The 57671-nt window shown below is 50.8% G+C and carries 54 protein-coding genes and 6 pseudogenes (2 of these 60 running past the window's edge); 37 read left to right on the top strand and 23 right to left on the bottom strand.

The features are described from left to right. On the top strand, positions 1-1123 hold the 3' portion of the coding sequence (locus EP25_RS0105280; protein WP_031432927.1) for an argininosuccinate synthase. The gene continues 86 nt to the left of window position 1, outside the view; the window shows 1123 of its 1209 coding nt (coding positions 87-1209); its start codon lies off the left edge, out of view; the stop codon is at positions 1121-1123. A gap of 281 nt (positions 1124-1404) precedes the next feature. Beyond that, positions 1405-2016: a hypothetical protein gene (locus EP25_RS0105275; RefSeq protein ID WP_031432926.1), complete on the top strand. Its 612-nt coding sequence runs from the start codon at positions 1405-1407 to the stop codon at positions 2014-2016. A gap of 71 nt (positions 2017-2087) precedes the next feature. Here the strand turns inward: EP25_RS0105275 and EP25_RS0105270 are convergent, their stop codons facing one another. From EP25_RS0105270 to cysG, 3 genes are all read right to left on the bottom strand, one after another. Next, positions 2088-2423 (bottom strand): c-type cytochrome, encoded by a 336-nt coding sequence (locus EP25_RS0105270; RefSeq protein WP_031432925.1) that lies wholly within the window; start codon positions 2421-2423, stop codon positions 2088-2090. Positions 2424-2604: 181 nt separating this feature from the next. Next, positions 2605-3570, bottom strand: a complete 966-nt coding sequence (locus EP25_RS0105265) for a WD40 repeat domain-containing protein (RefSeq protein ID WP_084190964.1) — start codon at positions 3568-3570, stop codon at positions 2605-2607. After that, the gene (gene cysG, locus EP25_RS0105260) at positions 3551-4948 is read right to left on the bottom strand and encodes a siroheme synthase CysG (RefSeq protein ID WP_031432923.1); all 1398 of its coding nucleotides are present in this window, start codon (positions 4946-4948) and stop codon (positions 3551-3553) included. The genes EP25_RS0105265 and cysG overlap by 20 nt, the downstream gene beginning before the upstream one ends. A gap of 81 nt (positions 4949-5029) precedes the next feature. Between cysG and EP25_RS0105255 the strand changes: the two genes are divergently transcribed. Beyond that, entirely contained in the window at positions 5030-5260 is a 231-nt protein-coding gene (locus EP25_RS0105255; protein ID WP_031432922.1) for a sulfurtransferase TusA family protein, read from the top strand. A gap of 197 nt (positions 5261-5457) precedes the next feature. Beyond that, a pseudogene (gene tnpA / locus EP25_RS0105250) lies at positions 5458-5889 on the top strand (IS200/IS605 family transposase). A gap of 41 nt (positions 5890-5930) precedes the next feature. Here the strand turns inward: tnpA (EP25_RS0105250) and EP25_RS0105240 are convergent. After that, a complete protein-coding gene (locus EP25_RS0105240; RefSeq protein ID WP_031432921.1) occupies positions 5931-6620 on the bottom strand; it encodes a histidinol-phosphatase in 690 nt (229 codons plus the stop codon). Between the two features lie 221 nt (positions 6621-6841). Between EP25_RS0105240 and EP25_RS0105235 the strand changes: the two genes are divergently transcribed. Then, positions 6842-7366, top strand: coding sequence for an RNA pyrophosphohydrolase (locus EP25_RS0105235; protein ID WP_031432920.1), 525 nt, complete (start codon positions 6842-6844; stop codon positions 7364-7366). Here the strand turns inward: EP25_RS0105235 and cpdA are convergent. The 6 genes from cpdA to EP25_RS0105205 form a co-directional block, all read right to left on the bottom strand. Then, positions 7360-8145, bottom strand: coding sequence for a 3',5'-cyclic-AMP phosphodiesterase (cpdA, locus tag EP25_RS0105230; protein ID WP_235185848.1), 786 nt, complete (start codon positions 8143-8145; stop codon positions 7360-7362). The two genes, EP25_RS0105235 and cpdA, sit on opposite strands and share 7 nt — an antisense overlap. Positions 8146-8150: 5 nt before the next feature. Next, complete coding sequence (gene argA, locus EP25_RS0105225) at positions 8151-9485, bottom strand: amino-acid N-acetyltransferase (protein WP_031432918.1); 1335 nt, start codon at positions 9483-9485, stop codon at positions 8151-8153. Between the two features lie 42 nt (positions 9486-9527). Then, positions 9528-11225, bottom strand: coding sequence for a dihydroxy-acid dehydratase (ilvD, locus tag EP25_RS0105220; RefSeq protein ID WP_031432917.1), 1698 nt, complete (start codon positions 11223-11225; stop codon positions 9528-9530). Between the two features lie 32 nt (positions 11226-11257). After that, positions 11258-11857, bottom strand: coding sequence for a TIGR04211 family SH3 domain-containing protein (locus tag EP25_RS0105215; RefSeq protein ID WP_327036911.1), 600 nt, complete (start codon positions 11855-11857; stop codon positions 11258-11260). Between the two features lie 116 nt (positions 11858-11973). Continuing rightward, complete coding sequence (gene argF / locus EP25_RS0105210; RefSeq protein ID WP_031432915.1) at positions 11974-12879, bottom strand: ornithine carbamoyltransferase; 906 nt, start codon at positions 12877-12879, stop codon at positions 11974-11976. 2 nt (positions 12880-12881) lie between these two features. After that, entirely contained in the window at positions 12882-14057 is a 1176-nt protein-coding gene (locus tag EP25_RS0105205; protein WP_031432914.1) for an acetylornithine transaminase, read from the bottom strand. A 160-nt stretch (positions 14058-14217) separates the two neighbouring features. On the opposite strand from EP25_RS0105205, the gene grxD reads away from it, so the two are divergent. Next, positions 14218-14538 (top strand): Grx4 family monothiol glutaredoxin, encoded by a 321-nt coding sequence (grxD, locus tag EP25_RS0105200; protein WP_031432913.1) that lies wholly within the window; start codon positions 14218-14220, stop codon positions 14536-14538. Positions 14539-14593: 55 nt separating this feature from the next. Here the strand turns inward: grxD and rnt are convergent, their stop codons facing one another. Then, complete coding sequence (gene rnt / locus EP25_RS0105195; protein ID WP_031432912.1) at positions 14594-15223, bottom strand: ribonuclease T; 630 nt, start codon at positions 15221-15223, stop codon at positions 14594-14596. A 92-nt stretch (positions 15224-15315) separates the two neighbouring features. Between rnt and EP25_RS0105190 the strand changes: the two genes are divergently transcribed. Continuing rightward, positions 15316-16071, top strand: a complete 756-nt coding sequence (locus EP25_RS0105190) for an MlaA family lipoprotein (RefSeq protein WP_031432911.1) — start codon at positions 15316-15318, stop codon at positions 16069-16071. 49 nt (positions 16072-16120) lie between these two features. On the opposite strand, the gene mtaB is transcribed toward EP25_RS0105190, so the two are convergent. Beyond that, the gene (gene mtaB / locus EP25_RS0105185) at positions 16121-17410 is read right to left on the bottom strand and encodes a tRNA (N(6)-L-threonylcarbamoyladenosine(37)-C(2))-methylthiotransferase MtaB (protein ID WP_031432910.1); all 1290 of its coding nucleotides are present in this window, start codon (positions 17408-17410) and stop codon (positions 16121-16123) included. Positions 17411-17418: 8 nt separating this feature from the next. After that, positions 17419-18648 carry a nucleoside recognition domain-containing protein gene (locus EP25_RS0105180; RefSeq protein ID WP_031432909.1) on the bottom strand — a complete coding sequence of 410 codons (1230 nt, stop codon included), beginning with the start codon at positions 18646-18648 and terminating at the stop codon, positions 17419-17421. Positions 18649-19031: 383 nt separating this feature from the next. On the opposite strand from EP25_RS0105180, the pseudogene tnpA (EP25_RS0105175) reads away from it, so the two are divergent. Continuing rightward, positions 19032-19463 (top strand): annotated as a pseudogene (tnpA, locus tag EP25_RS0105175) (IS200/IS605 family transposase). A 10-nt stretch (positions 19464-19473) separates the two neighbouring features. Here tnpA (EP25_RS0105175) and EP25_RS0105165 read toward each other — a convergent pair. Further along, positions 19474-19866, bottom strand: a pseudogene (locus tag EP25_RS0105165) (helicase-related protein); the annotation flags it as partial. Positions 19867-19942: 76 nt separating this feature from the next. Here EP25_RS0105165 and tnpA (EP25_RS0105160) point away from each other — a divergent pair. After that, positions 19943-20374, top strand: a pseudogene (tnpA, locus tag EP25_RS0105160) (IS200/IS605 family transposase). A gap of 81 nt (positions 20375-20455) precedes the next feature. On the opposite strand, the pseudogene EP25_RS0105150 reads toward tnpA (EP25_RS0105160), so the two are convergent. The 3 genes and pseudogenes from EP25_RS0105150 to EP25_RS0105140 form a co-directional block, all read right to left on the bottom strand. Beyond that, a pseudogene (locus tag EP25_RS0105150) lies at positions 20456-21244 on the bottom strand (DEAD/DEAH box helicase); the annotation flags it as partial. 139 nt (positions 21245-21383) lie between these two features. Further along, positions 21384-21647: an RNA recognition motif domain-containing protein gene (locus EP25_RS0105145; RefSeq protein ID WP_031432906.1), complete on the bottom strand. Its 264-nt coding sequence runs from the start codon at positions 21645-21647 to the stop codon at positions 21384-21386. Between the two features lie 463 nt (positions 21648-22110). After that, positions 22111-22695 (bottom strand): fatty acid desaturase, encoded by a 585-nt coding sequence (locus tag EP25_RS0105140; protein ID WP_268745411.1) that lies wholly within the window; start codon positions 22693-22695, stop codon positions 22111-22113. 153 nt (positions 22696-22848) lie between these two features. Here EP25_RS0105140 and tnpA (EP25_RS0105135) point away from each other — a divergent pair, with 153 nt between their 5' ends. After that, positions 22849-23280 carry an IS200/IS605 family transposase gene (gene tnpA / locus EP25_RS0105135; protein ID WP_031432165.1) on the top strand — a complete coding sequence of 144 codons (432 nt, stop codon included), beginning with the start codon at positions 22849-22851 and terminating at the stop codon, positions 23278-23280. Between the two features lie 10 nt (positions 23281-23290). On the opposite strand, the gene EP25_RS0105130 is transcribed toward tnpA (EP25_RS0105135), so the two are convergent. Together EP25_RS0105130 and EP25_RS0105125 are read right to left on the bottom strand one after the other, a co-directional pair. Next, positions 23291-23833: a fatty acid desaturase gene (locus EP25_RS0105130; RefSeq protein WP_051906400.1), complete on the bottom strand. Its 543-nt coding sequence runs from the start codon at positions 23831-23833 to the stop codon at positions 23291-23293. A 467-nt stretch (positions 23834-24300) separates the two neighbouring features. Further along, the gene (locus EP25_RS0105125) at positions 24301-24513 is read right to left on the bottom strand and encodes a cold-shock protein (RefSeq protein WP_031432903.1); all 213 of its coding nucleotides are present in this window, start codon (positions 24511-24513) and stop codon (positions 24301-24303) included. A 636-nt stretch (positions 24514-25149) separates the two neighbouring features. Between EP25_RS0105125 and EP25_RS0105120 the strand changes: the two genes are divergently transcribed. From EP25_RS0105120 to leuB, 9 genes and pseudogenes are all read left to right on the top strand, one after another. Further along, positions 25150-27744 carry a UPF0182 family protein gene (locus tag EP25_RS0105120; protein ID WP_051906398.1) on the top strand — a complete coding sequence of 865 codons (2595 nt, stop codon included), beginning with the start codon at positions 25150-25152 and terminating at the stop codon, positions 27742-27744. Positions 27745-27817: 73 nt separating this feature from the next. After that, positions 27818-28267: a hypothetical protein gene (locus EP25_RS0105115; RefSeq protein WP_031432901.1), complete on the top strand. Its 450-nt coding sequence runs from the start codon at positions 27818-27820 to the stop codon at positions 28265-28267. Between the two features lie 241 nt (positions 28268-28508). Beyond that, positions 28509-29039 (top strand): REP-associated tyrosine transposase, encoded by a 531-nt coding sequence (locus EP25_RS0105110; RefSeq protein ID WP_031432900.1) that lies wholly within the window; start codon positions 28509-28511, stop codon positions 29037-29039. Positions 29040-29223: 184 nt separating this feature from the next. After that, positions 29224-29517 (top strand): type II toxin-antitoxin system RelE/ParE family toxin, encoded by a 294-nt coding sequence (locus EP25_RS22880; RefSeq protein ID WP_084190946.1) that lies wholly within the window; start codon positions 29224-29226, stop codon positions 29515-29517. Positions 29518-29528: 11 nt separating this feature from the next. Continuing rightward, the gene (locus EP25_RS0105105; protein WP_200875011.1) at positions 29529-29843 is read left to right on the top strand and encodes a HigA family addiction module antitoxin; all 315 of its coding nucleotides are present in this window, start codon (positions 29529-29531) and stop codon (positions 29841-29843) included. Between the two features lie 243 nt (positions 29844-30086). Next, a complete protein-coding gene (locus tag EP25_RS0105100) occupies positions 30087-30572 on the top strand; it encodes a hypothetical protein (protein WP_031432899.1) in 486 nt (161 codons plus the stop codon). Between the two features lie 204 nt (positions 30573-30776). Next, positions 30777-32336: an alpha-isopropylmalate synthase regulatory domain-containing protein gene (locus EP25_RS0105095; RefSeq protein ID WP_031432898.1), complete on the top strand. Its 1560-nt coding sequence runs from the start codon at positions 30777-30779 to the stop codon at positions 32334-32336. 86 nt (positions 32337-32422) lie between these two features. Then, a pseudogene (gene tnpA, locus EP25_RS0105090) lies at positions 32423-32854 on the top strand (IS200/IS605 family transposase). A gap of 111 nt (positions 32855-32965) precedes the next feature. Then, the gene (gene leuB / locus EP25_RS0105080) at positions 32966-34072 is read left to right on the top strand and encodes a 3-isopropylmalate dehydrogenase (RefSeq protein WP_031432897.1); all 1107 of its coding nucleotides are present in this window, start codon (positions 32966-32968) and stop codon (positions 34070-34072) included. Positions 34073-34226: 154 nt separating this feature from the next. Here leuB and fliK read toward each other — a convergent pair whose 3' ends face one another. Next, positions 34227-35702, bottom strand: a complete 1476-nt coding sequence (fliK, locus tag EP25_RS0105075; RefSeq protein ID WP_031432896.1) for a flagellar hook-length control protein FliK — start codon at positions 35700-35702, stop codon at positions 34227-34229. Positions 35703-35704: 2 nt separating this feature from the next. Further along, complete coding sequence (locus EP25_RS0105070) at positions 35705-36583, bottom strand: HDOD domain-containing protein (protein WP_031432895.1); 879 nt, start codon at positions 36581-36583, stop codon at positions 35705-35707. An 86-nt stretch (positions 36584-36669) separates the two neighbouring features. On the opposite strand from EP25_RS0105070, the gene prmB reads away from it, so the two are divergent. From prmB to asd, 13 genes are all read left to right on the top strand, one after another. Next, complete coding sequence (prmB, locus tag EP25_RS0105065; protein WP_031432894.1) at positions 36670-37599, top strand: 50S ribosomal protein L3 N(5)-glutamine methyltransferase; 930 nt, start codon at positions 36670-36672, stop codon at positions 37597-37599. A 2-nt stretch (positions 37600-37601) separates the two neighbouring features. Continuing rightward, positions 37602-38690: a chorismate synthase gene (aroC, locus tag EP25_RS0105060; RefSeq protein ID WP_031432893.1), complete on the top strand. Its 1089-nt coding sequence runs from the start codon at positions 37602-37604 to the stop codon at positions 38688-38690. Positions 38691-38741: 51 nt separating this feature from the next. Beyond that, on the top strand, positions 38742-39896 hold the full coding sequence (locus EP25_RS0105055; RefSeq protein WP_031432892.1) for an MFS transporter: 1155 nt from the start codon (positions 38742-38744) through the stop codon (positions 39894-39896). A 245-nt stretch (positions 39897-40141) separates the two neighbouring features. Beyond that, complete coding sequence (locus EP25_RS0105050) at positions 40142-40756, top strand: MotA/TolQ/ExbB proton channel family protein (RefSeq protein ID WP_031432891.1); 615 nt, start codon at positions 40142-40144, stop codon at positions 40754-40756. Continuing rightward, positions 40756-41193, top strand: a complete 438-nt coding sequence (locus EP25_RS0105045) for an ExbD/TolR family protein (RefSeq protein WP_031432890.1) — start codon at positions 40756-40758, stop codon at positions 41191-41193. The genes EP25_RS0105050 and EP25_RS0105045 overlap by 1 nt, the downstream gene beginning before the upstream one ends. Then, on the top strand, positions 41190-42188 hold the full coding sequence (gene lpxK, locus EP25_RS0105040) for a tetraacyldisaccharide 4'-kinase (protein ID WP_031432889.1): 999 nt from the start codon (positions 41190-41192) through the stop codon (positions 42186-42188). The genes EP25_RS0105045 and lpxK overlap by 4 nt, the downstream gene beginning before the upstream one ends. Then, entirely contained in the window at positions 42181-42372 is a 192-nt protein-coding gene (locus tag EP25_RS0105035) for a Trm112 family protein (protein ID WP_031432888.1), read from the top strand. Before lpxK ends, EP25_RS0105035 begins: the two co-directional genes overlap by 8 nt. Beyond that, entirely contained in the window at positions 42369-43136 is a 768-nt protein-coding gene (gene kdsB, locus EP25_RS0105030) for a 3-deoxy-manno-octulosonate cytidylyltransferase (RefSeq protein WP_031432887.1), read from the top strand. The genes EP25_RS0105035 and kdsB overlap by 4 nt, the downstream gene beginning before the upstream one ends. A 237-nt stretch (positions 43137-43373) precedes the next feature. Beyond that, a complete protein-coding gene (gene alaC / locus EP25_RS0105025) occupies positions 43374-44558 on the top strand; it encodes an alanine transaminase (protein WP_031432886.1) in 1185 nt (394 codons plus the stop codon). Positions 44559-44698: 140 nt separating this feature from the next. Then, positions 44699-46009, top strand: coding sequence for a homoserine dehydrogenase (locus tag EP25_RS0105020; RefSeq protein WP_031432885.1), 1311 nt, complete (start codon positions 44699-44701; stop codon positions 46007-46009). A 6-nt stretch (positions 46010-46015) separates the two neighbouring features. After that, the gene (thrC, locus tag EP25_RS0105015) at positions 46016-47110 is read left to right on the top strand and encodes a threonine synthase (RefSeq protein WP_031432884.1); all 1095 of its coding nucleotides are present in this window, start codon (positions 46016-46018) and stop codon (positions 47108-47110) included. Positions 47111-47166: 56 nt separating this feature from the next. Then, complete coding sequence (recJ, locus tag EP25_RS0105010) at positions 47167-48912, top strand: single-stranded-DNA-specific exonuclease RecJ (RefSeq protein WP_031432883.1); 1746 nt, start codon at positions 47167-47169, stop codon at positions 48910-48912. 393 nt (positions 48913-49305) lie between these two features. After that, a complete protein-coding gene (gene asd, locus EP25_RS21785) occupies positions 49306-50208 on the top strand; it encodes an archaetidylserine decarboxylase (protein WP_456085405.1) in 903 nt (300 codons plus the stop codon). Positions 50209-50351: 143 nt separating this feature from the next. Here asd and EP25_RS0105000 read toward each other — a convergent pair whose 3' ends face one another. Beyond that, the gene (locus tag EP25_RS0105000) at positions 50352-51221 is read right to left on the bottom strand and encodes a LysR family transcriptional regulator (RefSeq protein WP_031432882.1); all 870 of its coding nucleotides are present in this window, start codon (positions 51219-51221) and stop codon (positions 50352-50354) included. Between the two features lie 143 nt (positions 51222-51364). On the opposite strand from EP25_RS0105000, the gene EP25_RS0104995 reads away from it, so the two are divergent. From EP25_RS0104995 to EP25_RS0104975, 5 genes are read left to right on the top strand one after another with little or no spacing between them, the layout of a single operon-like run. Then, positions 51365-52216, top strand: coding sequence for a hypothetical protein (locus EP25_RS0104995; protein WP_031432881.1), 852 nt, complete (start codon positions 51365-51367; stop codon positions 52214-52216). A 10-nt stretch (positions 52217-52226) separates the two neighbouring features. Then, the gene (locus EP25_RS0104990; RefSeq protein WP_031432880.1) at positions 52227-52658 is read left to right on the top strand and encodes a hypothetical protein; all 432 of its coding nucleotides are present in this window, start codon (positions 52227-52229) and stop codon (positions 52656-52658) included. A 6-nt stretch (positions 52659-52664) separates the two neighbouring features. Then, positions 52665-54245: a DHA2 family efflux MFS transporter permease subunit gene (locus EP25_RS0104985; RefSeq protein WP_031432879.1), complete on the top strand. Its 1581-nt coding sequence runs from the start codon at positions 52665-52667 to the stop codon at positions 54243-54245. 2 nt (positions 54246-54247) lie between these two features. Beyond that, positions 54248-55672, top strand: coding sequence for an efflux transporter outer membrane subunit (locus tag EP25_RS0104980; RefSeq protein ID WP_031432878.1), 1425 nt, complete (start codon positions 54248-54250; stop codon positions 55670-55672). Between the two features lie 7 nt (positions 55673-55679). Beyond that, on the top strand, positions 55680-56864 hold the full coding sequence (locus tag EP25_RS0104975) for an HlyD family efflux transporter periplasmic adaptor subunit (protein WP_031432877.1): 1185 nt from the start codon (positions 55680-55682) through the stop codon (positions 56862-56864). 123 nt (positions 56865-56987) lie between these two features. Here EP25_RS0104975 and EP25_RS0104970 read toward each other — a convergent pair whose 3' ends face one another. Further along, positions 56988-57671, bottom strand: the 3' portion of a protein-coding gene (locus EP25_RS0104970; protein ID WP_031432876.1) for a urate hydroxylase PuuD. The gene runs 15 nt beyond the window's last position; 684 of the gene's 699 nt are visible here — the last part of the coding sequence; its start codon lies off the right edge, out of view — the gene reads right to left on this strand; its stop codon occupies positions 56988-56990.

The following is a 57671-nucleotide window of genomic DNA, read 5'->3' as shown; positions in this document are numbered from 1 at the left end:
TTGTGAAGTAGTAACCTTCACTGCGGATATTGGCCAGGGTGAAGAAGTTGAGCCTGCTCGCGCCAAAGCGCAGGCTGCCGGCATCAAGGAAATTTATATCGAAGACCTGCGTGAGGATTTCGCCCGCGATTATATATTTCCGATGTTTCGCGCCAATACGATCTACGAAGGTGAGTATTTGCTGGGTACCTCCATCGCCCGGCCGTTGATTGCCAAACGCCTGATCGAAATCGCCAATGAAACGGGCGCGCAAGCCATTTCTCATGGGGCTACCGGTAAAGGAAACGACCAAGTGCGTTTCGAGCTGGGCGCCTATGCGTTGCGTCCCGACATCAGGGTTATAGCCCCTTGGCGCGAATGGGATTTGAATTCGCGGCAAAAATTGTTGGCTTATGCCGATAGCCACGGTATTCCGGTGGAAATGAAAAAAGGCAAATCCTCGCCTTATTCGATGGACGCCAATTCCCTGCATATTTCCTATGAAGGCGGTATTTTGGAAGACCCGTGGGCGGAGCCCGAAGAGGATATGTGGCGCTGGACCGTGTCGCCGGAAAAGGCGCCTGACCAGGCGACTTATGTGGAATTGACCTATGAGAAAGGTGATATCGTCGCGATCGACGGCGAGCCGCACAGTCCCGCGCAAGTCATGGAGAAATTGAATCAGATCGCCGGTGCCAACGGTATCGGCCGCCTGGATATCGTCGAAAACCGTTACGTCGGCATGAAATCCAGGGGCTGTTACGAAACACCGGCCGGAACCGTGATGCTGAAGGCGCATCGGGCCATCGAATCGATTACGTTGGACCGCGAAGTGGCGCATTTAAAAGATGAGTTAATGCCGCGTTACGCTTCCCTGATTTACAACGGTTATTGGTGGAGTCCGGAACGTGAAATGCTGCAGGAAATGATCGATACGTCGCAGCGCAACGTGAACGGCAAGGTTCGTTTGAAATTGTACAAAGGCAATGTCATCGTGGTGGGCCGTGATTCGGCGACCGACAGTCTGTTCGATGAAGCGATTGCGACATTCGAGGAAGACGAGGGCGCCTATAATCAAAAGGACGCGGAAGGCTTTATCAAGCTGAACGCCCTGCGCATGAGAATTGCGGCGAAAAAACGTTGATTTGATTGTCCGATGTCCCCGGTAAGGACGATTGTCGGGGGCACCGCTTGCCTCTTTGTATCCGAATCGGATAATTTTCGAGTTCGGTCAAATCTGGAAACCGATCCGAATTTCCTAGTTCGGCGATACAAAATACAGGACATTTTATTTTTAATTTGTATAATAAAAGCTTTGTATGCATCCTGGATTTAGGTTACTGACTAGCCAATGATGCAAGGGAAGGATAGAAAGCGCTTGCCATCGGAGGCCGATAGTAAGCGGGTTCCAAAATAAATATAATAATGAGCAATATGCGTAAGGTTGATCCTGAAGTTGTGAATGCCAAAGGGCGTGAAGTGGTTTTACTTCATGACATACCTCAACATCAAGGTTTGGTAAAAGCAAACAGATATCTGTTGATGCTGGTCATGGCATTGATGTTCATGGTTTTTATGTTGGGGTTTCTGGTTTTACCTGATTACGATTTGGTCGACCAAGTAAAGGATCGGCAGCGGTTTTCATCCGCTACCCAAGCCGTTCAAAACCCCGCCTTGTCGGACGAAATCAACGCGTTAAAAAGTCAATTGGTCGGGTTAATCAGTGGGTCGATCGAGAGCAAGCTGAGGATCTTGGAGGAGAGTATTAGGCTGGGTAGCGTGTCCACGTCGTTGGGAACGATTCAGGACTTGAAAAACGATGTGCGCATCCTGCGTTCTTATTCGGAGCCGCCGGTCAAGGAAGGCGAGCGCCAGGCCAACGAAAGATTGATCGCCGAGCTTTCCCATCTGAAAAATTTAATCTACCTGACGTTCGCTTCCTGTGGCCTGATGATTGCCGCCATCGCCTGTTTTTGGCTGAAAAATCGATTTCGCTTGCCGAATCACAGGGCGCGTTCCTTTTTGGGGCGTAAATAATTTCCCTGAAATTCACGCATTAAAAAAGGCCGCTAAATGCGGCCTTTTTATTGGGCGATTAAAACTTGGTTTTATTCGCTCAGGTATTGGTAAACTGCGTCGATCGCTTCATCTTCGCTATAGCCGGCTTTTTTGACCGGACCAACAGCCATGATGGCATCCATGGCTTTAGGCATGCCGTTTCTGCCTTCTTTCAAAACTTGAGCAAATTTGGCTTTATCCAGCTCGCCGGCTTTGATCAATTCTTTCAGTTGTGGGTTGGAAGAGATGTCGTGACAGGCGCCACAACCACGACCGAAAGCACGGTCATAGATTTTTTTACCGATTTTTGTTTTTTCGTCAGCCAATGCTTGACCACTTAATGCGATTAAAGCAACACCTGCTAATAAACCTAATGCTTTTTTCATTTTTATCTCTCGCTATGATTAAAAAAGAATTGCATATCGTAACGGCGGATACGCAACAGGATTAAAAATAATACGCCTAGGATAGGCGATTTCAGTAAAAAACTCAATCCTTTTTCAAGGCAATCGCTTTGTCCTTAGGTTCAGATTATCACCATCAACACTGAATGAAAACTGAATCGCGTTAACGGATTCGCCAACGTTGCAGCAAGCCATTGGTGGCGATGCTATAGAATTTTTTATCCTGATCGACGAAGCCCAAGGCCACTATCGTAGCCGCACTGGGCCGCCAAGGTTCGGTTTTTTTGGCGCGCCAGAATTTAACGAGTCTGCCATTGCTGGTTCTCCATAATTCGATGCGTTGAGAGATATGGCCGGTAAGCAGGTATTTCGCGTTGGCGGAAAATGTCGCCGCGGAAAGCGTGATTCGCGCTGGCCCCAATTCCTTATGCATTTTTCCGCTGGCAATTTTCCATAGGCGGGTTTGGCCTAATGCGGCATTGGTCAGCGCAAACCGGTCATCGGGACTGATGGCGACGCTGGCTAATTTATTGCCGTGCTGCCAGCGATATTTAAGTGTGCCGTCACGCAGATCCCAAAGCTTTGCGTTTTTATCCTCCGAGCCGGTGAGGGCATAGCGGCCGCTTTTCGAAAGGTCGGTGCCGGTCACCGTATCGTCGTGTGCGAAGGCATACAATGTTTTGCCGTGGCGCAACGATAAATAAATCGCTTTATCGGCCAGGCCGACCAAGGCATATTGGCCGTCGGACGAAATACTGACACTGAAAATGTCGGGGAGGCTCCAGACGGACAATAAGGTTCCGTCGGCAATACGCCACCAGGCCAGCGAATTTTTTTCCGCCGTAACGGCATATTCCTCCTTGCTGGAAATATCGACGGCGATGACACCGGCGCTTTCGTCGGTATGTTGCCATTTATGCACTAGCGCCTTAGGATGCAATTGCCATAATTCGGCATGGCCGGATAAATCGCCGATCAGGGCATAATGCTCCGAAAGATTGGCGGAGAATAGGCCGACCTCAGCCAGGGTGGCGGTTTTCTCGGGGTCGTCCGTCAAGTCGCACGCCGTCAGCAAGGAGACGCATAATAATGGCGTTAGCAGCCCGTATCTAGTCAATCGTCGAATCATTTTTATTGAACCATTGCAGTTTTTTGTGCAAGGAGACGACCGTGCCGACAATGATCAGGGTGGGGGGCTTGATGTCTTGATTGGCGACCAAGGCCGGTAGCGTCGACAGCGTTCCGATGATAACCCGTTGATGCTGAGTGGTGCCTTGTTGAATAATGGCGGCGGGGTGGTCTTTCCTGCAGCCGTGATCAATCAACGACGCGCAAATATGTTCCAGTCCCAACAGCCCCATGTAAATGACGATGGTTTGATTGGGGGCGGCCAATTGCTGCCAGTTCAGGTTGATCGAGCCGTCTTTCAGGTGGCCGGTGACGAAAGTGCAGGACTGGGCATGGTCGCGGTGGGTCAAGGGAATCCCCGCGTAACTGGCGCAGCCGGCCGCGGCAGTTATGCCGGGGACGACCTGGAAATTGATGCCTTGCTGCATCAGCGTTTCGATTTCCTCGCCGCCGCGGCCGAAAATGAACGGGTCGCCGCCTTTCAATCTGACCACCCGTTTGCCTTCCAGCGCCAGCTTGGCTAACAATTGGTTGATGGATTCCTGCGGCAGACTATGGTTGCTTCGCTGTTTGCCCACATAAATCCTGTCCGCGTCGCGTCGGGCTAGTTCCAGTATCTCCCGAGAGACGAGGCGGTCGTAGACGATGACGTCGGCTTGCTGCATCAAGCGTAACGCCCGAAATGTCAATAATTCGGGGTCGCCGGGGCCCGCTCCGACCAAATAGACTTCGCCCTTGTTATCGCCGAAATCGTTATCCAATAGTTTTAGCAATTGCTGCTCCGCTTCAGAATTGCGGCCGGCAAACACCAATTCGGCGATACCGCCTTGCAAGGCATTTTCCCAAAATATGCGCCGCTGTGACGATTGTTTTATGCGTTGCTTGACCGTTGTCCTGAATTTTTCCGCCAACTGCGCCAGTTTGCCGTAAGCGGGAGAGATCGTGCTTTCCAGTTTGGCGCGCAACAGCCTCGCCAATACTGGCGAGGCTCCTCCCGAGGAAACGGCGGCGACCACCGGCGAGCGGTCGATGATCGCAGGGAAAATGAAATTGCACAACTCGGGGTTGTCGACAACATTAACCAGCAAATTGCGGCGCTCGGCCAGTTCGGCGACTCGACTGTTGGCTTCAAGGTTGTCGGTTGCGGATATGACCAGGAACATACCGCTTAAGTCGTCCTCGGAAAAAGGCTTTTGTTTGACGGTAATCTTGCCGCGCTGCGCTAAATTTGCGACCGTATCGGAAACGTTATTGGCGACAACGGTGATATTGGCTCCCGCCCTCGATATCAGGTCAATTTTTCGCGCCGCAATCTCGCCAGCACCCACGATCAGACAATTTCTGTCCTTCAATTGCAAAAAGAGTGGGAAATAATCCATCGGTGATTAACATTCTCGCAAGTAATCGGGAATGGTATTATAAGCACTCTTGTTTATCATGCCCGGAAAATTTTATTGCCTATGATTGATTTTGATGTGGAAGTCGATGCCAGCGGATTGAATTGCCCATTACCCTTACTGCGACTGAAGAAGGCGCTGATGGACATGGACAGCGGCGAGGTGGTCAAGGTCATTGCCACCGATCCCGCCGCACACCTGGATTTCGGAGTTTTCACGGAACAGGCGGGGCATCAGATCGTGGAGTTCATCAAAGAGCCCGAACGGCAGATTTTTTATATCAGGAAAAAGTAAAACCCTTCGAATGGGTGTCTTGAGAAGCGACATTTGCTTGTTGTTTGTGCATTTCGGCCTTCCATGGCGGACGATACTGCCTTCAAAGGAAGGTGTGCAATCGATGTTTGACCAAGTTTAATTATCCATCATAAGGTTTAAACCACCGGCTTTAGCCGGTCAGCTTTAGCTGCGATAATTTGCCCAAGGAGGTGGCGATGGACTATAGATACGGCAGCCATACGGTTTACCAAATTGAGTATCATTTTGTTTGGGTTACGAAGTATCGTTATAAAGTGCTGAAGGATGAAATAGCCGAACGAGTGAGAGACTTGGTGCGGCAGACATGCGAAGCCTTTGAGATACGGATTATCAAAGGTGTCGTGAGCAAAGATCATGTGCACATTTTGGTGAGTGCGCCGCCGACTATGGCCCCAAGCGAAATCATGAGGCGAATCAAGGGACGAACTTCGAGCTATCTGTTCGAAGAGTTCCCGCACTTGAAAAAGCGATATTGGGGTCGACATTTTTGAGCCCGCGGTTATTTTTGCGCCACAGTGGGGCAAATGACTGATGAGATGATAAAGCAATATTTGGAGCATCACTTTGAACCTAATCCAAACGATAATTTCAAGATGGAGCCCGACTAAGACGCGTCGTTTAGTCGACGCGTATCCGGACTTTCAGTCCGTTATTGGAACCCACCCGCTTGAGCGGGTGGTTGTTTAGTTCGCAAACTGATAATCGGCCAGTCGGCCTGTTCGGCATAATCGCGCAGGACCTGATCAGGGTCTACCGCGACCGGATGGGTCACCAGCTTCAATAAGGCCAGGTCATTATGGGAATCGCTGTAGAACCAGCTGTTTTCCAAGCTTTCGGTAGAATTTTCCAGCCATTTCAGCAGCAGTTTGACCTTACCTTCCTGATAGCAAGGGATGCCGTTAAATTTGCCGGTATAGCGGCCGTCGACGAATTCCGGGGTCGTCGCCAACAGGTTGTCGATGCCATAGAGTTTGACGATCGGTTCGGTGACAAAGCGATTGGTCGCCGTAATAACTAATAAGGTATCGCCGCGTTGCCGGTGCTTGTCGACTAAATCCATAGCCGGTTGCAATAGGAGGGGGTGAATGATTTCCTCGACAAATTTATGGCGCCATTGAAATAATTGTTCGGCATCATGTTGTGCCAACGGCGCCAAGGAAAAATTAAGGAATTCAACGATGTCGAGGTCGCCCTTTTTGTAGTCTTCATAAAAACGCGCATTAGCTGCCTCGTATTGTTCCCTGTCCACGATGCCCTGGTCGACCAGAAACTGCCCCCATAAATAATCGCTATCGTCGGCTATCAAGGTGTTATCCAAATCAAAAATGGCTAAACTCACGGATTGTCCTGTTGTCAATAAGTAAAGTTGAGCACTTCAGGTCGGTTTTTTCGCAAGAAGGAAAATCCTGAAATGTGAAGTGCGATAAAAAAGCATCTCAGTATGGCGTCAATTGCCGATTTGTGGAACAATTACCCCATTAATTTAAATCACTGATCTGTTTTAATTTTACCATTCGCTACGGTGTTAAAACAGTCAGACTGACGAAGACAGGTTTTAACATGATTGACTCAAAAGGATACCGGCCCAATGTCGGGATTATCCTTTGCAATGACGATGGTCGTGTTTTTTGGGCGAAACGAAAAGGTGCAAACTCATGGCAATTTCCGCAGGGTGGTATCGATGGTAATGAAGACCCGGAAACAGCGATGTATCGTGAATTGTGGGAAGAAACGGGCTTGTTGCCCGAAGATGTCCAGCTGCTAGGTCGGACCCGATATTGGCTCAGATATAAATTACCCGATCGATATGTCAGAAAGAATTCGATGCCATTATGTATAGGCCAGAAGCAAATCTGGTTTATCTTGCGCATGATTTCCGACGAATCCAAGGTCCGTTTCGATTGCGGTCATAAGCAGGAATTCGACAATTGGAAGTGGGTGGAATATTGGCATCCTTTGAAGGATGTCGTGTACTTCAAACGAAAGGTTTACCGCAAGGCCTTGATCGAGCTGGGCGCAATGCTGATCTCCGACTCGGTGCCGGTAAGGGCGGATGGCTATTTGTCGATCGTGAAGGATCAGTAACCGGCCGAATTGAAATCGAGCTCATCCAAATGGATGGGCAGCCAAGCCACCTGGGTTTGGAAACTTCCGTCATTGTCGAGTTCGATAACGCGATAACCCGGCGGTTTATCGTCCAAGGCAAATTGCCGGCAACCGGGTTTGAACTGGAAACAACTGGCCGGCGTACCTAACAATTGGATGCCATGCCGCTCCTTTTCCAGTACTTGGTGCACGTGGCCGCAAATGATCGCCTTGATTTGCGGATGGTTCGCGACGCAGGCAAAAAATTCCTCGCTGTTTTCAATCATCATCGTGTCCATCCAGCTACTGCCGCTGGCTATGCAATGATGGTGCAGCGCGATCAGGGTGAACAAATCGGAGTGGCGGTGCAATTGTTCGCTCAAGAAGTTCAACTCGCCCTGATTCAGTAATCCGCCGGGAAACCCCGGTTTTTGGCTGTTCAGGCAGATGATTTGCCAGTTTTTCAACTGATGGTAGCGTTGGCAACTGACCAAACCCTGGTTGAAAATCGCCTGCATCTGTGCAAAATCGTCATGGTTGCCGGGCAAGCAAATGCTCGGGGTCTCATAGTGATTGAGTATTTGCCGGACCCGGAGGTAACTGTCGGGACAAGGGTCTTGGGCCAGGTCGCCCGTCAGCAATATGAGATCGAAACCACTAAACCGTTGATGAGCATGGTCCAAGGCTTGTCTGAAATATTTTTCCGTTTCGATGCCCAATAACGTGCCGTCTGCTTCAGGCAAAATATGCGGATCGGTGATTTGCAGGATTTTGTTCACGACGATTAGATATCCTTGTAAAACACTTTGGAATTTCTATTATAGTTATAGAAGTTTTTCATGCGCTCCGGTAGGGTTGCGACATCGCTTTCGATAAAACCGTGTTCGATAAACCAATGCATGGTTTGTGACGAGAGCGCGAATAAACGCTTGATACCCGTTTCCTTGGCTTTTTCGATTAAAAATTCCAATAAATGGCTGCCGCGCGAGGCCCTGCGATAATCCTGGTGGACGGCCAGGCAGGCAATCTCTCCGGCTTGGGCGCCATCCATGCAATGCAGCGCGGTGCAGCCGATAATGAGGCCGTCCCGTTCGATAACGATGTAATCGCTGATTTCCATTTCCAGCTTTTCCCGTGAGCGTTTGACCAGTTGCCCCTGCTGTTCCAGCGGCTTGATGAGTTCCAGAATGCCGCCTATGTCTTCCAGATTCGCCGAACGAATCTCCTCGAAAGGGGTGGCGCTGATCAAAGTACCGATGCCGTCGCGGCTGAACAACTCCAACAGCAAACAACCGTCTATGTGGTGGTTGAGCAGGTGTACCCGCTGTACGCCTCGTTGGCAGCTCTCGATGGCGGCGTTCAATGAGCGAATCGTCGCGCTGGATTGATTCGGGTACTGGTTTAAAAAATCTTGTGCCTCTACGGTTGTCATTTGCCGTACTAGAGTATTGCTGTTCGGCGACACACAATCCAGCTCGGTCAGTAAAATCAATTTTTCCGCTTGCAAGGCAATTGCCACTTCGGTGGCGACCAATTCCGAGCCCAAATTAAAGACCTCGCCGCTGGGCGAGTAACCGAGCGGAGAGATCAATACCACATTGTTCTGATCGAGTTGTTGATGAATGGCTTGATGGTCTATGCGTCTTACCTGGCCGGTATGGCAGTAGTCGATGCCATCGATGACGCCTAAGGGTTTGGCGGTGACGAAGTTTCCCGAGGCAACCTTGATTTTTGCGCCGGCCATCGGTGAATTGGCCAGTCCCATCGATAACAGCGCTTCGGTTTCGACCCTGACCAGTCCGGCAGCCTCCTTGACATAGGGCAGGATCTGGTCATCGGTAATGCGCAGATTATTGTGAAAGCGTGCCGTGATGCCATGCTGTTGCAGGCGTTGATCGATCTGCGGTCTGATGCCATGGACCAGGACTAGGCGAATACCCAGGCTTTTCAGCAGGGCAAAATCATGGATTAAGCCGGCAAAATTGCCGTTTACCGCTTCGCCGCTGAAGAAAACGACAAAAGTACGGTTACGGTGGGCATGAATATAGGGCGAGGAATTTCTGAACCAGTTGACGAAAGCCGCCTGGGCAAGCGGGTCATTGCAAGTAAGCGTGTTCATCGGCGACTCGAGCCGGCCCAGGACGGGCCGGCGGAAGGCGGATTAGTCGAAGTTGTCGGTTACCGCGCCTTGGGAGGCGGAATTAACCAATTTAGCGAATTTTGCCAGCACACCGCGTTTATAGCGCGGTTCAGGCGCCTGCCATTTTTCCAGGCGACGGGCAATTTCATGTTCGTTAACATGTAAGGTCAATTGTTTGTTTTCCGCGTCGATGGTGATTTGATCGCCGTCTCGAACGATGGCTAACGTACCGCCGACCTGGGCCTCTGGCGTAATGTGGCCGACCACGAAGCCGTGGGTACCGCCGGAGAAACGGCCGTCGGTAATCAGGGCGACGTCTTTGCCCAATCCCTTACCCATGATGGCGGAAGTCGGGGACAACATTTCCCGCATACCCGGTCCGCCTTTCGGTCCTTCGTAACGAATCACGATGACATCGCCTTTGACGATGTCGCCATTGAGGATGCTCTGTAAAGCTTGTTCCTCGGCATCAAACACCTTGGCGTTGCCGGTAAAAACCAGCCCTTCCTTACCGGTGATTTTGGCTACGGCCCCTTCAGTGGCCAGGTTGCCGTAAAGCACGGCCAGATGGCTGTCTTTTTTGATCGGATTGTCCAACGGGCGGATCATATCCTGGCCATCCGGATAGGGTTGAACATCGGCCAGGTTTTCCGCCAGTGTCTTTCCTGTCACGGTCAGGCAGTCGCCATGCAGTAGGCCGTTATCAAGTAGCGTTTTCATCAATGGTTGAATGCCGCCGATCTCAATCAGCTCCGCCATTTGGTAGCGACCGCTGGGTTTCAGGTCGGCCAACATCGGTACGCGCGCGCCAATGCGGGTGAAATCGTCCAGACTCAAATCGATGCCGGTTGCATTAGCCATCGCCAACAGGTGCAATACGGCGTTGGTCGAGCCGCCCAGGGCGATCACGACGGTTATGGCGTTTTCAAACGCTTCTTTGGTCATGATGTCGCGCGGCTTGATGTCTTTTTTCAGCAATTCCAAAACAGCCGCGCCGGCACGTTCGCAATCCAGGCGCTTGTCTTCGGAAACTGCGGCCTGCGCCGAACTGTTCGGCAGGCTCATGCCCAACGCCTCGATCGCCGATGCCATCGTATTGGCCGTGTACATACCTCCGCAGGAGCCGGCGCCGGGAATCGCCTTGGCTTCGATCGCCTGCAGCTCGGCGTCGTCGATTTTGTTGTTGGCGCGGGCGCCGACCGCTTCGAATACGGAGACGACATCGAGTTTTTTTTCGTTATGGCAGCCGGGTAGAATTGTGCCGCCGTAGACGAAGATCGCGGGTCGGTTCAGACGGGATAGGGCAATCATGCAGCCCGGCATGTTTTTGTCGCAGCCGCCGATCGCGACGACGCCGTCGAATCCCTGGCAACCGGTCACGGTTTCGATGGAATCGGCGATGACTTCGCGCGAGACCAACGAGTATTTCATGCCTTCGGTGCCCATTGAAATGCCGTCGGAGATCGTGATGGTGTTGAAAATAACGGCCTTGCCGCCGGAACCGTCGACTCCCTTGGCGGCGTCCTCGGCCAGTTTGTTGATATGCATGTTACACGGTGTCACCATGCTCCAGGTCGACGCGATACCGACTTGCGGTTTGCTGAAGTCTTCGTTGCTGAAACCGACTGCATGCAGCATCGCCCGGCTGGGCGCGCGTTCCATGCCGTCAACAACTTGGGAGGAATAGGTGCGAGTGCTTTTGTCTCCTGAATTTGCCATGTCAGCGTTTCCTGAGTTCTGAATTAATGTTATTAAAAGGTATCCCAATTGCTGGTTTTGCGGCGCCAGCTTAACTTAGGCAGGATAAAACCAAGGATGACGCCGAACAACGATAGCACACCACCGTACAAGAACCAGTCCTGGTTGGTGCTGTCCTCCAGGGTCTGGTTTTCTCGCTTAACTTGTTGTAGTTCCCTTTCCACTGAAATCACCCGCTCCTGCAGTTGATCGCGTTGATGCTTCAGTTGCAGCGCGTTGGCGGCGGTCTGTTTTAATTCGTTAAGTTCGCTGCTTAATTGGTCGCGTTCCTGGCTGAGTTCCTGATTGGTGGTCAGAGTCTGGTTGTTATTTCCTTTTATTTCTTGCAGTTCCTGTTTAAGGCGGTTGTTTTCCTGCTGCAACTCATCCAGCTTCTTGTTGGCGCGTTCCAGATACCAGCGGCTGATCGGTTTGGGAGAAGTGTGTCTCGTCAGAATATAGCCTTCTACGCCGCTTCGGGTACGGACCTTGGAATAGCCGGATGACTCATCGACTTCGAGAACGGTCAAAGGCGTCCCGCTCGGCAGCATTTTAAGAATCCGACTGCGATTGCTTTCCGTACTTCTTAGGGTGAATTTAATGTCATCGGTCACATAAACCGTGGTTGCGTTTGCCGCTGCGCTGCACAAAAAAAGAATTAACAGAGAGCTGAATATATTTTTCACGATTGGATAGAGGGTGCAATTCAAAACGTTCGATTTTAGCGAATTTAGCATTGGATGAGAAATTCAAGCAGGGCCTTTTGCGCGTGCAGACGATTTTCCGCCTCGGTAAAAACGACGCTTTGTGGTCCGTCGATTACCTCGGAGGCGACTTCTTCGCCGCGATGGGCGGGAAGACAGTGCATGAAAAGGGCGTCGGAATTGGCGGCCCGCATGGTTTTTGCGCTGACCTGGTAATTCTTGAAAGCAATTTCCCTTTTTTTCTGTTCGTCCTCTTGGCCCATGCTGGCCCAGACGTCGGTAACGACTAAATCAGCATTTTTCGCCGCATCCTCTGGCGTGGCGAAAAATTGAACCCGGTCACCGGCGGCGGCAACGATATCGTCTTGCGGACAGTAGCCTCTAGGGCAGGCGATATGCAGGCGGAAATCGAACATGCGCGCAGCGTTGATGTAGGAATGGCACATGTTATTGCCGTCGCCGATCCAAGCGACCGTTTTGCCTTCAATATCGCCGCGCAATTCGAAATAGGTCTGCATATCGGCCAACAATTGGCAGGGGTGTAACAAATCGGTGAGGCCGTTGATGACCGGCACGCTGGAATGCTCGGCGAAGGTCGTAACCGTTTTATGTTCATTGGTTCTAAGCATGATGCAATCGACCATGCTGGAGATCACCTTTGCGCTGTCTTCCAGCGGTTCGCCTCGGCCCAGTTGTGTGTCGCGTGGGGAAAGGAACAACGCGCTTCCACCAAAATGGGCCATGCCGGTTTCAAAAGAAATCCGGGTGCGTGTGGAGGATTTTTCGAAAACCATTGCCAGTACGCGGCCTTTCAACGGTTGATAATCCGGATCGCGATGTTGTTTTAATTCTATCGCTCTGTGGATCAAGCGGCGTAAATCGTCGCTCGACAGGTCCAGCAGGCTGATGAAGTGTCTGGGTTGTTGGGTCATTATTATTGTTCTTTAAATGAAATAATCAGTTCTGACAAGGTATCGGTCAGGAAATTGATTTGTTCGTTATCCATAAGCAAAGGCGGCAGCAGGCGGATGGTTTTTTCCGCCGTAACATTGATGAGCAGACCTTTTTGCAGGGCGTTAGCTACCAGTTCGCCGCACGGTTTGTCCAGGTCTATGCCGATCATCAGTCCTTTGTGGCGAATCTGTTTGATCTGCGGGTTGCCGGTGATTTTTTTCCTGAGCTGATTCTCGATCAGTTGGCCTTTCTGTTCGGCCAGGTTGATCAGGTCGGTCTGTTCAAGGGTGCTTATGACCGCCAGGGCTGCGCTACAAGCCAGCGGATTGCCGCCGAATGTCGAGCCATGGCTGCCGGCGCCGAGCAATTGCGCGGCTTTCCCTTTGGCCAAGCAGGCGCCGATCGGCACGCCATTTCCCAATGCTTTGGCCATGGTGCAGACATCCGGCAGTATGCCGTTATGCTGGTACGCTAGGAATTTGCCGGTGCGGCCAACGCCGGTTTGGATTTCGTCCAGCATCATGAGCAGTTCATGCCGGTCGCATAAGGTGCGGATTTGGTTGAGATAGTCCGCCGCCGGAATGTTAACGCCGCCTTCGCCCTGCACGGGCTCGACCAGTATCGCGACGATGTCGGGGTTGTCGGCGATGGCTTGTTGGATTGCGGCGATATCGTTGAATGGTACATGGATAAAGCCTTGCAATAAGGGGTCAAACCCCTGCTGTACTTTGGCATTGCCGGTAGCGCTCAAAGAGCCTAGGGTGCGGCCATGGAAGCTTTTCTCCATGCACAGGACGATTGGCTTGGCTATATTTTTTCGGTGGCCGTAAAGACGGGCGATCTTAAGCGCCGCTTCATTGGCTTCGGCGCCGGAATTGCAGAAAAAAACATTATCCATGTCGCTGAGTGCGATCAGCTTGTCAGCCAGTTTTTCCTGCATATCAATGCCGTACAGATTGGATGTATGCAGCAGTTTTTGGCTTTGCTCGCAGATTGCCTGATGAATGGCGGGGTGGGCGTGTCCGAGATTGCATACCGCGATGCCCGACAGGGCGTCAAGATATCGTTTTCCGCTATTATCCCAAAGCCAAGCGCCTTCTCCATGGCTAAAGGTTACCGGTAGACGGCCGTAAGTAGGCATGATATGACTGGTCATGGGTAATTTCGTCCGGAAAATGGCGGAAGCCTTAAAAAAACCTTCAATTATATTTTTTAATTTCCTATGAGGCAATGATTAGTTTTTGATAAAAACTTTTTTCGGATAATTAAAGTTGATAGAATTACTGGGTTATTGTTAATTTTAAGTGTGATGTGTAATGGACGTAATAGAGCGAATTAAAAAGCAACTGGAAAATCCGGCGGTCTTGTATATGAAAGGCACTCCCGATTTTCCTCAATGCGGTTTTTCCGGTCAAGTGGTGCAGGTGTTGGCGGCGTGTAACGCCAAGTACATGTATGTCAACATCTTCGAAGACCCTGAAATGCGCGAAGCGTTGAAGGAGTTCTCGAACTGGCCGACCTATCCTCAGCTTTATATAAATGGGGAGCTAATAGGCGGTTGCGATATCGTCATCGATATGTTTAAAAAAGGGGAGTTGCAATCCGCATTAGCGGCCGCAGGATGCGTGGAAGAGTGATAATTTAAAACTGGGGCGCAAGTAAAAGGTTTTTTCTTGCGCCCCGAATTACTTGTCAGGGCGCTTTCTCTAATTCTGTCAATTTTTTCCAGCGGTTTACCATCATACAAAACAGTCTGGCCGTTTGTTCGGCATCATAGAGGGCCGAGTGGGCTTTGTCGCTGTCCCATGCCAACCCTGCCGCTTGCGCGACTTTTGCCAGCACGGTTTGGCCGTAAATCAGCCCCCCTAGGGTGGCGGTATCGAAGCTACTGAAGGGATGAAAGGGACATCGTTTGATTTGATTGCGCTCGACCGCGGCATTTAGAAAGTTGATATCAAAGGCTGGATTATGTCCAACCAAAATGGCGCGGTTGCATTCATTGCGTTTAACCGCATTTCTGATGGGTTTGAAAATTTTGTTCAAGGCATCTTTTTCTTCCATTGCCATTCTAAACGGATGATACGGATCGATGCCGTTGAACTTTAGGGCGGCTTCATCTAGTTCCGAATTTTTAAATGGAATGATATTGCTGGAGTGGGTTTCGGTAATCTGTAATAATCCATTGGCATCCGGTTCGACGATCACGGCGGCAATTTCCAACAAGGGATTTTTTTTGGCGTTAAATCCGGCCGTTTCAATATCGACAATGACGGGCAAGTAGCCCCTGAATCGCTTGCCTAGCGGATTTTGACTGATTTCCATTAGTTTATTAAAGTTAGCTAAAATAGTTTAAACTATGATATGTTACGCGAACTTTGAGGCATCTCAAAAAAGAATAGGGTACCGGAGGGAAAATGCATCACACTAAATTGGTTTCCATCGTGGGCATGATTTTGCTGTTTTTTATCGGTGGATGCGCAACCACAGCAGAAATTCATGATCCCAAAGATCCCTGGGAAGGGTGGAATAGGAAGGTGCAATCGTTCAACGATGACTTGGATGATTACGTTATGAAACCTGTCGCCAAGGGGTATCGATGGGTGATGCCTGGATTCGCCGATAGGGCCGTGAGTAATTTTTTCAGCAATATCGATGATATTGGCGTTACGATTAACGATTTATTACAGGGCAAAGTAGCTCAGTCCGGATCAGACGGCGCGCGTTTTTTGGTCAATACCACGGCGGGTATCGGTGGTTTGATCGATGTCGGAAGCATGATCGACCTCCCCAAGCACAAGGAAGATTTCGGTCAAACCCTGGGAGTTTGGGGGCTATCAACCGGACCTTATATGGTGTTGCCGTTTTTTGGGCCCAGTTCTCCTCGGGGCGTCGGCGGCTTAGTCGGCGATGCGGTGATGAACCCCATTACTTATATGGGCGGCTATGTTTCCACTGGTTTGTTTGCTCTTAATGCGACCGATTTGCGGGCGGATAATTTGGCGATGGAAAAGATAGCCGACGAGGCCGCGTTAGACCGCTATATTTTCTTCCGGGATGCTTATCTTGCTCGACGTAACTACTTGGTTTACGACGGCAATCCGCCGGATGAAATGGATGTGCTGGAATTCGATGAAGAGGAAGACGGCTTGGGACCGGTTTCTCCTTATTAAGGTTAAAGCAATAGGGCCGGCGGCATTCGTCCTGCCGCCCGCGAGTTCCTTAGTGTTGTAGTTCAGACAAAATATAATTATCTTCCACGGTCAGCAATCTTGCCGGAATAATCCGATTTTCGATGGTCTCGATATTGTCGGTGTCGCAAGCCACACGCAAGTAGTTGGGTGTATATCCGAAAACCCGTGTTTTACCATTCGATAATGTTTCGGTTTGACCTTCCCATAAAACCGGAAATGTCCGACCTAGGTTTTCTTCCATAAAAGTTTCTTTCATCGCATGGGCGATTTCGTGCAGTTGCCTGCTGCGTCGTTTTTTTACGTCATTAGCGATCTGATTGGGCATGTTTGCCGCCTTGGTGCCTTCGCGCCTGGAGTAGGTGAAAATATGGAGATGGCCAAACCCTGTTTGTTCGATGAAATCCAGGCTTTGTTGCCATTCCTCCTCGGTTTCGCCCGAGAAACCGACAATGATGTCGGTGGTGATGTTGAAATCCGCAACTTTAGCGCGCGCCTGAGCGACGATTTGTCTGAACTCGGCGGTCTTGCAGCGTCTAGCCATGCGCCTTAACACGCTGTCGCTGCCGCTTTGCAGCGGCAGGTGTAGATGCGGCATCAGGCGCGGGTCGTTAAATAAATCGAAGAAATTGTCCGGCAATTCCCAAGGCTCCAAAGAACCCAGTCTGATTCTCGGAATTTGCGTTTCGTTAAGCACGTTTTCGATCAGTTGCGCCAAATCGCTCTCGATATCGCTGCCATACCCCCCTAAATGCACTCCAGTCAAAATGACTTCGTTTATGCCTTGTTGATGTAACGCGTTGACTTCGTCGATAATTTCCCGGATCGATCGGCTGCGTTCCTCGCCGCGAGCGACCGTGACGATACAAAAGGTGCAGCGATAACGACAGCCGTCCTGGACCTTGACGAAAGCGCGTTGCCGGCCGCGGCTGAACAACGAAACTTCGCCCGGTTCGGTCGACATGGCCGGCATGCTGTCCATATCCAGGCTTGCCAATGTTTTTTCGACCAGCTGATTTTTGTCTTTGTTACTGACGACTAAATCGACCCCCATCAATTGCGCGGCTTCGTCTTCATTCAGTGTCGCGTAACAGCCGCTGACGACCAGCTTTGCGCTTGGGTTGTCGCGGTGTATGCGGCGAATCAACTGCCTGGATTTGCGGGCCGCATCTTGCGTGACCGCGCAGGAGTTGACGATGATCAGATTGGCTTGGCTGAGTTCGCGGGTGATGCGGTGACCGGCCTGTTGAAAAGCCTGAGCCCAGGTTTCCAGTTCCGCTTCGTTCAGGCGGCAACCCAGGGTTTTGAGATGAATCTGCATTGTGTTAGTTATCCAAAAAACCAATAAGCAACAACAATTGCCGCCATGATGCCGGCAAAATCGGCTATTATCCCACATCCGGCGGCATAACGGATGTTTTTAATACCCACCGAACCAAAATAGACCGCCAAGACATAAAAAGTGGTCTCGGTGCTCCCTTGTACGATCGATGCCAAGCGGCCGGCAAACGAATCGGCGCCATGTGCTTGCATGGTATCCACCATCATGGCCCTGGCGCCGCTCCCGCTGAAGGGTTTCATCAAGGCTGTGGGGAGAGCGTCGATAAAGCGATCGTCCCAATGCAGCGAAAGCACCAATGATCTGAGGCTTTGGGCGATCAGGTCCAGGGTGCCGCTGGCGCGGAATACGCCGATCGCGACCAGCATGGCGACCAGGTAAGGAATAATCGTGACCGCCGTTTGAAAGCCTTCCTTGGCGCCGTCGATAAAAGCTCCATAAGCATCAATTCGCCGATAAATCGCGCCGCACAAAAAAACGATGATCAACGAAAATAGAACCATATTGCTGATCATCGCGGACTGTTGCAGCATTGCCTCTTTTTCCAGGCCGGAGAAATAAAACACTAGCGCACCGATTATCAGGCTCAATCCGCCCAAGTAAGAGAGAATGACTTTGTCCAGCAGGTTGATCTTTTGCATGACGGCAACCGCAAGAAGGCCGGCTAATGTCGACATATAGGTAGAAATCAGAATGGGAATGAAAACATCGGTTGGATTGGCGGCGCCGAGTTGGGCGCGATAGGTGAAAATCGTAACGGGAAATAATGTGACCGCCGAGGTGTTGATGACCAAAAACAGAATTTGCGCGTTGCTGGCGGTATCGGGGGTGGGGTTCAGCGATTGCATTTCCTTCATGGCTTTAATGCCCAGCGGTGTGGCGGCATTATCGAGTCCGAGGGCGTTGGCGGAAATATTCATTGTGATGGCGCCCAGGGCCGGGTGGTTTTTTGGGATTTCCGGCAGCAAACGGGCGAACAAGGGATTGAGTAGGTTGGTTAGTAGTTGCACGAAACCACTGCGTTCGCCAATCTTCATAATCCCCAGCCATAATGACAAAACGCCGGTTAAGCCCAGGGATATTTCAAAAGCCGTTTTTGCCAGAGTGAACATGGCCAGCATGATTTGGCTGAAAATTTCATGATCGGCGAATATAAGGAATTTATAGCAAGCGGTGACAAATGCCGAGAGGAAGAAAAAAAGCCAGATAAAATTAAGCACGTTAGATTGCGATCGACATAAATACTTAATTTTAAGCAGCGCTAGGGGCTTTGTCTCGATTTAGCCAAAAAAAAGCCGTATTTAGCATACGGCTTTGGTAATTTTAACTTGATTACTAAATCGAGGGGGTGAGACGAACATTAACAACAATCTCGAAATTGATTATGGCAAAACAAGGGGATTGAAAACGAGAGTCCACTCACATAAATTGCAACTGAAGGCAAAAGCTACTTCAAAGGGGAAATCTACTGAATTCAAAAGAAGCCGGTGCATTAACAAGCCTGTTTTATGGCTTCAAAATCCTTAATTATCCATCATAAGGTTTAAACCACCGGCTTTAGCCGGTCAGCTTTAGCTGCGATAATTTGCCCAAGGAGGTGGCGATGGACTATAGATACGGCAGCCATACGGTTTACCAAATTGAGTATCATTTTGTTTGGGTTACGAAGTATCGTTATAAAGTGCTGAAGGATGAAATAGCCGAACGAGTGAGAGACTTGGTGCGGCAGACATGCGAAGCCTTTGAGATACGGATTATCAAAGGTGTCGTGAGCAAAGATCATGTGCACATTTTGGTGAGTGCGCCGCCGACTATGGCCCCAAGCGAAATCATGAGGCGAATCAAGGGACGAACTTCGAGCTATCTGTTCGAAGAGTTCCCGCACTTGAAAAAGCGATATTGGGGTCGACATTTTTGAGCCCGCGGTTATTTTTGCGCCACAGTGGGGCAAATGACTGATGAGATGATAAAGCAATATTTGGAGCATCACTTTGAACCTAATCCAAACGATAATTTCAAGATGGAGCCCGACTAAGACGCGTCGTTTAGTCGACGCGTATCCGGACTTTCAGTCCGTTATTGGAACCCACCCGCTTGAGCGGGTGGTTGTTTAGTCGACCGCGGGTAATTTTCGCGCCGATCAGTTTCTCGACCTGACGTAGCGCGTTATTTTCCTCCTGGGAAATCAGCGATACGGCAAGCCCTTCACGTCCCGCCCTGCCGGTACGGCCGATGCGGTGCACGTAATCGGGAGAGGATCGCGGCAGTTCATAATTCACTACATGCGGTAGCTTGGCAATATCGATGCCGCGTGCCGCCACATCGGTGGCGACCAGTACTTGAATCGCGCCGGTCTTGAATTCGGCCAAGGCGGCGGTTCGTGCGCCCTGGCTCTTATTGCCGTGTATCGCCTTGGCGCTAATGTGCGCGGCATTTAATTATCCATCATAAGGTTTAAACCACCGGCTTTAGCCGGTCAGCTTTAGCTGCGATAATTTGCCCAAGGAGGTGGCGATGGACTATAGATACGGCAGCCATACGGTTTACCAAATTGAGTATCATTTTGTTTGGGTTACGAAGTATCGTTATAAAGTGCTGAAGGATGAAATAGCCGAACGAGTGAGAGACTTGGTGCGGCAGACATGCGAAGCCTTTGAGATACGGATTATCAAAGGTGTCGTGAGCAAAGATCATGTGCACATTTTGGTGAGTGCGCCGCCGACTATGGCCCCAAGCGAAATCATGAGGCGAATCAAGGGACGAACTTCGAGCTATCTGTTCGAAGAGTTCCCGCACTTGAAAAAGCGATATTGGGGTCGACATTTTTGAGCCCGCGGTTATTTTTGCGCCACAGTGGGGCAAATGACTGATGAGATGATAAAGCAATATTTGGAGCATCACTTTGAACCTAATCCAAACGATAATTTCAAGATGGAGCCCGACTAAGACGCGTCGTTTAGTCGACGCGTATCCGGACTTTCAGTCCGTTATTGGAACCCACCCGCTTGAGCGGGTGGTTGTTTAGTTCTTCGTCAGGCGGTTGGCGCCGTGTTTGGTGCTGGTAAAAACCAATACCTGTTGCCAGTCGTTGCTTTTGATCAAATGCGTCAAGAAAGCAGTTTTAGACGTTTTATCTACCTGGTAGGCGATCTGCTCGATGGTCTCGGCGGCGGTGTTTTCAACCGCCACTTCGATTTTTACAGGCTTGATCAATAGGTTTTGGGTCAATCGGCGGATGTCGGCGGAAAAGGTCGCCGAGAACAGCAAGTTTTGCCGTTTTTTCGGCAATAACGCCAATACCTTGTTGATGTCTCTGATGAATCCCATATCCAACATGCGGTCGGCTTCATCCAGAACCAGGATCTCGACCTGATTCAATTTGACCGCATTCTGCTCGACCAGATCGAGTAACCGCCCCGGCGTAGCCGTTAAGATATCGACGCCGCCGCGTAACCGCAGCATTTGCGGGTTGATCTTGACGCCGCCGAACACGACATCGGATTTGAGTCGCGGTTGCTGATGCGCCCCGTATTTGTTGACCGATTCGGCCACTTGCGCGGCCAGTTCGCGGGTCGGCGTTATAATCAGTGCCCTGATGGGGCGCTTGCCGCTGATAGGCTTGGCGGCCAGGCGCTCAAGGATGGGCAAGGTAAAGCCGGCGGTCTTGCCTGTCCCGGTTTGTGCGGCGGCAAGCAGGTCTCGACCCGATAAAATCGATGGTATCGCCTGTTGTTGTATCGGCGTCGGCGAGTGATAGCCTGAATCGCTGATCGCGCGCAACAGGGGCTCGGACAGGCCGAGAGAAAAAAATGACATAAGGAATCTCAAATAATGGGGATTGAATCCCGCTAAAGGTAAAATAATAGAACTGACGGGACGGCGCTATTGTCGAAGAATCTCTCCGCTGTTAGCGGCCGTCCGCAACCTGGAAATAAGAAGAAATATTCGACTGGGGCTAGCGGCGTCTGCCTTTTTTGTGCGAAGTATTCTCGAAACCGACCCTGAGCGACTTGCCGCCGAACAGAGTGCCGCTGAGTTTGGCGATGGCCGCCCTGGCTTCATGGCCTTCCATGCCGACATAGCCAAAACCCTTGCATTGACCGCTGAACATATCGGTGACGATCTCAATCGAATGCACTTTACCGAATTCCGAAAACAAAGCCGTCACACTGGTTTCAGTCGCATCGCTAGGTAAATTTCCAACAAATATTCTTTTCAAAAGGTGTCCTTAGTGAGAGTGAAAGACTGTATGCGTTGGTCGATATCATTGACCGGGCATACAACGAATGAGGCTACGCTGGTTGAATCGTCGCTGGAAAAGGCAAGTCATCAGTTTGCTTGCTATCCCCGGGACAAGCGTAGCGCGGATTCTGGAGCGTGGTCAGCTGTTTCAGATGACGCGATTGTCTCCAGCATTGGGAAGGGGACTGTGAATTTCGATGTTTGCAACACGTCGAGAAGCCTTGACGTTCGCTTATTTATCAAGACTGAAAACAAACGACTTGTGCGCATAAAAACGATAAAACAACCTAGATTATAGGCTATTTCGCGTTTAGGCACCAATTAAAGGGCCCAGCGGAGTGGATGCAATCCTTCTACGAAGACCTGCAAGCGAAGCAGGGCTGTTTAGTCGTTCAATTTACCGCGGCTACGGATAATGTTTTACCATAGCTACAGCTTGGTTAGGCGTCAGCCTGCTGGCCCGCTAAGCGAGTTAGCATTCTGATCGAGCCGAAACTGACCAGTTTTTGCTTCTGTTCATCCCACAGATTCAACCACAACGATTTTAAACTCGTACGCAGCGTCAACGGTTTCACCGTCTGCAATAGCGGTACTTCGTTATAACAGCGCTGCAAGTTGTAGTTCGGGATATTCGCTCTGACATGATGAATGTGATGCAGGCCAATGTTGCCTGCGATCCATTGTAGAGCCCTGGGCAGTTTATAATACGAACTCCCCTCGAGTCCCGAGCTGGTCAAATCCCAATTATGCTGGCGCTCCCAGTAGGCATCCTCGTATTGATGTTGAACATAAAATAACCACATGCCTGCGGTCGCCGCTAAGATGATGATCGGCAATTGAATCAACAGATAATTCCAAAATCCCAGCGTCAGGCCCATCGAGCCAATAATCGCAACCAGAGCGAGATTGGTATAGAGGACACTCAGGCGTTCACGTTTTTTCGCGCCATGGCTCGAAAAACGTTGCAGGATCAAAAATAGTACCATCGGAATGACGGTAAATAAAATTAAGGGGTTGCGAAACAATCGATAACCCAGGCGCTTAATTATCCATCATAAGGTTTAAACCACCGGCTTTAGCCGGTCAGCTTTAGCTGCGATAATTATCCATCATAAGGTTTAAACCACCGGCTTTAGCCGGTCAGCTTTAGCTGCGATAATTTGCCCAAGGAGGTGGCGATGGACTATAGATACGGCAGCCATACGGTTTACCAAATTGAGTATCATTTTGTTTGGGTTACGAAGTATCGTTATAAAGTGCTGAAGGATGAAATAGCCGAACGAGTGAGAGACTTGGTGCGGCAGACATGCGAAGCCTTTGAGATACGGATTATCAAAGGTGTCGTGAGCAAAGATCATGTGCACATTTTGGTGAGTGCGCCGCCGACTATGGCCCCAAGCGAAATCATGAGGCGAATCAAGGGACGAACTTCGAGCTATCTGTTCGAAGAGTTCCCGCACTTGAAAAAGCGATATTGGGGTCGACATTTTTGGGCCCGCGGTTATTTTTGCGCCACAGTGGGGCAAATGACTGATGAGATGATAAAGCAATATTTGGAGCATCACTTTGAACCTAATCCAAACGATAATTTCAAGATGGAGCCCGACTAAGACGCGTCGTTTAGTCGACGCGTATCCGGACTTTCAGTCCGTTATTGGAACCCACCCGCTTGAGCGGGTGGTTGTTTAGTCTCGATGCCGACAGATATTCATCGACCGTCAAGGTCCAGATGTCACCGGTACCGCGACGATCCAGATTGCCTGACGCAGCATGGTGGATCGTGTGCGTGCGCTGCCAATCCTCGAACGGCGTGAAGGTCAGAATGCCGGCCACATAGCCTAGAATTCGGTTAGCGCGCCGCGAAGGGAAAAATGCACCGTGACAACAATCATGGAACAAAATAAAAATCCGAACCAAAAAACCGGAAGCCGGCACCGCCAATAGCAGGGTCGTCCAAACCGGAAGATAATAAACCACGGTTAGAACCATCAGAGCCCAGAGGCCGAGGTATGGTAAAAAAGTGTTCGCGACTTGCCAATACGCCTTGCGATAGTCGGCTTGCGCATATTTGGATACGCTCTGAATCAGGTTTTCACGAACGGCGTGGTTGTTTTCTGATGGGGAGGATACAAAGGTTTCCGGAGGGGGAACTCGTTGCGACATAATGATAACTCTATAAAACTAAAACGGAATCTTGGGCAATGCCCTGATTCTTTTCAACTGATACTCCGAAATTTGAGTGATCGGTTGTTAAATGAAAAGGGGAAGTAAAAATGCTACCCAATGGAACGGGTTCGGCTGATGGATAAAATCAAGCGAAGATCGATGGGTTAACGGTTAAAGCAGGCTGGAAATAAATAAGAAATTTCAGGCGGTGCAAATTCTTATCCAAACATCTAAGGTGCGGATAAGAAAACCAACGAGTCGTGTTTGCGACTTGTCGTTTTAAGAGGTTTGTTCAACAAAGAATGGAAAAGTTCAACGATGACTAACAGATGAAAGAGCCATGCTTATGTCGACCAAACGCCATTGTCATCAGGCGTTAACATATACAATAAGTTGATTATGGCTTGGCGGGTTTCATGTTGAAAAACAGACTGCCGCCTTGAGACGGCAGTCTGTAAAGTCAATTAGTTGATGACTTTGACATTTTCCGCTTGAGGGCCTTTGGGGCCACGGGTTACGCTGAATTCAACCCTTTGGTTTTCTTCAAGGGTTTTATAGCCACCGTCATTAATAATACTTCTGAAGTGAACAAAAACATCAGGGCCTGATTGTTGTTCAATAAAGCCGAAACCTTTTTCAGAATTAAACCATTTAACGGTGCCGATAGTCGTAGACATAGTAAGTCCTATAATAAAATTGAAAAAATGCCTTCATGAGGCGGATGTAGCTGATAAAAATTAGAACTTACTTTATGAAAAACAGGACGAGAACTTCCTAGGAGAAACGCCGATATCGTAAACAGAGGGTAAATCTTATTTTCAAGCTGGGGTCAGTATGAAGTTCTAATTCAGGTAAGTCAAGATATTTTTTTATTGTTTTAAAAGGAAACAATTAAGAAATGTCCCGAATATCGAATTAAGCTGTTGAAAGCCTATGCGATGACTTCTGATTACCGATTCTGCAATTTCTCGGCAAACAATTACCGATAAAAGAGGCAAAATCTGCTTTATTCTCTTAATCCATCTTTTACGCGGAATCAACGAGAGCTTTTACAAGGGCTTTAGTTTCCGCAATCCTGGCAGTGAGCCAGCATGGGGGTATTGTCCAGAAACACGCGGATTGAATTTCATTTTAGTTTCAATGCGAAACGATAATGCCAGTCGCAGTACATTGGTTCGTCGCTATGTTAGTTTGCATAGTATTGCTGAGCCGGGTTTAGGCATCGATTTGGTTCATTTATCGATAAGCCTTAGTTTTTTTAGATAATTCCATTATCATCCCGTAATGTTCCAGCGATTCAAAGACGAAATCATATGCAAGCCAAATTGAATGCTTCTACACGTTTTATTGCCCTGGGAAGTGGGTTTTTACTGATTAGCGGTTTATTGGGTTTCGCCGCCATGCATTTTTTGGTGGAAATCTGGTGGCATGCGTCGTTGGGCATGCTGCTGTACTATTTAATGCGCGTGGTTTACAGGGATCTTATCGCTTTGGCGATTACGCTGGTTCAGGGGGGATTTATCTTTGTTAATTTCATCTTGATTCCGCGACTATTACGCATCGATCCGGCTGGCTTGTTCGGCGGCTCGGGACTTAAAAACAGGCTTGCCGTGCTGTTATTGACGCCGTCGGTCAGGTTGGCCATGATTTGCGTGGCCATTTTCACGATGCCGATTTTGACCCCGATTTATTTGCATTGGGAAGATTTTCTGTTGTTCTTCTTCAATGCGGGTTCGAATATGAAAGACCCGGTTTTTGGTCAGGATGTCAGCTTTTACTTATTGTCATTTCCGTTGATCAAATTGGTGCAAAATGAAATGCTGGTGGTTTTTTCGTTATTGTTTGCCACCATTGCCGCTTGCTATTGGCAAGCGAATCGTCAGCAAACCGATAGGGAGTTGTTGCCAGGCGGCGCCAAAATTCATCTGGCGTTATTGATTGGCGTGATTGTCGCGATTTTAGCCTGGTCCATTAACCTGGAGCGTTACGAGATTCTTTATGTCGACCGCCACCAGCCCGTCTATTTCGGACCCGGTTTTGTGGAAATGAATTTTCAACTACCGTTGATCTGGCTGAATTTTCTGTTTTTCATCGTCGCCGCTTTTTCGGCGGTCGTATATCTCTATACCCGGCGCGGTTTGAAATGGATGTGCGCGAGCGCGTTGATTTACTTTGCCATGGTAGCCTTTAAGCAGACCCATTGGGTTCCCTCCTTGATCGATCGATTTTATGTTGCCGCCAATCCGGTCACGGCGGAACGTAAAAATATGGCTTATAACATCGAAGCGACTTTACAAGGATTCGGCCTGAATCAGGTTGACATTGTCGAGTACCCATTAAAAAGCGAATCAGCTCCATTAAATAGCCAAGCCATCAAAGACGTATTAAAAAACATTCCATTATGGGACCATGAGCTTTTGTTGGCCGGTTACGACCAGATGCAGGCCATCAGGCCTTTTTTCGCATTTAAGGATGTCGCGGTTGATCGATATCGGCTTGAAGGGGTTAATGTTCAGGTCAATGTCGCCGCCCGTGAGTTGAATTTTTACCGGTTACCAAGATCGGCCAAGACTTGGAACAATCTACATTTTATCTATACGCATGGTTACGGTCTGGTCATGACGCCGTCTTTGCAGCAGGCCGATCAGCCGATGCAATGGTTGATCCGCGATTTAAATAATCTGACCGATTATGAGCAACTGAAGATCAAGCAACCACAAATTTTCTATGGGATGGCGAAATACGCTTATGCCATCACTCCCAATGACGCACGTCCGCCGCACCCTAAAGGCGCAACTTTTCGACTGCGTAACGATTTGATGGTGGAAGGCGGCGTGACGATTTCTTCTTTATTGCGCAGAATCGTCCTGTCCGCGTATTTCCAGGATTTCGACTTGCTGTTCACGACTAACATGACCGAAGATAGCCGGATGTTGTTCAGGCGTAATATCATCGAACGGGTCAATACATTGGCGCCGTTTTTAACGCTTGATCCCAATCCCTATCCGGTCGTGATAAACAACAAAATTTATTGGATAGTCGATGCCTATACCACCTCCGATCGTTTTCCTGTTGTCGCTAGTTACGATTTTCCGCTCGATGACGGGATGGAAGTCAAGCCCGTGAACTATCTTCGTAACTCGGTCAAAATTATTGTCGATGCCTACAACGGAGATGTAGATTTTTACTTGGTCGATCCGAATGATCCCATCGCGACGACATACCGCAATATTTATCCGATGCTATTTAAAAATGCGGCGGAAATTCCGCAATCCTTTATCAATCATCTGAGTTATCCGAGTCGATTGTTCGCGTTACAAATGGCGGTGTATGCTCGCTATCACCAGACAAATCCGGATGTGTATTATCAACAAAGCGAGGCAATGACTTTTCCGCAACTCGACGGCAAAAAAATGTTGCCGTATTTTCTGACGCTGATTCCTGGAGGTGGCGTAAGCAAGGCCAATCCGGATTTATACCGGTTTTTGTTGGTTGCCCCGATGGCCCAAATCGGTCGCGCCAATCTCGGCATGATTACCATGGCCGGCTGCATAAAAGCCGCCGATTGCCAGTCAGCCTATTCCGCCGACATTGTCAACTATCGTTTCCCGGTAGACCAGCAGGTTGAAGGGCCGGCACAGATAAGCGGTTTGATCAACCAGGACCCGGAGATTTCCCGCCAACTGACTCTCTGGCAACAACGGGGGACTAGCGTTATTAAAGGCCGAATGATTATCGTGCCCGTGGACGGAAGATTGCTTTATATTCAGCCTGTTTATACTAAGGCGACACGCAGCACCGGTTTTCCGCAATTGACGAGGGTGATTATCGCCATGAACCGGGTCGTGGCCATGGATACTTCCTTGGAGAGTGCTTTCGAGAAATTGAAGGGGAAGCTTGGGGTTTAACGAGCAGCGATCCGTTAGTTCAGGCTGGCAAAAAAAGGGTTGATGACAAAATTTGCACTATCAAGAGGAAAAAATGGAAACCGATGATGAATGGTTGAATGTAATTGAACTGGCCGATGTGGACGTGAGTTCGGCAAATGCCACTCGGCCTATCGACTTTGCCTTGTTACCAATCTTTACCTCGGGGTGGCGCGCTTCAGGGCCGGGGCGGCAGAAGATTCGGCTAACATTCGCCCGCCCGATAAAGTTAGGCAAAGTCAAGTTAGTGTTCGTCGAAAATGCACTCGAACGAACACAGGAATATGTTTTACGCTGGTCGCCGGATAACGACGACAACTTTCGCGAAGCTGTCCGTCAGCAATGGAATTTCAGTCCACGGGGATCAACCCGGGAAACCGAAGTGCATCGGCTCGATATAGGGTCCGTTAGGCTGCTTGAGCTGATGATTATCCCCGATATTAGTGGCGGCGGGGCGGTTGCTTCGCTGGCGCAAATAAGGGTGTCGGGAGAAGATATCGTTTGACTGTGGCTTTCTATATGAGATCAATAGATTAATCCTTGAATGACATTAGAAACTCAAACTCGGTCTAACATCTTTTAAAATATAATCGCAATGATTGTGCTTTGAAAGGGAGTAATCGACCCATAAGCGACGATCTCTTTAGTTTTGTTAATGTCCGCAAATTGATAATAAGCCGATGTTGGGTTTGCAGAAGTAGGCTGGGTTGAATGATAATGAAACCCAGCTTATGAATGAATAAATTATGCGCACTTACATTCGTAGCCATGCAAAAGGCGGCGTTTATTTCTTTACCGTCAATCTTGCTCAACGAAAACAAAATGACTTGCTGGTTCGGCGTGTCGACGATTTACGCCAAGCATTTCGCTATACGAAACAACGCCATCCCCTGGTCATCGAAGCCATAGCAATATTACCGGAACATTTACATTGTATTTGGCGATTACCAGAAGGCGACGACGATTATCCGATGCGCTGGCGTTTGATCAAATCGCATTTTTCCAGGTCTATCGAGAAAGGCGAAAGAGTATCCGGCAGTCGATTGCGTAACAAAGAACGCGGCCTATGGCAACGCCGTTATTGGGAGCACCAAATCCGCGATGATAGAGATTTTCAGCGGCATTTTGAATATATTCATTACAATCCAGTAAAACATGGGCTTGTAACGAAAGTGAAGGAATGGCCTTTTTCATCTTTTCATCGTTGGGTTAAATTAGGGATTTACAGTGAAGATTGGGCTGCCGCACCGGACTTAATCGAACAGGATTGGGAATAATTGTAATGCTGGGTTTCTCGTTGTTCAACCCAGCCTACGGCCCTCACCTAACAATGCAAATTCACGCGGACAAATTTCCGCGACGTTCGTTTGTGGCAAATGCCACAAGCTTCTCGTTGCTCCAATTTGCCGGTGATTTGTGGAGATACCTTGAATATCATGGAAGCCGTGCTATCATGATCCCATGATTGTATCGTTCAATGATAAGGCGACAGAAGATATATTTAATGGGGTCAATTCCAAATTGGCACGAAAGGCTTGCCCACAAACTCTATGGCGAATTGCAGCAAGGAAATTAGATCAATTAGACTCTGTTCAATCCCTAGAAGAATTGAAAGTTCCTCCTGGGAACCGGTTAGAAAGTCTTTTGGGAAACAGAGCTGGTTCGTACAGTATTCGTATCAATGAACAATATAGAATTTGTTTTTCATGGGAAGAATTAGGCCCAGCAAATGTAGAAATAACTGATTATCACTAGAGGCAAATATTATGAGAGTCCCAACCCATAGAGAACCAACTCATCCTGGAGAAATGCTCCGTGAAGAATTTCTTGTTCCTATGGAAATTACGCAGCGTGAACTTGCAGAGGCGATTCATGTTCCCTATCAACGCATCAATGAGTTAGTTAATCAAAAACGAGGGGTTACCCCAAGTACAGCTTTGCGGCTAGGGAAGTTTTTTGGAGTCTCGCCTGATTTTTGGCTAAATCTGCAAATGAGGTGGGAGCTGTATAAAGCGCAAAGTATTGAAAAAAAAGAAATTGAGTCAATACAAGATTATAAGCACGTACAAAAAATGGCATGACCATAAAATTCGCTTGACCCGCTAACGCGGGCCGGTGATTTTGGCGTTATGCGACTGGTTTCGGTTTTATTGCAGTCATACATTGAAATCTTTGAATGTCGCAAAGTGGCCGAAACCAGGCACTGAACAAATCCCACGCTTTCAGTGAGATTAATTTGTAATTGTCGGATCTCGTTTGAGTCAATACAAATGGTAGGCTGTGTTATTATCGAAAGTCCAATTCAGTGCTTCCGGTAAACATCCATGAAAAAAATAATTATGTTTGTATTGTTGATGGCCGGCAATACTCAGATTTTAGCGGATTGGACTTCGGCTATTACAAAAGATCCCTTGATGGATAACAAAGTGGGGATTGCCTCAATTAAGCCTTCCGCTAAAACGGAAGTCAAAATTTTTTGCAGGGAAAACGAGACCCCGCAATTAGCCATCACCTGGCGAGAACCAAATTCGGCGAAAAATATCACGCATTTTCAGTATAAGGTGGATAAGGAAGAAATAAATATCATCAATGTCAATAATGTCGTTGGTGATAGGACCACTATTACCACCGGGGCTATCATGGAAAGTATCTTTAGGGACTTCGTCAAAAAAAATCGAGTGGTAGTCAAAGGCCAAGGAAACAAATATGAAACCTCGCCCATCGTTTTCGATTTGAATCAATCCGCTGTTTCGATACGGAGCGCTTGCGCCTGGCACCCATTTTACCAACAAGTTTTTCATTCCAAATGAAATCCTGAAGTCTTGTTGTCGTTGCTCTTATGTCGTTTTTCTAAAAGGTGAGATGGAAGCAAGGATTGCAAGGCGCGCCAGTTTTAGGGAAAATGATCAGCTGCGTGTCATTTAGTCATCTTTATTGCTGCCTCGTTCGTAATTGATTTCCGGACAGCCATGAAGGGTACTGAAACCAATTATTTAATAAATTAGACAGAAATCATGTCGCTTGATTCAAGACATATCCAGCTGATGGATACCACTTTGCGTGATGGTGAGCAAACACAGGGCGTCGCCTTTACACCGACGGAAAAAGTCAGCATCGCCAAGGCGTTATTACAGTTTTTACGCGTCGACCGTATCGAAGTGGCCTCGGCGCGGGTCTCCGAAGGGGAAAGGGAAGCTGTCAGCGAGATCAATCAATGGGCTCGACAGGAGGGCTTCGCAGATCGGGTTGAGGTGCTCGGTTTTGTCGATCACACGCGTAGTGTCGATTGGATCAAATCCACCGGCGGCAAAGTTATCAATCTGCTTGCCAAAGGCAGCGAGAAACATTGCCGTGAACAGTTGGGTAAAACTTTGGAACAGCATAGCGCCGATGTGTTGCAAACGATTACTTATGCCCATGAACAAGGCCTGAAAGTTAATATTTACTTGGAAGACTGGTCGAATGGTTATCAGGATAGCCGTGATTATGTGTATGGTTTGGTGGATAGACTGCAGCACAGCCGGGTCAGCCATTTCATGTTGCCGGACACCTTGGGGGTTATGGCGCCGGACGAGGTCTTTGCCAGCCTGAACGACATGTGTCAGCGTTACCCGGAACTTCAGTTCGATTTTCATCCCCATAACGATTACGGTTTGGCCACCGCCAACGTCATGGCGGCCGTTCGTGCCGGCGTCAGGGCGGTCCATTGCACCATCAATTGCCTGGGCGAGCGTGCGGGCAATGCCTCGCTGGCTGAAGTTGCCGTAGTGTTGCGTGATAAAATGGGTATGCAACTTGCCATTGACGAAAGCCATTTGGTTCGCATCAGCAACATGGTGGAAAATTTTTCCGGTAAGCGTATCGCCGACAATGCCCCGATCGTCGGAGCCGATGTTTTTACCCAAACTGCCGGTATTCATGCCGATGGCGATCAGAAAGGAGGGTTGTATAAAACCCGTTTGGGGCCGGAACGTTTTTCGCGAACCCGCAGCTACGCCTTGGGAAAAATGAGCGGCAAGGCTTCCCTGAAAAAGAATCTCGAACAACTCGAAGTAAATCTTTCCGAGGAAGACCAGAAAAAAGTGCTGGCCCGTATCGTCAGTCTCGGGGATTCCAAGCAGACCATCACTACCGACGATCTACCGTTCATCATTGCCGATGTCTTAGAAAGCAAAAGCTACCAACATATCAAATTATTGGCGTGTTCGATCAATAGCGGTTTGGATTTACAATCCACTGTGAGTCTGCGCGTCAAGGTGCGAGGGGACAAACACCAGGCCACCGGAGCCGGAAGCGGGGGCTTCGATGCCTTCATCGATGCCATCAGCAAGGTAATGGCCAAATATGATTTCACGCTGCCCAAGCTGGCCGATTTCGAAATCCGCATTCCCAAAGGCGGTCATGCCAGCGCATTGACCGAGAGCGTGATTACTTGGGATTGCGGCAATGAATTGCGTAAAACCCGTGGCGTCCATGTCAATCAGGTTTTTGCCGGTATTCTGGCCACTTTAAAACTGATCAATATCCAGCTCCATGAAATGGAGTGTGGTCAAACGATTGGAAAAGCAAAGTAACAACCATTAATTATCCATCATAAGGTTTAAACCACCGGCTTTAGCCGGTCAGCTTTAGCTGCGATAATTTGCCCAAGGAGGTGGCGATGGACTATAGATACGGCAGCCATACGGTTTACCAAATTGAGTATCATTTTGTTTGGGTTACGAAGTATCGTTATAAAGTGCTGAAGGATGAAATAGCCGAACGAGTGAGAGACTTGGTGCGGCAGACATGCGAAGCCTTTGAGATACGGATTATCAAAGGTGTCGTGAGCAAAGATCATGTGCACATTTTGGTGAGTGCGCCGCCGACTATGGCCCCAAGCGAAATCATGAGGCGAATCAAGGGACGAACTTCGAGCTATCTGTTCGAAGAGTTCCCGCACTTGAAAAAGCGATATTGGGGTCGACATTTTTGAGCCCGCGGTTATTTTTGCGCCACAGTGGGGCAAATGACTGATGAGATGATAAAGCAATATTTGGAGCATCACTTTGAACCTAATCCAAACGATAATTTCAAGATGGAGCCCGACTAAGACGCGTCGTTTAGTCGACGCGTATCCGGACTTTCAGTCCGTTATTGGAACCCACCCGCTTGAGCGGGTGGTTGTTTAGTTTTGAAGTTTAATTCGGATAAAGCAGAAATAATGAAGCAATATAAAATCGCAATATTGGCCGGTGACGGCATTGGTCCTGAAATCACCGATGAAGCCATTAAAGTGCTGAAGGTCATCGAAGAACGCAATGACGTCAAGTTTGAATTAATGCCGGCGCTGTTTGGCGCGTGCGCTTATTTTGAAACCGGTGATGCCTTTCCTCAAGCGACCATCGATATTTGCGATCAGGCCGATGCTATCTTGAAAGGTACGATTGGTTTGAGCCACGAGGAGTCGAAAAAAATCCCGGTGGACAAACAACCCGAACGCGGCGCCTTGCTGCCTTTACGCCGTCGCTACAATACCTATGCCAATTTCCGCCCGGTTTTTTTGCCGAAGTCACTGGCGCATTTTTCCCCGTTGAAACCCGAAGTTATCGGCGACGGCATCGATCTGATTATGGTGCGCGAGCTGGTTGGCGGCCTCTATTTCGGTGACAAGGAAATGGGTGTCAACGACAAAGGGTTGCGTTATGTCCGCGAAACCCTGGAGTACGACGAAGAACAAATCCGTCGCATCATGCACGAAGCGTTCAAATTAGCCAGCAAACGCCGCAAATTGCTGCACAACATTCATAAGAGCAATGTGTTGAAATCCAGCGTATTGTGGAATGAAATCATGGAAGAAGTGGCCAAGGAATATCCCGATGTCAAAGTGGTCAACTTCCTGGTGGACGCCGCGGCCACCGCGTTATGCCTGAAACCGACCCAGTTCGACGTAATGGTGATGGAAAATATGTTCGGCGATATCCTCAGCGACCAAGGCGGCGGCATCTTGGGTTCATTGGGCTTGATGCCTTCCGCTTGCATCGGTCCCGAAAAGGCCTACTACGAGCCGTCGCACGGCTCGGCTCCGGACATCGCCGGCAAAAATATCGCCAACCCCTATTCGATGATCGGTTCGGTGGCGATGATGCTGGAAAACAGCTTCGATATGGGGGAAGAAGCCAAAAATGTTTGGGCGGCGATGCAAGGCGTATTCGCCGACGGTTTCTCCACGGCCGATTTGTCCAAGCCCGGCAGCGGCGTGAAGATGATCAGTACGGTGGAATTCGGCGACAAGGTGGTTGAAAAGCTGAGGCAAATGCCGAAGGTCTAGACGACTCCATTAATTCGTTCTTTTCCTCATTTTGAACCCAAGAAATAGCGGGTATTTTCCTTCCGATCGGGAAGCGTTTTCGCAGTGAAGACGCTTCCAATCGCTTCTTTCGCTTTGACTAAACAGTAGTTTATAGGAATCAAAGCCGTTCTTTTTATACTTCCTCGTTCAATAAATTGCGTACGCTTAAATGACTGTCCGTCGTTTGTTGCGGGTGGCCTTGCTGAACTTCGATCAAACCGGGATTGATGCCGTTATTTTCTAATTCTTGTCTTAGATAATCGAGATGGTGCTTTATTTTTTCCACGGTGGACGTTTGGTCGCTCCAGAATCGGGTGCTGACGATATTGTCGAAGCAATGTAATTTACAGTGCAGGGTGCCTAAGCCCGGCGGTGTCAGTGTCATCGTCACGGCCCAGGTGTTTTTCGCTTGTTTAGAGGTGGCGGTTTTTTCCTGTTCGATTTGAATGGCAATCTTGTCGATGTGCTTTTGGTTGAAGAACGGAAGCTCCAAGCTCCAATTTAATTTGTTGCCGTCTTCTCTGGGTAACGAGGCAAGTTGATCGAGAATGGTCTTGGCTAGGGTGGCGTGCGATTTTTGCAGAATTTCCCGAAGTAAATTCAGTTCGTTTGCTTTGGGTTTTTGCTCCGGCGTCGGGTCGGTCTGTTGTTGTAACTGATTAATCAGTTGCAGCAGTTTCAATTTGAAATCGTCTTTCAAATTGATATCGGGAAGAGTGGCTAGCTGAATGAGTTTGGCTTCGAACAGTCTGCCGGAATTCTCGATATGGTGTTTTAGCGAATCGGCATCGGTCAGTTGCGAGCGTTGCGGCAAGCTTTGCAGAATTTCGCGGGCCAGCCGCTGCAATAACTGCGGCACCTCCGTTTCGCCTTCCAGGTTAGAGAGCGAATTGAGCAATGTCGTGGCCGAGTCTTGAATGGGTAAATACTGTTTGATCGCCTCGGTAATGGCCCGATCGCTTATTGCTCGCTCCGGATAGGTAACGAGTTTGAATTGCGGCTGGTCGCCGGGCTTGACCACTTCGAGTGTCAGCCACTGGCCGTTTTTTAGCGTTAACGCCTGATTGTCATTGCGTTGTCCACTGGAAACGCCCAGATTGACAATTTGTTTTACGGGTAACGTGGCGGGCAAGGGCGGTCGAGTGCTGGCTTTGTTTTCGCCGTCGATATATAACAGGCCGGATAGCGAGTTGGCAGTGATGCCGGCAATCTTGAAGGCCACTAACTGGCCGGTGACGAGTTGTTTGGTTAACTGTGTTGTTTGTTGAGGGGCGGGAGAGGGTTGCAATTGTTTTAATATGATTTCGTTTTGCAGCGGTTCGGTGGCGGCTTGTGTTGTTGGTTGCGTCGGTTTGACGATTTGGAATTCCGGAGCGGGTTGCAGCCTGACGACCTGCAACATCAATGCTTGCCCAGGCTTGATCGCCAACGGCTGATTGCTTTGTAGCCGTAGAGTGGTGTTGGCGAATTGCAAGGTCAGCGTGTTTTGTTCGCTTTTTGCCTCGATGACCTTGACTTCAAGTTGCTGATTCAACTGCAACGTTAACGCGTCTAGTTTGCTCTTGGCAGTCCCTAAGGTGTTGACCGGCAAAGGAAGCTTGATTTCCATCGCTAGTTGAGCATTTGTCGGATATGTTCGATTTCGTCCTTGGCCTGATCCAGGATGTTGATACTTTGGTCGGCATCGAGGTTACCGGCCGCCAGTTTTTTATAGGCCGGTAGTTCGTCCATTTTCGGCATTTTCTTGACGTCGATCTTGCCGATGTAACTGTGCAATTGGGAAATCATGACGATGTCGGCATAATCCGCTTCCCTGCCGGTGTCACGATACCAATTTTCCGAATTGGTGATGACGTCCTCGAAGTCATCGGGAAAATCCCAGCGACGGATGATCTGCAAGCCGATATCATTTTTCAACTCCTTGATGGTTTCGGCCAGATCCTTGGGGCTGTCGAGGATGTCGGCGTTTTTGTCGGCATAGGCCAGAATCGGGACCACGCCGATATCGTGCACCAAGCCGGCCAGCATGGCCCGGTCCGGATCGAAGCCGGGAGTTTTGTGGGCGAACACGGCGCTGATAGCGGCGACATAGCTGCTATGCGTCCATAGATCCTGCATTTGTCGGCGAATAATCGGTGATTTGGCCGTGAACACACCTTTCATGGCAAAAGCGGTGATGATGTTTTGCGATACTTTCAGTCCCAGCCTGGTCAATGCCTCAGGACAGCTTTCGATTTTGCGGCGGCCGCGGTACAAGGGGCTGTTGGATATTTTGATCAGGCGGGCCGTGATGCTGGGGTCGATCTGCACGACCTTGGCAATTTTGCTGCTGTTCGCTCTCTTATCGTTGATTGCGCGGCGGATTTTAAAGGAGACATCGGGAATGGTCGGCAAGGCCAGCTTGTCGGATTGCATGTATTTGTAGCAATCCAGGTATAAACGGTTTTTGGCGAGATTCGCAGTTTTCGGTGGCGATACGGCGTTGGGCATAAAAAATCAGCTTTAATCGGACAAGCCGGCACAGTTTAGTTTAAAATTCTCGTTTCGGTTGACTCAGCTTAACTAAATTATAGGCCATGAATTCAACATCCTCAGATGTTACCACAACCCTGACCCGCATCAGAGACTATATTCGCTGGGGCGCCAGCCAGTTCGCCGCCAACCAAATTTTTCTCGGACACGGTACCGTGACGGCATTGGACGAGGCGGCGGCAATCGTGTTACATACCCTGCATCAACCTTATCACCTGGCCGATTCGTACCTGGATGCGACGTTGACGATGGCTGAGAGGGAGCAGGTGGTGGATTTGATCCTTAAGCGCATCCGCGAACGCAAACCTTCGGCCTATTTGACCCATGAGGCTATTTTTGCCGGTTTGTCGTTTTATGTCGATGAGCGGGTGTTGGTGCCGCGTTCGCCGATCGCCGAGTTGATCGAGCAGCGCTTTGGACCTTGGGTCGACGAAGAGCAAATTTTTAATGTGCTCGATCTGTGCACGGGTAGCGCTTGTATCGCCATTGCCTGCGCCTATGCTTTTCCCGAAGCGCAAATCGATGCGGTGGAGTTGTCCGGCGATGCCTGCGCGGTGGCGAGGATCAATATCGACAAGCATGATGTGAGCGATCAGGTCACCTTGTTTCAATCGGATTTGTTTGCCGATTTACCGAAAAAACCTTACGACATCATCGTCAGTAATCCGCCTTATGTCAGTGTTGCGGAATGGGAAGGCTTGCCGCACGAATACCACGCCGAACCGGCGATGGGATTCAAGGGGGGCGAAAACGGCCTGGACCTGGTGGGGCGGATACTGGCCGATGCCAACGATTATCTGGCCGAACACGGGATTTTGATCGTCGAGGTGGGCAGTAGCGCGGAAACGCTGCAGCAGTTATTTCCGCAGGTGCCTTTTTATTGGTTGGAATTTGAACGCGGCGGCGAGGGTGTGTTTTTGCTGACCGCCGAACAGGTTAAGCAATATCATTCTTTATTTTTAAACGCGTTATAACAATGTCTGGAAATTCAATAGGAAAATTATTTACCGTAACGACTTTTGGAGAAAGTCATGGGCCGGCCCTCGGCGCCATCGTCGACGGTTGCCCGCCGGGGTTGGAACTGAACGATGCCGATTTGCAGGTCGATCTGGACCGGCGTAAACCCGGCACTTCAAGGCATACCACGCAACGCCGCGAGGCCGATCAAGTGAAAATCCTTTCCGGTGTGTTCGAAGGGAAAACGACCGGTACGCCGATTGGTTTGCTGATCGAAAACACCGACCAGCGCTCCAAGGATTATTCCAACATCGCCGAAACTTTCCGCCCAGGCCATGCCGATTACAGTTATCAGCACAAGTATGGAGTTCGCGATTACCGCGGCGGCGGGCGTTCCTCGGCGCGGGAAACGGCGATGCGGGTCGCGGCCGGCGCGATCGCGAAGAAATACCTGAAACAACAGTTCGCGATCGAGATACGCGGTTATTTGTCGCAATTGGGCCCGATCAAGATCGAGAAATTGGATTGGGAGGTGATCGAAACCAATCCGTTTTTTTGTCCCGATACCGATAAGATTGCGGAACTGGAAAACTATATGGATGCCTTGCGCAAGGAGGGCGACTCGATCGGCGCCCAAGTCGACGTGGTGGCACGCAATGTACCGGCCGGATTGGGCGAGCCTATTTTCGACCGCCTCGATGCCGAATTGGCGCATGCGCTGATGAGCATCAATGCAGTCAAGGGCGTCGAGATCGGCGACGGCTTTGCTTGTGTGAATAGCAAGGGGACGGCATTTCGCGATGAAATCACGCCCGAGGGTTTTCTCAGTAACCATGCCGGCGGCATCTTGGGCGGCATTTCGACCGGCCAGGATATTGTCGCCCGTATCGCTCTGAAACCGACTTCCAGTCTGCGTCTTCCCGGCAGAAGCATCAATACGCGCGGCGAGCCGATCGAAGTCGTGACGCACGGGCGGCACGATCCCTGCGTCGGTATCAGGGCGACGCCGATCGCCGAGGCGATGATGGCGATTACCTTGATGGACCATGTGCTGCGGCACCGGGCGCAAAATATCGACGTCGATTCCGGTTTGCCGTCGTTACGCTAACCCGTTCCGGAGTGCGTCCGCACTCCGACATTTCAAACCATCCACTATCGCATGACTGTGCCCTATTGGCGTCTTTCCGCTTTCTATTTTTTCTACTTTGCGACCCTGGGCTGTTTTCTGCCCTATTGGAGTCTTTTTTTGGAAAACAGCGGATTTTTGGCCTTGCAAATCGGCGAATTGTCGGCCTTGATGGTGGCAACCAAAATCGTCGCCCCCAATCTGTGGGGCTGGATCGCCGACCATACCGGCAAGGGTATGCGCATTATTCGCATCGCATCGTTCTTCGCCGCCTTGTTTTTCGCCGGTTTTTTGTTCTTCGAAGGCTATTTGTGGTTCGCGCTGATCACGGTTTGCTTCAGTTTTTTCTGGAACGCTGCATTACCGCAATTCGAAGCGGCGACTTTGTTTCACCTCAAACACGAAGCGCACCGCTATAGTCAGATCAGATTATGGGGGTCGGTGGGGTTCATCGTCACCGTGTTGGGGATTGGCCGGTTGCTGGAGTTTTTTAGCATTGGCAATCTGCCCTGGGTCATCACGCTGATGTTGAGCTTGATTTGGATGGTGGCTTTGCTGACGCCGGAAGCGAAAGCCGGCATTTCGCCGCATGACACGGTCGGCATCTGGCGTATTTTATTGCGCCCCGAGGTGATCGCGTTCTTTCTGGTCTACATGCTGTTGCAATTGGCGCATGGCCCTTATTATGTGTTTTATTCGATTTATCTGAATCAGCACGCCTATCCAGCGACCTTGATCGGCGCGTTGTGGGCGGTCGGGGTCTGCGCCGAAATCGTGCTATTCATCTTTATGAAGCGGTTGTTGGCCAAGATCAGTTTGCGTATCATTTTGTTAATCAGCATCGCCTTGAGCATCGCTCGTTGGCTGATGATCGCTCATTACCCGGATTCTCTGCTGATGATGCTTGCCGCGCAGTTGTTGCATGCCGCCACCTTCGGTTCATCGCATGTGGCGGCGATTCATTTGGTGCATCAATATTTCGGCGGCCGCCATCAAGGGAAAGGGCAGGCCTTGTACAGCAGTATGAGTTTCGGCCTGGGCGGTATGTTGGGAAGCCTTTATAGCGGTTATCTATGGGATTCCTTTGGCGCGACTTTCGTCTATTCGATGGCGGCGGCTTGTTGTTGTCTGGCTTTTATCATCGCTTTCATTTGGGTCGGGCGAGAAAAACAAGCGTTGTTGAGTTAGAATAACAATTTAATCAATAGGGTTCTGATGGAAGTTCAGGTGTCCCATCGAGCTATCAAGGCACGGCATAAAAACCACCCTGGGGCCTTGACGACAGCGATCCCTGCTATCGATAGTCTTGCTAACTCAATAGGGGCGATCTGTTAATCTGAATATTGCTAAAACCTTTTATTTTATAATAAATTATCCGGCCTTAGCGGCTGGATTGCTGTGAAGGTTCGGTTTTTAAAACTAAGGAAAAATACGTGTTTGAATTGATAAAAAACGGTGGTTGGATGATGCTGCCGATTATTTTGTGTTCGATAGGGGCCATGGGCATCATTGGAGAACGGTTCTGGTCATTGCGGCGTAACATTATTATGCCGGTTGAATTGGTGCCGAGTATTTGGCAACTGCATCGCGACAATAAACTGGATGACGCGACCTTGCGCCGCATTAAAATGAGTTCGCCCCTGGGGGCGGTATTGGCCGCCGGCCTGGCCAATAGCGAACACGGACGCGATATGATGAAAACCAGTATCGAGGAAGCAGGACATCAAGTCGTGCATGAATTGGAGCGCTACCTCAATTCACTGGGCACGATTGCCTCGATAACGCCGCTGATGGGCTTGTTGGGCACGGTAATCGGTATGATTAAGGTTTTTTCCGCCATCATGGTACACGGGGTCGGTGATCCCGGCGTGTTGGCCGGCGGTATCTCCGAAGCCTTGATTACGACCGCGGCGGGGTTGACCGTGGCCATTCCGAGCTTGATCTTTCACCGTTATTTCGAACGCCTGGTCGATGAATATGTCGTTAAAATGGAAGAAGAATCCTTGCGCTTGATCGATATCATGCACGGTGATAGAGAGGAAGATTAATGGATTTTCGCCGCCGTAAAAGACCGCCGCTGGAAATTTCCGTCACACCGATGATCGATGTGGTGTTTCTGCTGTTGATTTTCTTCATGGTCACCACGACGTTTAATCGCCAAACCGAACTGAAAGTATCGTTGCCGCAAGCGAAAGGGGTTGAGGCCGAAAAACAGGAAAAAATCATCACTCTGTTGATCGACGCCGAAGGCATTTATTATATTTCCGCCGATGACGGCAAATTTCACCAATTGGTCAATCAGAAACTGTCCACGTTGAGGAAGGCGCTGGAACAGGCGGCCGGTAATTCGAGGCAAATTCCTTTCGTGATCAGCGCCGACGGCAAAACGCCGCACCAGGCGGTTATTAGCGCCCTCGATATTGCCAGTGATTTAGGTTTTAAACGGATTACCTTCGCCACCAAGAATGTTCCCGGCAACTCATGAAAAAGACCTTGGCGCGTTGGCTTCAGGATGCTTGGTACAAGGAAATGTATGTTTCGACCTGGATCATGCCGTTTTCATTGATCTATGTCGATATCATTCGATTGCGTCGCTTTCTATACTGCAAGGGAATTTTCAAAAGTAGTAAATTGCCCGTGCCGGTCATCATCGTTGGCAATATTACCGTGGGTGGAACCGGCAAAACGCCATTGGTGATCTGGTTGGCCAATTGGTTGCGAGAGCATGGCTACAATCCGGGCGTCATCAGCCGCGGCTATGGCGGCGAGGCGAAAGAAAAAGCCGTCTTCGTCGGTAAGGATAGCGATCCGCAAGTGGTCGGCGACGAACCGGTTTTGATCGCCAGGCACAGCGCCAGTCCGATGGCGGTGTGCGCTGATCGGGTCGCGGCCGGGCGCACTTTGTTGCAACAACATGATTGCGATGTGATTGTCTGCGATGACGGTTTACAGCATTATGCCTTGCAACGTGATATCGAAATCGCCGTGATCGATGGCCAACGCCGTTTCGGAAATGGTTATTGCTTGCCGGCCGGACCTTTGCGGGAGCCGATCGAGCGACTGCGTGAAGTGGATCTGGTGATCGTCAATGGCGAAGCGGAAGAGGAGGGGGAATATGCGATGCGCTTCATTGGCGATCGCGCCGTGAATCTAAAAACCGGGGAAGAAAAGGAATTGCGGCAGTTCAAGGATACGCCTTGCCATGCCCTTGCCGGAATCGGTAATCCCCAACGTTTTTTCAAACTATTGACGGCAGCCGGCTTGAAATTCCAGGAGCACGTTTTTCCCGATCACTTCCAGTTTGCCGCCGCCGATATTCGTTTCCAAGACGGCAAGCCGGCCTTGATGACCGAAAAAGATGCGGTTAAATGCCAGGCGTTCGCCGATGAAAGCCATTGGCATGTGCCTATCCGGGCGGAACCGCAGGCGGATTTTAGCGAACAATTATTAACGTTATTAAAAGAGAAAACTCATGGATAAAAAATTACTCGATATTCTGGCATGTCCGATTTGCAAAAGCTCCTTGGTCTACGACAAAAATAATCAGGAATTGATCTGTAAGGCCGATCGCTTGGCATTCCCGATCCGCGACGACATTCCGGTTATGTTGGAGGACGAGGCGCGCGAATTGACCGATGAAGAAATAGACGCCTTGAACATATGAGCGACGGATTCAAAGTCGTCATTCCCGCCAGGTACGGTTCCAGCCGCCTGCCGGGCAAACCGTTGCTGGAAATCGCCGGTAAACCGATGATTGCGCATGTCTGCGAACGCGCCCTGGAAGCCAGTGCGGAGCAGGTAGTGGTCGCCACCGACGATGAGCGGATTTTTGCCGAGGTCGAACGCTTAGGGCTGCAGGTCGTCATGACCGATCCCGGTCATCAATCCGGTACCGAACGCATCGCCGAAGTCGCCAGGCAATTAAACTGGCAGGCAGAAGATGTCATCGTCAATCTGCAGGGGGATGAGCCGTTGATTCCGCCTTCCTACATCAATGATGTGGCGACCGCTCTGTCCGGTCAGGGCCGGGCCGGCATGGCGACGCTGGCGGCGCGCATCGAGGATCAGGCCGAAATCTTCAATCCCAACGCGGTCAAGGTGGTGCTGGATAAGTCCGGTTACGCACTCTATTTCAGTAGGGCGCCGATTCCCTGGGAGCGGGGGGGCTTTCCCGATAGGGCGAATATGGCAAACGAGGCCTTGCCGTTTTTGCGCCATATCGGCATGTACGCCTATCGGGTGTCTTTTCTGCAGCGGTATTGCAGTTGGCGACCGTCGCCGCTCGAAGCCGTAGAATGCTTGGAACAATTGCGCGTGTTATGGCATGGCGAAAAAATTCTGGTCAAGACGGTCGCCAAAACCCCGGAAGCGGGTGTCGATACCGAAGAGGATTTGCACCGCGTTGGTGCAATTTTAGCGGGTAATTAAGCATTCTGAAGAGGCCGAATGCCGTATCGCTTCAAGAACGATTGAAAGCCATTTACAGCAAATCTCCGGGGTGTAAAAAAATCCCCGAATTATCATCACTGCTAATTGACAAAAATTTGTAAAAACACTAATTTAGAATGTTTGTCGTGTTCTAGGAAAATGCGGTTGTGAACTAAAAGAGAGTTAGCAGCCGAACCGTTCATCCATCAATTTATTTTTAGGGTCTTAGAGTCTTTAATGGAAGAATTTCATCGCATCAGCCGCCTCCCGCCTTATGTTTTTAATATCGTCAACGAATTAAAGGCCAAGGCTCGTGCCGCGGGTGAGGATATTATAGATTTTGGGATGGGAAATCCCGACCAGCCGACGCCCAAGCATATTGTCGATAAAATGGTCGAGGCGACCATTCGCGGCGACACGCATCGTTATTCCGTTTCCAAAGGTATTCCTCGGCTACGGCGAGCCATTTGTAATTGGTATAAAACCCGTTTCGATGTCGACTTGGACCCGGAAACCGAGGCGATCGTCACTATCGGCTCCAAGGAAGGTCTCGCCCATTTGGCCTTGGCGACCTTAGGGCCTGGCGATATCGTTTTGGTGCCTAGTCCCGCCTATCCGATTCATCCTTACGGCGTGGTCATTGCCGGCGCCGACTTGCGCCATGTGCCGCTGGTCCCCGGTATCAATTTTTTCGAGGAATTGGAAAGGGCGATCGAGGATTGCTGGCCCAAGCCGAAAATGTTGATTCTCAATTTTCCCGGCAATCCGACCACCCAGTGCATCGAGCTCGATTTCTTCGAAAAGATCGTGGCGATGGCCAAGCGCCATGATATTTGGATCGTCCATGACATCGCCTATGCCGATATCGTGTTCGACGGTTACAAAGCACCGTCGGTTTTACAAGTCGAAGGGGGCAAAGACGTTGCCGTCGAGTTCTTTTCCTTGTCGAAAAGTTACAACATGCCCGGTTGGCGGGTGGGGTTCATGTGCGGAAACCAGAAGCTGGTTGCGGCATTGACGCGAATCAAATCTTATATGGATTACGGTACCTTCACGCCGATACAGGTGGCCGCGATTACGGCATTGGAAGGCCCGCAGGATTGTGTCCAGGAAATTTGCACCATGTATAAAAGCCGACGCGATGTGTTGTGCGACGGCTTGAATGCAATGGGGTGGAAGGTGGAAAAACCCAAGGCGACGATGTTTGTCTGGGCGCCAATTCCTGAACCCTATAAGGCGATGGGGTCACTCGAATTCAGCAAGAAAATGATTATCGATGCCAAAGTCGCGGTTTCTCCGGGGATCGGCTTTGGCCAGCATGGCGACGACCATGTTCGTTTCAGCTTGATCGAAAACGAGCACCGCACGCGCCAGGCTTTGCGGGGTATTCGCAATATGCTGAAGAAAGACAACGTAGTATAATGTCCGGTTGTTATCGTGTTCGCGCCGAGGGGTTGGTTGTCTGCAACGGAACCAACGTTGTCCTATATCTGCTGCTCTAGTCGAGAAGGGAAATGATTGCGGAACTGAAGTCTAAAGAAGTTAAAGTTTGGGAGTGACATTTGAAACCGGTAAAAATTGGTTTGTTGGGATTGGGTACGGTTGGCGGCGGCACCGTCAATGTGCTGAAACGAAACGCAAAGGAAATTGCCCGTAGGGCCGGGCGCGACATCATCGTGACCCGCGCTTCGGCCAGGAATCTGGATCGCGAACGAATTTGCGACACTCAAGACATAGCTTTGACCACCGATCCGTTCGAAATCGTCAATGACCCGGAAATCGATGTCGTGCTGGAACTGATCGGCGGCGATACGCTGGCCAAGGAGCTGGTGTTACAGGCGATCGAAAACGGCAAACACGTGGTCACCGCCAACAAGGCTTTGATCGCATTGCACGGCAACGAAATCTTCAAGCGGGCCAGCGCCAAGGGCGTGATGGTGTTGTTCGAGGCGGCTGTCGCCGGCGGCATTCCGATCATCAAGGCGATCCGCGAAGGTTTGGCCGGCAATCAGATCGAATGGCTGGCCGGCATTATCAACGGCACCGGCAACTTCATCCTGACCGAGATGCGCGACAAGGGCCGCGAATTCGCCGATGTGCTGGCCGAGGCCCAGGCCTTGGGTTATGCCGAGGCTGACCCGACCTTCGACGTGGAAGGCATCGACGCGGCCCATAAACTGACCATTCTGGCGTCGATCGCCTTCGGTATTCCGCTGCAGTTCGACAAGGCCTTTACCGAGGGGATTACTAAAATTACCCGTGAGGATGTCGAATATGCCGAGCAACTGGGCTATCGCATCAAGCATCTCGGCATTGCCCGTAAAACGTCAAAGGGAATCGAACTCCGGGTTCACCCGACCCTGATACCCGAACGCCGCTTGATCGCCAATGTCAACGGCGTCATGAATGCGGTATTGGTCAAAGGCGATGCGGTTGGGCCAACCCTCTATTACGGCGCCGGGGCCGGCGCCGAGGCGACCGCGTCCGCCGTGGTGGCCGATGTCGTCGATGTGGTCCGCGCGTTGACCAGCGATCCGGAAAACCGGGTGCCGCACCTGGCCTTCCAGCCGGAGGCGATCGTCGATATTCCGGTGTTGTCCGACGAGGAAATCAACACCTCTTACTACCTGCGCCTGACCGCCGAGGACAAGCCCGGCGTGCTGGCCGATATCACCCGCATTCTCGCCAATCATCAAATCAGCATCGAGGCGATCATTCAAAAAGAGCCCTGTGAAGGCGAGTCGACTTTGCCCGTCATCATGCTGACCCAGTTGACCCTGGAAAAAGAAATGAATGCCGCGATCGTCGAAATCGAGGCATTGTCCACCGTTACCGGCAAAGTCTGCCGCATCCGTCTGGAATCCCTGAAATAATTTATTATGTCAATTCGTAAACGTTATACAGGTTTGATCGAAACCTACCGCGACCGCTTGCCGGTCAGTGAAAGCACGCGCATCATCAGTATCGGCGAAGGCAATACGCCGCTGATTCAACTGCAAAACATTCCGCGCCTGATCGGCAAGGATGTCGATATCTACGTCAAATTCGAGGGGCTCAATCCGACCGGTTCATTCAAGGACCGCGGCATGACCATGGCCGTGACCAAGGCCGTGGAAGAGGGCAGCCAGGCTATTCTTTGCGCTTCGACCGGCAACACGTCCGCATCGGCTGCGGCTTACGCGGTACGTGCCGGCATCAAGGCCTTCGTGTTGATCCCTGAAGGCAAGATCGCGCTGGGTAAATTGGCGCAGACGCTGATGTATGGCGCCGAAATCATTCAAATCAACGGCAATTTCGATGTCGGCATGGCCTTGGTCAAGCAATTGGCCGACCATGCGCCGGTCACGATCGTCAACTCGATCAATCCGTATCGGCTCGAAGGGCAGAAGACGGCTGCCTTCGAAATCGTCGATGAACTGGGCACGGCGCCCGATTTTCATTGCTTGCCGGTCGGCAATGCCGGCAATATTTCGGCCTACTGGAAAGGTTACTCGGAATACGCCCGCGCTAGCGAGAATCTCAAGGCCGTGACCGATAAGCGTCCGGTCATGTGCGGATATCAGGCGGCGGGCGCGGCGCCGTTCATTTCCGGTAAGATGATTGATCATCCCGAAACCATCGCCACGGCGATCCGCATCGGCCATCCGCAATCCTGGGACAAAGCCTGGAATGCGCAGAAGGAGTCCGGCGGCTGGTTCGATGCGATGACCGACGAACAAATTCTCGCCGCCCAGAAAATGCTGTCGCAATTTGAAGGCATTTTTTGCGAACCGGCCTCGGCGACTTCGTTGGCCGGCGCCCTGCAGGATATCGGTGCGGGCAAGATACCGGAAGGCAGCAGCATCGTTTGTACGCTGACCGGCAACGGCTTGAAGGACCCGGACACGGCCATCAGCCAATGCAAGGACACGCATCCGGTGACGATCGATGCGACGCTCGACGCGGTCAAGAGAGCGATACTGGACCGCATGTAAGTTTCGACCATTATGCAACAAGAGCCGGCTGATGCCGGCTTTTTTAATCGTCTAGCATGTATTATCAGGGTGTAAAAAAACAAATCGTACTGCGTCCGGAAGGCAAGAAGAAGCTGCAGGTGGAGGGCATGGACCCGTTGTTACAGCGCATCTTCAGTAGCCGCGGCATCAGCCAACCGGAACAATTGGAACGCACCCTGAACAGGCTGCCGTCGCCGTGGTTGTTGACCGGCATGGAAGCGATGGTGGAGCAGTTGACTAATGCCATCGAATCGGGGCGAAAAATCTGCATCGTCGCCGATTTCGACGCCGACGGCGCGACCAGCTGCGCCGTCGGCGTGCGCGGACTGCGCCTGTTGGGCGCCGAACAGGTTTCCTTCGTCGTTCCCAACCGCTTCGAATACGGCTACGGGCTCACCCCGGAAATCGTCGAGCTGGTCAAGCAGCAACAAGCCGAGATCATCATCACTGTCGATAATGGCATTTCCAGCATCGCCGGCGTCGCCGCCGCCAGGGAACAAGGCATCAAGGTGTTGGTGACCGACCATCACCTGCCGGGCGACAACCTGCCCGAGGCCGATGTCATCGTCAATCCAAACTTGCCGGATGACGAGTTTCCCAGCGGCAATATCGCCGGCGTCGGCGTCATTTTCTATGTGCTGATGGCATTGCGCAGCCGGCTGCGGGATAGCCATTGGTTCGAACGGCGCGGCCTGGAACAGCCGAATCTGGCGCAATTGCTCGATCTGGTGGCCTTGGGCACGGTGGCGGACGTCGTCGCGCTGGATCAGGTCAATCGCATTCTGGTCCATCAAGGGCTGTTGCGCATTCGTTCCGGCCAATGCCATCCCGGTATTCTGGCATTGATCGAAGTGGCCGGGCGGCAATATAACAGATTGAACGCCGCCGACCTCGGCTTTGCGATCGGTCCTCGCTTGAACGCCGCCGGACGCATGGACGACATGTCCTTGGGTATTCAATGCCTGCTCAGCGACGATGCCGACTATTGCAAAAACGCCGCGCGGCAACTGGATGAGCTAAATCAGGATCGCAAGGACATCGAAGGGCAGATGAAGCACGAGGCCATGCAATTGCTGTCGGAGATGAAAGCCTTGGACGAAAAACATTTGCCCGCCGGCGTTTGTCTGTTCAATCGCGATTGGCACCAAGGCGTCATCGGCATACTGGCCTCCCGTATCAAGGACCGGCTGCACCGTCCGGTGGTGGCGTTCGCGCCCGCCGACAATGGCGAAATCAAGGGCTCGGCGCGCTCCATCGCCGGCATCCATATTCGCGACGTCTTGAGCGAGATCGCGGCCAAACATCCGAAGCTGTTGAACAAGTTCGGCGGCCACGCGATGGCGGCGGGGTTGAGTTTACAGATGCATGATTATCCGCCGTTCGCGTTGGCTTTTGATGAAGTTGTTAGGAATAAGCTGGAACATATTGATTTAGAACAGAAAGTTTATTCCGATGGTGAGTTGGATGAAAACTATTTGAATCTGAATTTCGCCGAACAACTGCAACAATCGGCGACCTGGGGCCAGGAATTTCCCGAACCGGTGTTTCACGGTTTGTTCGATGTCATCCAATGCCGGATTGTCGGGCAACAACACCTGAAATTCGTGCTGCGCCTGCCGTTCAATTCTTTGTTGATCGATGCCATCGCTTTTTTCACTGAAAAACCGGAGAGTTGGCTGGGTTGCCGCAAGATCAATGCAGCTTATGCCTTGGACATCAATGAATACCGGGGCAGCCGGTCGATTCAATTGATGCTGAAGTACTTCGAAAGAGTCGAGTGATCGATTTTTTAAAATTACGGGCAGGCCGGTCAATGTGACGGCATGTCCGACTCAATCCTGTCTTAGGGAGTTTTTTCCTATTTCGAGCGACTTTATTTTTGACCGATTTTTATCGGGATTCACGCTGTTTTCCGTTCAACATGCCGCAGTTTGTTTCACGGGAAACTCCTCATACATTACTTTATCCGACATTAACAATGCGTTGTAACTTACTTTAAGTAAGTTATATAATTAATTGATTTTAAAATATAATAATTGTTTTTAATCTGTAACTTTCGAAATCCGGCTGGCGATTTATCAAACCCCATGATTGTGACATAGCGTCAATAATTTTCGTCCTATCCATGCCAGAATATCTCTTCAATTTCTTAGCAGGGTTGTTGAGGACGGATCATGTTGAATAAAAAATTGTCTTTTAAAGAATTGATTAGAATTGCGCCACAGTATCTTTATCCCCATCACTTGGCATCCCGGCTAGTGGGTTGGCTTTCTCGATACGAGAACGAAGCCGTCAAGAATCGATTGATTCGCCGCTTCGGCAAACGCTATCAGACCGACACCAAAGAGGCCGTCTCGCGCAATCTGAACCGTTACCCGAACTTAAACGCATTTTATACCCGCGCCTTGAAGCAGGGGGTGAGACCTATTACCAAATTGGAAAACGGAATCGCCTGTCCCGCCGATGGAATCGTCAGTCAGGCTGGCCGGATTAGTTCAGGAGAGATCATACAGGCCAAGGGCAGCACATTTTCCGTTTCGGCGTTATTGGGCGGGGAAAGCCCGCATGCCGAAGCCTATGAAAAAGGCGTTTACGCGACGATCGTGCTGTCGCCGGGCGACTATCACCGGGTGCATATGCCATTCAACGCCACGTTGCTGGAAACGGTGCATGTGCCGGGGCGTTTATTCAGTGTTAATCCGCTTACCCAAAAATTGATGCCCGGCCTCTATACCAAGAATGAACGCGTCGTCAGCTTTTTCGACAGCGAGGCCGGCCCCATGGCCTTGGTAATGGTGGGATCGATTTTTTCCGCCAGCATCGAGACGGTGTGGGACGGCGTGATCACGCCGCCGACGCACGGCGATATTCGGCATTGGAATTATCCTTATAACCCCCCCCCGCGGAAAAAAAGGGGAAGAAATGGGGCGCTTCAATATGGGATCGACCGTGATCTTGCTGTTTGCCGGCGACAAGGTCGGTTGGGAAAGCGATTTTGTGGAAGGGGCCCTGGTAAAGGTGGGGCAGTTAATCGGCAAGATATTAACTTAATAATCTACATTATAAATACTTCGTAGCCTGGATGCCGCGTTGCGGAATCCGGGAATGGCGTGGCTCCGAAGTCCCGCATTCCGCATGGTTTCATGCGGGCTTCAAGGCTTTATAAATAGTCTCTACGATGTTGTTATACATTATTTATAGAAACATATAACCGATAGGTTTAAGCGATTCCCGGGTAACGTTTTTGCTGTTCGAACTTGGCCAAGGCCCTAAGCTTGTCCAGCACCTGCTGTATCACCGTGCAATCGCTGTCCTGCGGAAACACCATGTAAGCCGGCAATTTGAATTGCGGGCTATCACTGACCAAGTGCAATTGTCGCGATTTGATAAACGGTTCCGCCATACGAATCGGTAAGTAGCAGGAACCGCCATTATTCAGGACCAATTGTATGCCCAGCCAGCCGATATTGACCACTTGCGCCGGCCGTTCCAGGGTCGGGTAGCTGTTGCGGTGTTGGGCATAAAAGGCCGGACCCCAATCGACATGAACATAATCGTCGTCCGGCCAGGGCTTGTTCGGCGTGGTCGTCAACAGCACCAGGGTTTCGTCGAACAGGTGTTCGACCGTGAGGCCCGGACTGTATTGCGGCGTATACATCAAGCCGATATCCAACGTTCCTTCGATCAAGCGGCGCATCAAGTCCTCTTCGAAGCCGATATCGCAGCGGATCGAGACATCGGGCGATTTCTCCCGAATTTTACCTATCCAACGCGGCAACAATTCCTCCCACAGCGCGATCCGCGCGCCGACCGTGATGCTGCCTTGAAAGCGACTGGGCAGGCCGATATCGTGGCGCGCCTGTTCCAAGGTCAACAGCAGCGATTTGGCATGACGCAAGAAACGCCGCCCTTGTTGCGTCAGATGAGCGCCGGAACGGTTGCGCACGAACAACGGTACGCGGAGATAAGCTTCCAGGCGCTGGATGCGCGTACTGACTGTCGATTGCGTGACGTACAGCCTGTTGGCGGCTTCTTGAAAGCTGCCATTGGCGGCGACACTTAAAAAAGTTCTGATTTGTTCGATGTCCATTTTTTTAGTATCGATATTTTCGATATTAAAGTCCAATAAAAATCGTTTGTCCTATTTCATCATCGGATTTTATAGTAGTCGTCAAGCCTAGCGGTTTTGTTGTAAAGGCTTGCAGTGATAGGTGTATAGAGGAGGGTATTAAAATGTTTCAGCTGTTTTCAAACTGGCTAAATCAACCTAACAACAATCGGTTTAACGCCAAAGTCACGGTTTCTTGCGTGCTGGCGTTATTATTGCCCGGCTGCATGTCGGCTCCGCTTAAATTGCCGGATTCGGCAAGAACGCAGATTAAGACGCTGAGGGTGGTCGCAATGGAAGCGCCGCCGCTGGAAATCATGCCGGATTTGCTGGACACACGCATGCCGGTTTACGCGCATTACGACAACATGGTTTTGCCGGTGGTTGCCGAAACCATGCTTTACCGTTTGCCGGGCGATTTGCTGGTTGCAGGCCTTGTCGGCGAGGGGGATAGCGTTGAATTGGTTGAGCCATCGGATATTGCCCTAGTTGAGCCACAGTCTTCCGACTGGCTGCCATCGCTCGTGTTGTCGCATGAAGCGGCCACTCAACTCAACAAGGCGCGAATGCAAACGACAGTCGATCGTCGCTTAGGGCGGTTGCCGATGGCAGACAGCGAGCTTGGTGCGGATGTAGTTCGCTGGCATGATGCGGTCGAGCGATGGTATGAACAGAGTGGGATCGGCAACGAAAGCAATAAGCCCGCAGCGGATTCGGCCGATGCCATTCTGGAGGTGGGAATAGGCCAATACAGAATCTTCGCCGGACAACTTTCGTTGCAGGTGTTGCTCAAGTTAATCGATCCGAAATCGGGCAAGGTCATTGCACGGACCGCCGAAAAAACAACGGCGTATGAAGCGCCGGTCGAGACGCTGTTGGCGCGCGATGGGGCAAAGTTCAAGGCGATACTGCGCCAACGGGTCGCGCCTCTGCTTGCCCAGGGATTTCATGATATGGGACTCACGGCGACGAAATAGGAGGCTTGGCATGCCGGTATTGTTAGGAAATATTTATTTGAAAGCCCTGTTATCGATTAAGTTTAAATGGGTCGCCGGAACGCTGTTGACCGGGGGACTGATGCAGCCCGATTTGCTATTCGAGTTCTTGCACGGTGCCTTCGAGCTGCTCGAATTCAGCTTGGATCTGTTAGTCGAACATCTTTTTCATACCGGCCGCCATACCACGCAGATCATCGTTTTTTATTTGATGCTGTCGATAGGAGCTGTTTTCCTCTACCGGTTAGTAGGCCGTATTGCTAGCTGGCTTGCCATCTGCAAGCGTCAGTTTATCGCTTCTAGGAACCGTTTTGTTCATGCGTTCTACGCCTATTGGCGCCGGTCGTCACTCTTGATCAAGACGCAACTGTATGTGGGCGTATCGCTGGGTTTCGGTCTGATGATGTTGGCTTGGTTTAGCTGAAGAACGATGTCCGAGGTCTTCCCCAAAAAGCTGCGCGGTTGGCGTTTCGTTCTATTCAATCTTTGCTTGGGACTCGGTCATGCCGTCGTCCTGTTCAATGCCGGCGCCTATATCGCCATGTTGCCACGTGTTGTCGGCGGTTTGTCGATACCGCCCAGCTTTGCGACCTGGACTCAAACCGACTATATGTTGGGTCTGGCCTTGGCCTTGCCGGTGGGGATATGGATGTCGCGGCGCTTGGGCGAATACCGCCCCTTGGTTTGGGCCTTTATCGTGTTCGCCCTGGCATCGACCGTCTGTGCCTACAGCAGCTCGTTGTATGAGTTCTTGGCAGCGCGTATCGTGTTGGGATTTTCCGGCGGCATGACCTTGCCGTTGGGACAGTCGATGTTGATGAAGGAATACCCGCAGCGGCGCAAGAATATCGGTATCGGCGTCTGGACCTTGTTCACCTTGACGCCGTTCACGTTCGGTCCGCCGTGCGGCGGCTGGATCGCCGACAACCTGGGCTGGCGCTGGTTGTTTATCATCAATGTTCCGCTAGCATTAGCGATCGCCGGCATCGTCGGTGCGCTTTTATACCGACGCGGAGCCAAATTGATCCGCCGCCGTTTCGACCTGGTCGGCTTTCTATTATTACTGGCAGCGTTGGCTTCCTTTCAGACCTTGCTGAATCAAGGCAACGATTGGGATTGGAATAATTCTCTTTATCTGATGGGATTGTTGGGGTTTTGCTTGATGGCACTAAGTTATTGGGTGGTCTGGGAATTGAGCGTGCGCCATCCGTTTCTGGATATACGTTTGTTCGCGCAACGAAATTTCGCCATCGGTACGCTAGTGTTGTTCTTCGGCTTTATGTTCTTTCAAGGCTTGTTGTCGCTGCTGGTCGTGCAGTTGCAATTGACCATGGGTTATTCGTCGTTTCTGGCCGGCCTGGTCTTTTTGCCGATGGCGATTTTCGCCAAGCCGGTGGCCGGCGGTTTCCATCAAATCGTCAAACATGTCGACGCCCGCCTGCTGGCTTCGCTCAATCTTCTCGGCTTCGCCGGCACGTATTTCTGGTTGAGCCGGTTCGAACATTTCGATGCCTACCAGCAGTTGTTCTGGCCCAAGTTGTTGGAAGGGATCTGCCTGGGCAGTTTCTTCGCGCCGCTGACGGCGTTGCTGCTGCATGGTTTGCCGCCGGATCGGCAATGGCGGGCCGTGGAATTAGCCACGTCGCTACGCATCGCGGCCGGCGCCATCGGCATTTCCTTCCAAGGCATCGTTTTCTATTTTCTCACGCCGCTGCATCAGACCCATTTTGCCGAAACCCATACGCCGTTCGACCAGCGTTTCAGCGAATCCATCGAATTACTCACAGACTCAGGGTTTTCCGGTTCCACCGCGCTGATTCAATTCGCCGGGATGGGGCGCGAGCAGGCGGCGATCCGGGCGATCAACGATGCCTTTTGGCTTGCCGGTTGCGTGTTCATTGCCTTGTCGTTGTTGGTTTGGTTGGCCCATCCGACCCGTCAGCCCGCCAAGGGCACGCTGGCGCAACGCATGCGGCGTCGGGCTTTGGCTTTGTTGGTGCGGGAGGTTTAAAGTTGCACGCTTGCCTCCGCATCAGCCTGATATGTTTGTTATTGACCGGTTGCGCGTTACGGCCGGAACCGAGCGAGCGGGCCACAATGATTGAGGCTCCCCGGTTGGATAAGACTTTAGCCGCCAGCGAATTGAATCGGCATGGCCATTGGCCGGAACGGAAGTGGTGGCGGCAATTCCGCTCTCCCGAACTGGACGATTTGATTACCACGGCTTTACGCAACAATCCCGACTTGAAATCGGTTGCGGCCCGTTTAAGACAATCCGAGGCCGTGGTCGACGTGCAAGCGGCCGAATTGTATCCGACCGTGCAGGCCAATGTCAGCTTCAGTGCGCAACGTTTCTCGGCCAACAGTACCCAGGCTAAATTGGCCGGCGAGCATTTTCGCCAAGTGCTGATCAACCCATTGGTGCTGCGCTATCACCTGGATTTGTGGGGAAGGGATAAGGCCGCGCTGCAGGCCGCCGTCGGCGAAGCGATGGCCAGTGAAACGGAACTGGCCGATGCCCGGTTGTTGTTGTCGGTCGCGGTGGCGAAGGTGTATTTCGATTTATTGGCGGCGGAGAAGAAACGACTTAGCATAAACAAAATAGTGGTTTGTCAGGAGCAATTATTGCACTTGAGCCAAGTCCGGCTGCAGCAAGGTCTGGTTGCCACCGGCCCGGTGCTCGATGCCGAGCGGGCGTTGAATCAGGCTCGGCAGCATGAAATGGCGATAAACGCCGAGTCGGCAGTGCACCGACATCGCTTGGCCGCGTTGGCCGGTAAAGGGCCCGATTGGGGCGACGAGATCGTTATTGCCGAAGAGTTGTCGTTAGCGGCGCCGGAATTGCCGGCGGATTTACCGCTGCATTTATTGGCCCATCGGCCGGATGTGATGGCGACGCGCTTGTGGGTCGAAGCGGCAGCGGAGGAAATCAAGGTGGCCGAAACTGCGTTTTATCCCGATGTCAATTTGGTGTCCTTTGCCGGGTTGCACAGCGTCAGCCTGTCCGACGTGCTGTTGGAAGGCTCCAGTCTGGCCTATGCGGTGGGACCATCGATCCAGTTTCCGTTGTTCGAGGGCGGCCGGTTGCGGGCCCGACTCTATTACCGCGAAGCATTCTACGATGAAGCTGTCGAACGTTATAACGGTCAAGTGCTCAGGGCAGTGCAAGAAGTAGCCGATGCCCTGGTTCGATGGCAAGAAAGCGAAGCGCGCCTGAATGAACAACGCCGAACCATAAATGCGATGTCGGAAACGCGCAGACTGGCGGAAGTGCTTTATCGCCAAGGTTTGCATGACAGAACACAATTATTGCAGGCACGCAACGCCGAATACCGCGAACATTTGCGCTTGGCCTCTTTGGAAAACCGGCATTTGCAAGCCGCCACCGGGTTATTGAAAGCGCTGGGCGGCGGTTTTGACACGAAGACACCCGACTAAACAGAGTATGCAGAAAACCATCCGACCCAAGGAAATCATGCGCCAACGTAACCGTCGCTTGCTCGCGGTAACGGCGTTTATAATAGCGGCGTGCATGGCTTATTTCGGCTATTGGTGGTATTCGAACAGGGACTGGGTGACGACCGACGATGCCTTCGTGACTGGCCATTTAATTACCGTTAAGACACAAACCGACGGTACCATTGTCGAGATCCTGGCGGAAGATACCCAACAGGTTAAAAGGGGGCAGACCTTGGTCAAGCTGGATGGCACCCGGGCGAAAATCGCCTTGCAACAAGCCCGGGCCGAACTGGGCGAGACAGTGCGCGATATCGTCGCCTTGCAGGCCAACATCGAAACCCTAGTGCAGCGCGTCACCGCGCGCCAGGCGGCTTTGAAACGGGTCCGACATGACCTGCGCCGGTTTCAGGCGGCGGCGAAGGAAGGCGCCGTATCCGATCAGAAAGTACAGAACGCCGAAGATCAAATACGTCAATTGAAGGCCGAAATCGCCGCGATCCGCGCCGAGAAAATGGGCATCGAAGCTCAGGTGCTTGTTGAAAACCTGGAAACACATCCCTCTGTCGAAAAGGCGACAAGCCGGTTGAGACGAGCCTATCTGGAATATCATCGCCGCGATGTCATCGCGCCTGTTTCCGGCTTCGTCGCCAAACGCCGCGCCCAAATCGGCGATCGCGTCGAGGCAGGCACGCCATTGTTGGTGATCGTACCGCTGCAGGATCTGTGGGTGGAGGCTAACCTGCTGGAGACCAAAATCGCCCGAGTCAGACCGGGCCAAACGGCCGAGATCAAGGTCGACTCCTACGGCGACGAACGCATTTACCACGGCGTGGTGGAAGGTATCAATCCCGGCACCGGCAGCGCCTTCGCCTTGTTGCCGACCGACAATGCCAGCGGCAATTTTATCCATATCGCCGAACGAGTGCCGGTGCGTATCGGCCTCGATCCGGAAGAACTAAAGCAACGGCCGCTGCAACCGGGACTGTCGACATTGACCCGAATCAACGTCGAAGGAACAGGACAGGCCATGCTCGATTCCCGGGTGAATACCGCTACCGAAGCTTATCGCACCGACATCTTTGAGCATGAGTTGGAGGGGGTAGAACAGATGATCAGTCACATCATTTCCGCCAATAAAGTGGAATCTTTTTCGAGTGATAAGGAGCTCTAATGGCTTGCGCGGTAGGAATTAGAGTGAATGCCGGCTAAAAAGCCGCCGGGATTTTCCCGGTCGGCTTATTGCTTGATTCGCTATCGCTCGAAGGCAACGGAACAAATGTTTCGCCGCATCTCGTTACAACATATCGAGAACGAAGAACAAGATAATCGTCAGACCTAAACCGATATGGATGACGCCGTTGACGCTGGCAATCAGCTTTATTTTGCCGCCTGCGGGCAGTTTATTGAGCGGAGCGAATTGCTTGATGGCCGGATAGGCGCCGTTGTATTCCAGCACCAGAATAATTGCGATGGCGACAATCAGGGCAGGCAGGCTGAAACTATGCGGATAGTGGGCGGAGGCGCCCATGAAAAACAGCATCGGAATTGAAAACAGGGTATTCGTTCTCGATGCCAAGCCTGCGGTCGCTAACGCATCGGTCGCTTCCGGCAATGCACTGCCTCCTTCCGCGACTTGTTTGGCCGAAGCAATGACGATTTTCTGCTTCGGCCAGATGATGAGCCAGACATTCAAGAACATGAACAGCCCAAGCAGGGCGCCAACGTAAATGTCCATCGACATGCCGCCGCCACGCACCGCGAAAATACCCAGCCCCGTCAATAAGGTGAAAAGCGCCCCCCAGCGGAACCACCATAAAGCGCGCGGCACCAGTTTCTGTACGGCATCCGCTTTGGCGGCCGCTTCGGCTTCTTTGAAATATTCGGTTTGGACAAAATTAAAATAATAAAGCAATCCTATCCAGGTGACGCCAGCCAGGAAATGCCCCCAACGCAACAGCATTTCAATACCGATTTTGGT

Source organism: Methylomarinum vadi (genome assembly GCF_000733935.1).
Classification (GTDB): domain Bacteria; phylum Pseudomonadota; class Gammaproteobacteria; order Methylococcales; family Methylomonadaceae; genus Methylomarinum; species Methylomarinum vadi.
This window is presented reverse-complemented; position numbering and strand designations above follow the sequence as displayed.

Excerpts from the sequence above, each read along its gene's own strand:
- EP25_RS0105275 (WP_031432926.1), top strand. The coding sequence starts at position 1,405 with ATGAGCAATATGCGTAAGGTTGATCCTGAAGTTGTGAATGCCAAAGGG.
- EP25_RS0105270 (WP_031432925.1), bottom strand. The coding sequence starts at position 2,423 with ATGAAAAAAGCATTAGGTTTATTAGCAGGTGTTGCTTTAATCGCATTA.
- EP25_RS0105265 (WP_084190964.1), bottom strand. The coding sequence starts at position 3,570 with ATGATTCGACGATTGACTAGATACGGGCTGCTAACGCCATTATTATGC.
- cysG (WP_031432923.1), bottom strand. The coding sequence starts at position 4,948 with ATGGATTATTTCCCACTCTTTTTGCAATTGAAGGACAGAAATTGTCTG.
- EP25_RS0105255 (WP_031432922.1), top strand. The coding sequence starts at position 5,030 with ATGATTGATTTTGATGTGGAAGTCGATGCCAGCGGATTGAATTGCCCA.
- EP25_RS0105235 (WP_031432920.1), top strand. The coding sequence starts at position 6,842 with ATGATTGACTCAAAAGGATACCGGCCCAATGTCGGGATTATCCTTTGC.
- argA (WP_031432918.1), bottom strand. The coding sequence starts at position 9,485 with ATGAACACGCTTACTTGCAATGACCCGCTTGCCCAGGCGGCTTTCGTC.
- ilvD (WP_031432917.1), bottom strand. The coding sequence starts at position 11,225 with ATGGCAAATTCAGGAGACAAAAGCACTCGCACCTATTCCTCCCAAGTT.
- argF (WP_031432915.1), bottom strand. The coding sequence starts at position 12,879 with ATGACCCAACAACCCAGACACTTCATCAGCCTGCTGGACCTGTCGAGC.
- EP25_RS0105205 (WP_031432914.1), bottom strand. The coding sequence starts at position 14,057 with ATGACCAGTCATATCATGCCTACTTACGGCCGTCTACCGGTAACCTTT.
- grxD (WP_031432913.1), top strand. The coding sequence starts at position 14,218 with ATGGACGTAATAGAGCGAATTAAAAAGCAACTGGAAAATCCGGCGGTC.
- rnt (WP_031432912.1), bottom strand. The coding sequence starts at position 15,223 with ATGGAAATCAGTCAAAATCCGCTAGGCAAGCGATTCAGGGGCTACTTG.
- EP25_RS0105190 (WP_031432911.1), top strand. The coding sequence starts at position 15,316 with ATGCATCACACTAAATTGGTTTCCATCGTGGGCATGATTTTGCTGTTT.
- mtaB (WP_031432910.1), bottom strand. The coding sequence starts at position 17,410 with ATGCAGATTCATCTCAAAACCCTGGGTTGCCGCCTGAACGAAGCGGAA.
- tnpA (WP_031432165.1), top strand. The coding sequence starts at position 22,849 with ATGGACTATAGATACGGCAGCCATACGGTTTACCAAATTGAGTATCAT.
- EP25_RS0105130 (WP_051906400.1), bottom strand. The coding sequence starts at position 23,833 with ATGTCGCAACGAGTTCCCCCTCCGGAAACCTTTGTATCCTCCCCATCA.
- EP25_RS0105125 (WP_031432903.1), bottom strand. The coding sequence starts at position 24,513 with ATGTCTACGACTATCGGCACCGTTAAATGGTTTAATTCTGAAAAAGGT.
- EP25_RS0105120 (WP_051906398.1), top strand. The coding sequence starts at position 25,150 with ATGCAAGCCAAATTGAATGCTTCTACACGTTTTATTGCCCTGGGAAGT.
- EP25_RS0105115 (WP_031432901.1), top strand. The coding sequence starts at position 27,818 with ATGGAAACCGATGATGAATGGTTGAATGTAATTGAACTGGCCGATGTG.
- EP25_RS0105110 (WP_031432900.1), top strand. The coding sequence starts at position 28,509 with ATGCGCACTTACATTCGTAGCCATGCAAAAGGCGGCGTTTATTTCTTT.
- EP25_RS22880 (WP_084190946.1), top strand. The coding sequence starts at position 29,224 with ATGATTGTATCGTTCAATGATAAGGCGACAGAAGATATATTTAATGGG.
- EP25_RS0105105 (WP_200875011.1), top strand. The coding sequence starts at position 29,529 with ATGAGAGTCCCAACCCATAGAGAACCAACTCATCCTGGAGAAATGCTC.
- EP25_RS0105100 (WP_031432899.1), top strand. The coding sequence starts at position 30,087 with ATGAAAAAAATAATTATGTTTGTATTGTTGATGGCCGGCAATACTCAG.
- EP25_RS0105095 (WP_031432898.1), top strand. The coding sequence starts at position 30,777 with ATGTCGCTTGATTCAAGACATATCCAGCTGATGGATACCACTTTGCGT.
- leuB (WP_031432897.1), top strand. The coding sequence starts at position 32,966 with ATGAAGCAATATAAAATCGCAATATTGGCCGGTGACGGCATTGGTCCT.
- fliK (WP_031432896.1), bottom strand. The coding sequence starts at position 35,702 with ATGGAAATCAAGCTTCCTTTGCCGGTCAACACCTTAGGGACTGCCAAG.
- EP25_RS0105070 (WP_031432895.1), bottom strand. The coding sequence starts at position 36,583 with ATGCCCAACGCCGTATCGCCACCGAAAACTGCGAATCTCGCCAAAAAC.
- prmB (WP_031432894.1), top strand. The coding sequence starts at position 36,670 with ATGAATTCAACATCCTCAGATGTTACCACAACCCTGACCCGCATCAGA.
- aroC (WP_031432893.1), top strand. The coding sequence starts at position 37,602 with ATGTCTGGAAATTCAATAGGAAAATTATTTACCGTAACGACTTTTGGA.
- EP25_RS0105055 (WP_031432892.1), top strand. The coding sequence starts at position 38,742 with ATGACTGTGCCCTATTGGCGTCTTTCCGCTTTCTATTTTTTCTACTTT.
- EP25_RS0105045 (WP_031432890.1), top strand. The coding sequence starts at position 40,756 with ATGGATTTTCGCCGCCGTAAAAGACCGCCGCTGGAAATTTCCGTCACA.
- lpxK (WP_031432889.1), top strand. The coding sequence starts at position 41,190 with ATGAAAAAGACCTTGGCGCGTTGGCTTCAGGATGCTTGGTACAAGGAA.
- EP25_RS0105035 (WP_031432888.1), top strand. The coding sequence starts at position 42,181 with ATGGATAAAAAATTACTCGATATTCTGGCATGTCCGATTTGCAAAAGC.
- kdsB (WP_031432887.1), top strand. The coding sequence starts at position 42,369 with ATGAGCGACGGATTCAAAGTCGTCATTCCCGCCAGGTACGGTTCCAGC.
- alaC (WP_031432886.1), top strand. The coding sequence starts at position 43,374 with ATGGAAGAATTTCATCGCATCAGCCGCCTCCCGCCTTATGTTTTTAAT.
- thrC (WP_031432884.1), top strand. The coding sequence starts at position 46,016 with ATGTCAATTCGTAAACGTTATACAGGTTTGATCGAAACCTACCGCGAC.
- recJ (WP_031432883.1), top strand. The coding sequence starts at position 47,167 with ATGTATTATCAGGGTGTAAAAAAACAAATCGTACTGCGTCCGGAAGGC.
- asd (WP_456085405.1), top strand. The coding sequence starts at position 49,306 with ATGTTGAATAAAAAATTGTCTTTTAAAGAATTGATTAGAATTGCGCCA.
- EP25_RS0105000 (WP_031432882.1), bottom strand. The coding sequence starts at position 51,221 with ATGGACATCGAACAAATCAGAACTTTTTTAAGTGTCGCCGCCAATGGC.
- EP25_RS0104995 (WP_031432881.1), top strand. The coding sequence starts at position 51,365 with ATGTTTCAGCTGTTTTCAAACTGGCTAAATCAACCTAACAACAATCGG.
- EP25_RS0104990 (WP_031432880.1), top strand. The coding sequence starts at position 52,227 with ATGCCGGTATTGTTAGGAAATATTTATTTGAAAGCCCTGTTATCGATT.
- EP25_RS0104985 (WP_031432879.1), top strand. The coding sequence starts at position 52,665 with ATGTCCGAGGTCTTCCCCAAAAAGCTGCGCGGTTGGCGTTTCGTTCTA.
- EP25_RS0104975 (WP_031432877.1), top strand. The coding sequence starts at position 55,680 with ATGCAGAAAACCATCCGACCCAAGGAAATCATGCGCCAACGTAACCGT.